This window comes from Bacillus sp. FJAT-27225, assembly GCF_001685025.1.
In the GTDB taxonomy this organism is placed as follows: Bacteria; Bacillota; Bacilli; order Bacillales; family Cytobacillaceae; genus Bacillus_D.
On the sequence record NZ_MAYU01000025.1, the window covers coordinates 1 to 57,671 of the forward strand.

43 protein-coding genes and 1 pseudogene (1 of these 44 running past the window's edge) are annotated in these 57,671 nt (G+C 40.5%); 33 read left to right on the top strand and 11 right to left on the bottom strand.

Translation table 11 applies throughout. The annotated features are described in order from the left end of the window. Window positions 1-399: 399 nt before the first annotated feature. Complete coding sequence (locus tag A8F94_RS22630; RefSeq protein ID WP_175384501.1) at window positions 400-861, bottom strand: CarD family transcriptional regulator; 462 nt, start codon at window positions 859-861, stop codon at window positions 400-402. A 300-nt stretch (window positions 862-1,161) separates the two neighbouring features. Between A8F94_RS22630 and A8F94_RS22635 the strand changes: the two genes are divergently transcribed. The 4 genes from A8F94_RS22635 (at window position 1,162) to A8F94_RS22650 (ending at window position 8,806) form a co-directional block, all read left to right on the top strand. Continuing rightward, a complete protein-coding gene (locus tag A8F94_RS22635; protein ID WP_066206130.1) occupies window positions 1,162-3,984 on the top strand; it encodes a M14 family metallopeptidase in 2,823 nt (940 codons plus the stop codon). Window positions 3,985-4,383: 399 nt separating this feature from the next. After that, complete coding sequence (locus tag A8F94_RS22640; RefSeq protein ID WP_066206133.1) at window positions 4,384-4,959, top strand: hypothetical protein; 576 nt, start codon at window positions 4,384-4,386, stop codon at window positions 4,957-4,959. A gap of 296 nt (window positions 4,960-5,255) precedes the next feature. Then, window positions 5,256-6,527 carry a cell division protein FtsZ gene (ftsZ, locus tag A8F94_RS22645; protein ID WP_066206135.1) on the top strand — a complete coding sequence of 424 codons (1,272 nt, stop codon included), beginning with the start codon at window positions 5,256-5,258 and terminating at the stop codon, window positions 6,525-6,527. A gap of 230 nt (window positions 6,528-6,757) precedes the next feature. Next, window positions 6,758-8,806: a glycoside hydrolase family 3 protein gene (locus A8F94_RS22650; RefSeq protein WP_066206138.1), complete on the top strand. Its 2,049-nt coding sequence runs from the start codon at window positions 6,758-6,760 to the stop codon at window positions 8,804-8,806. Window positions 8,807-8,916: 110 nt separating this feature from the next. Here the strand turns inward: A8F94_RS22650 and A8F94_RS22655 are convergent, their stop codons facing one another. After that, window positions 8,917-9,756: a polysaccharide deacetylase family protein gene (locus tag A8F94_RS22655; RefSeq protein ID WP_066206141.1), complete on the bottom strand. Its 840-nt coding sequence runs from the start codon at window positions 9,754-9,756 to the stop codon at window positions 8,917-8,919. A gap of 152 nt (window positions 9,757-9,908) precedes the next feature. Between A8F94_RS22655 and A8F94_RS22660 the strand changes: the two genes are divergently transcribed. Further along, complete coding sequence (locus A8F94_RS22660) at window positions 9,909-11,126, top strand: putative glycoside hydrolase (RefSeq protein ID WP_077247870.1); 1,218 nt, start codon at window positions 9,909-9,911, stop codon at window positions 11,124-11,126. Window positions 11,127-11,515: 389 nt separating this feature from the next. On the opposite strand, the gene A8F94_RS22665 is transcribed toward A8F94_RS22660, so the two are convergent. Then, entirely contained in the window at window positions 11,516-12,427 is a 912-nt protein-coding gene (locus tag A8F94_RS22665) for a plastocyanin/azurin family copper-binding protein (protein WP_066206144.1), read from the bottom strand. Between the two features lie 177 nt (window positions 12,428-12,604). Here A8F94_RS22665 and A8F94_RS22670 point away from each other — a divergent pair, with 177 nt between their 5' ends. The 11 genes from A8F94_RS22670 to A8F94_RS22720 all read left to right on the top strand — a co-directional run bounded on the left by A8F94_RS22670 (window position 12,605) and on the right by A8F94_RS22720 (window position 26,367). Continuing rightward, on the top strand, window positions 12,605-13,357 hold the full coding sequence (locus A8F94_RS22670) for a PIG-L deacetylase family protein (RefSeq protein ID WP_066206147.1): 753 nt from the start codon (window positions 12,605-12,607) through the stop codon (window positions 13,355-13,357). A gap of 25 nt (window positions 13,358-13,382) precedes the next feature. Then, a complete protein-coding gene (locus tag A8F94_RS22675) occupies window positions 13,383-15,164 on the top strand; it encodes an ABC transporter substrate-binding protein (protein WP_066206150.1) in 1,782 nt (593 codons plus the stop codon). A 142-nt stretch (window positions 15,165-15,306) separates the two neighbouring features. Beyond that, entirely contained in the window at window positions 15,307-16,284 is a 978-nt protein-coding gene (locus A8F94_RS22680; protein WP_077247871.1) for an ABC transporter permease, read from the top strand. Beyond that, entirely contained in the window at window positions 16,277-17,134 is an 858-nt protein-coding gene (locus A8F94_RS22685; protein ID WP_066206155.1) for an ABC transporter permease, read from the top strand. Before A8F94_RS22680 ends, A8F94_RS22685 begins: the two co-directional genes overlap by 8 nt. Window positions 17,135-17,136: 2 nt before the next feature. After that, on the top strand, window positions 17,137-18,105 hold the full coding sequence (locus A8F94_RS22690; protein WP_066206158.1) for an ABC transporter ATP-binding protein: 969 nt from the start codon (window positions 17,137-17,139) through the stop codon (window positions 18,103-18,105). Then, on the top strand, window positions 18,098-19,102 hold the full coding sequence (locus A8F94_RS22695; RefSeq protein WP_066206160.1) for an ABC transporter ATP-binding protein: 1,005 nt from the start codon (window positions 18,098-18,100) through the stop codon (window positions 19,100-19,102). Before A8F94_RS22690 ends, A8F94_RS22695 begins: the two co-directional genes overlap by 8 nt. A 13-nt stretch (window positions 19,103-19,115) precedes the next feature. Further along, window positions 19,116-19,754, top strand: coding sequence for a nitrite reductase (locus A8F94_RS22700; RefSeq protein ID WP_066206164.1), 639 nt, complete (start codon window positions 19,116-19,118; stop codon window positions 19,752-19,754). A gap of 178 nt (window positions 19,755-19,932) precedes the next feature. After that, entirely contained in the window at window positions 19,933-20,268 is a 336-nt protein-coding gene (locus A8F94_RS22705) for a metal-sensitive transcriptional regulator (RefSeq protein WP_066206933.1), read from the top strand. Window positions 20,269-20,289: 21 nt separating this feature from the next. Then, a complete protein-coding gene (locus A8F94_RS22710; protein ID WP_066206167.1) occupies window positions 20,290-21,654 on the top strand; it encodes an MATE family efflux transporter in 1,365 nt (454 codons plus the stop codon). Between the two features lie 440 nt (window positions 21,655-22,094). Then, window positions 22,095-23,264: a saccharopine dehydrogenase family protein gene (locus tag A8F94_RS22715; protein WP_066206170.1), complete on the top strand. Its 1,170-nt coding sequence runs from the start codon at window positions 22,095-22,097 to the stop codon at window positions 23,262-23,264. A gap of 712 nt (window positions 23,265-23,976) precedes the next feature. Then, window positions 23,977-26,367, top strand: a complete 2,391-nt coding sequence (locus tag A8F94_RS22720; protein WP_077247872.1) for a M14 family metallopeptidase — start codon at window positions 23,977-23,979, stop codon at window positions 26,365-26,367. A gap of 138 nt (window positions 26,368-26,505) precedes the next feature. Here the strand turns inward: A8F94_RS22720 and A8F94_RS22725 are convergent, their stop codons facing one another. From A8F94_RS22725 to A8F94_RS22750, 6 genes are all read right to left on the bottom strand, one after another. Further along, entirely contained in the window at window positions 26,506-27,279 is a 774-nt protein-coding gene (locus A8F94_RS22725; protein WP_139070171.1) for a putative hydro-lyase, read from the bottom strand. Between the two features lie 41 nt (window positions 27,280-27,320). Further along, on the bottom strand, window positions 27,321-28,514 hold the full coding sequence (locus A8F94_RS22730; RefSeq protein WP_066206176.1) for an NRAMP family divalent metal transporter: 1,194 nt from the start codon (window positions 28,512-28,514) through the stop codon (window positions 27,321-27,323). 35 nt (window positions 28,515-28,549) lie between these two features. Next, window positions 28,550-29,329, bottom strand: a complete 780-nt coding sequence (locus A8F94_RS22735) for a LamB/YcsF family protein (RefSeq protein WP_066206181.1) — start codon at window positions 29,327-29,329, stop codon at window positions 28,550-28,552. A 13-nt stretch (window positions 29,330-29,342) separates the two neighbouring features. Continuing rightward, complete coding sequence (locus A8F94_RS22740) at window positions 29,343-30,344, bottom strand: biotin-dependent carboxyltransferase family protein (protein ID WP_066206184.1); 1,002 nt, start codon at window positions 30,342-30,344, stop codon at window positions 29,343-29,345. Continuing rightward, window positions 30,341-31,072 carry a 5-oxoprolinase subunit PxpB gene (gene pxpB, locus A8F94_RS22745; RefSeq protein WP_066206187.1) on the bottom strand — a complete coding sequence of 244 codons (732 nt, stop codon included), beginning with the start codon at window positions 31,070-31,072 and terminating at the stop codon, window positions 30,341-30,343. The genes A8F94_RS22740 and pxpB overlap by 4 nt, the downstream gene beginning before the upstream one ends. A gap of 317 nt (window positions 31,073-31,389) precedes the next feature. Beyond that, window positions 31,390-32,229 (bottom strand): LCP family protein, encoded by an 840-nt coding sequence (locus tag A8F94_RS22750; RefSeq protein ID WP_368072811.1) that lies wholly within the window; start codon window positions 32,227-32,229, stop codon window positions 31,390-31,392. Between the two features lie 627 nt (window positions 32,230-32,856). Here A8F94_RS22750 and A8F94_RS22755 point away from each other — a divergent pair. The 9 genes from A8F94_RS22755 (at window position 32,857) to A8F94_RS22795 (ending at window position 47,431) form a co-directional block, all read left to right on the top strand. Continuing rightward, on the top strand, window positions 32,857-36,696 hold the full coding sequence (locus A8F94_RS22755) for a carbohydrate binding domain-containing protein (RefSeq protein ID WP_066206193.1): 3,840 nt from the start codon (window positions 32,857-32,859) through the stop codon (window positions 36,694-36,696). A gap of 481 nt (window positions 36,697-37,177) precedes the next feature. After that, entirely contained in the window at window positions 37,178-38,908 is a 1,731-nt protein-coding gene (locus tag A8F94_RS22760; RefSeq protein ID WP_066206196.1) for a sensor histidine kinase, read from the top strand. Window positions 38,909-38,913: 5 nt separating this feature from the next. After that, complete coding sequence (locus tag A8F94_RS22765) at window positions 38,914-39,636, top strand: response regulator transcription factor (RefSeq protein ID WP_077247874.1); 723 nt, start codon at window positions 38,914-38,916, stop codon at window positions 39,634-39,636. A 91-nt stretch (window positions 39,637-39,727) separates the two neighbouring features. Continuing rightward, complete coding sequence (locus tag A8F94_RS22770) at window positions 39,728-41,029, top strand: ABC transporter substrate-binding protein (protein ID WP_066206198.1); 1,302 nt, start codon at window positions 39,728-39,730, stop codon at window positions 41,027-41,029. A 66-nt stretch (window positions 41,030-41,095) separates the two neighbouring features. Beyond that, window positions 41,096-41,782, top strand: a complete 687-nt coding sequence (locus tag A8F94_RS22775; RefSeq protein WP_066206200.1) for a hypothetical protein — start codon at window positions 41,096-41,098, stop codon at window positions 41,780-41,782. 26 nt (window positions 41,783-41,808) lie between these two features. Next, window positions 41,809-42,750, top strand: a complete 942-nt coding sequence (locus tag A8F94_RS22780; RefSeq protein ID WP_077247875.1) for a carbohydrate ABC transporter permease — start codon at window positions 41,809-41,811, stop codon at window positions 42,748-42,750. Further along, a complete protein-coding gene (locus tag A8F94_RS22785) occupies window positions 42,740-43,558 on the top strand; it encodes a carbohydrate ABC transporter permease (RefSeq protein ID WP_066206203.1) in 819 nt (272 codons plus the stop codon). The genes A8F94_RS22780 and A8F94_RS22785 overlap by 11 nt, the downstream gene beginning before the upstream one ends. 133 nt (window positions 43,559-43,691) lie before the next feature. Next, window positions 43,692-45,689 carry a hypothetical protein gene (locus tag A8F94_RS22790; RefSeq protein WP_066206205.1) on the top strand — a complete coding sequence of 666 codons (1,998 nt, stop codon included), beginning with the start codon at window positions 43,692-43,694 and terminating at the stop codon, window positions 45,687-45,689. A gap of 149 nt (window positions 45,690-45,838) precedes the next feature. Continuing rightward, entirely contained in the window at window positions 45,839-47,431 is a 1,593-nt protein-coding gene (locus tag A8F94_RS22795) for an FAD-dependent oxidoreductase (RefSeq protein ID WP_066206208.1), read from the top strand. An 822-nt stretch (window positions 47,432-48,253) separates the two neighbouring features. On the opposite strand, the gene A8F94_RS22800 is transcribed toward A8F94_RS22795, so the two are convergent. Next, a complete protein-coding gene (locus A8F94_RS22800; RefSeq protein WP_066206211.1) occupies window positions 48,254-49,198 on the bottom strand; it encodes an LCP family protein in 945 nt (314 codons plus the stop codon). A gap of 289 nt (window positions 49,199-49,487) precedes the next feature. Here A8F94_RS22800 and A8F94_RS22805 point away from each other — a divergent pair, with 289 nt between their 5' ends. Then, a complete protein-coding gene (locus tag A8F94_RS22805; RefSeq protein ID WP_066206213.1) occupies window positions 49,488-50,606 on the top strand; it encodes a cysteine desulfurase family protein in 1,119 nt (372 codons plus the stop codon). A gap of 53 nt (window positions 50,607-50,659) precedes the next feature. Here A8F94_RS22805 and A8F94_RS22810 read toward each other — a convergent pair whose 3' ends face one another. Continuing rightward, window positions 50,660-50,896 carry a SelT/SelW/SelH family (seleno)protein gene (locus tag A8F94_RS22810; protein ID WP_302621326.1) on the bottom strand — a complete coding sequence of 79 codons (237 nt, stop codon included), beginning with the start codon at window positions 50,894-50,896 and terminating at the stop codon, window positions 50,660-50,662. Between the two features lie 680 nt (window positions 50,897-51,576). Between A8F94_RS22810 and A8F94_RS26695 the strand changes: the two are divergent. The 7 genes and pseudogenes from A8F94_RS26695 to A8F94_RS22840 form a co-directional block, all read left to right on the top strand. Next, window positions 51,577-51,714, top strand: a pseudogene (locus A8F94_RS26695) (hypothetical protein); the annotation flags it as partial. A gap of 466 nt (window positions 51,715-52,180) precedes the next feature. Next, the gene (locus tag A8F94_RS22815; RefSeq protein WP_066206219.1) at window positions 52,181-53,176 is read left to right on the top strand and encodes a Bug family tripartite tricarboxylate transporter substrate binding protein; all 996 of its coding nucleotides are present in this window, start codon (window positions 52,181-52,183) and stop codon (window positions 53,174-53,176) included. 38 nt (window positions 53,177-53,214) lie between these two features. Further along, window positions 53,215-53,667, top strand: a complete 453-nt coding sequence (locus A8F94_RS22820) for a tripartite tricarboxylate transporter TctB family protein (RefSeq protein ID WP_066206224.1) — start codon at window positions 53,215-53,217, stop codon at window positions 53,665-53,667. A gap of 13 nt (window positions 53,668-53,680) precedes the next feature. Then, a complete protein-coding gene (locus A8F94_RS22825; protein ID WP_254660932.1) occupies window positions 53,681-55,186 on the top strand; it encodes a tripartite tricarboxylate transporter permease in 1,506 nt (501 codons plus the stop codon). A 13-nt stretch (window positions 55,187-55,199) separates the two neighbouring features. Continuing rightward, window positions 55,200-56,174 carry a hydroxyacid dehydrogenase gene (locus A8F94_RS22830; RefSeq protein WP_066206227.1) on the top strand — a complete coding sequence of 325 codons (975 nt, stop codon included), beginning with the start codon at window positions 55,200-55,202 and terminating at the stop codon, window positions 56,172-56,174. Continuing rightward, window positions 56,171-57,238 (top strand): Ldh family oxidoreductase, encoded by a 1,068-nt coding sequence (locus A8F94_RS22835; protein ID WP_066206230.1) that lies wholly within the window; start codon window positions 56,171-56,173, stop codon window positions 57,236-57,238. Before A8F94_RS22830 ends, A8F94_RS22835 begins: the two co-directional genes overlap by 4 nt. Window positions 57,239-57,258: 20 nt before the next feature. Continuing rightward, window positions 57,259-57,671, top strand: partial view of an HpcH/HpaI aldolase family protein gene (locus A8F94_RS22840; RefSeq protein ID WP_066206232.1) — the 5' portion only. The gene runs 370 nt beyond the window's last position; only the first 413 of its 783 coding nucleotides appear in the window; it begins with the start codon at window positions 57,259-57,261; the stop codon falls past the right edge of the window.

The following is a 57,671-nucleotide window of genomic DNA, read 5'->3' on the forward strand; positions in this document are numbered from 1 at the left end:
CAAAAGGGGTTCGGAATGAGACCATTCCGAACCCCTTTTGTCGACAATCTGGCAGACTCTTTATAGAGTCTGTTTTTTTTATTTCTTCTTATAAAAACAAGGAGCCCCACTCAAGATTGAGTGGGGCGCATATAAACATGTAAATCAAACGGTAAACCAAGTGTACCACATAATCACGAATTCTCCTAATTACGCCAGGGAATGATTTGCATTTCTACATTGTAAGAATTGCACCAACATAAAATTTTCCTAAAACAACAAAAAAACTGCCATTTTTGAAAAGGCAGCGGACATTATGCTCTAAAAGTAAGTTGAACAAGTTGAATGTTTAATAATAATCGTATTCCCGTAAAACTCAGAATATCTTCTGGAGATGTATTACATTATCTATAATTAACCTTAAGAGAAACTTTTTATCTGATGTTCAGTGATCCCTTTAATTAATTCCAGTTCACTAATCAAAAATTTATGTGCGTTATCTAACATTTTGCTTTCGCTTGTATTAAGTGCTTTTTCTTTCTTCATACGCATTAAATCACGTACAACTTCGGCACCTTCTTGAATTTTACCCGTTTTAATTTTATCCGTGTTCACTTTATACCTTTGTTTCCACGGCAATAATCTATCTGATTCTCCATGCTGAAAAATGTTTATTATGTGTTTTAATGCAGCTATGTCAGTAACTGGGCGTATACTTGAACTCAATATTTTACCCGTAGGAATCATGACTTGCATATTACTGAGTATCAGTTTTATGACATAATAATGTTGTTTTTCCCCTGATATTTCCTTTTCTTCAATGGCTTTAATTATACCTGCTCCGTGCATTGGATAAACGATGTTATCGCCAATTTGAAACAAATAATCCACCCCTTCATATATCATTTTAATGATACCATAAATTTTATATTTTATCAAACTTTTAATGATATCATAAATTAATTTTAAAAGTCAACTAATTTTTCTTTAGAAAACAGAAAAAAAAACAATAGGAATTGTGTCGGATTTACCAATAAAGGGTTGTTCCTTCTAGCTTTAGGATCTTCTAAATATGTCGAGAAAGACTCTATGTTTTCCATAAAATTCGGCAATAATTTTCCGAATCTTCTGTTATATTATTTCTGGTTGTCTATAAAACATTACATAGAAAGGGATGATTCAATGAAAAAGCATTTTTCAGGATTGCTAGCATTGCTTATGATGCTGTCAATATTTGCCCAAACAGCATTCCCTGTTTCGGCAATTGAAGCAGCAGAAGACTTCAATGTAGTAGACTTGGAGACAAGCAGAGATTTATTTTCCATGACTGAGGTTCGAACTGTCGAGGTACAGGCTGATTTTGGCAGGAATGTTGATTTAACTAAATTACAATGGACATTTGGCGGCAAGAGCATTTCTGAATGGAAAAAATGGACAAGCGGTAATAATTATAATGGGGAACCGTTTATTTCAGTTAAAGAAGCACCACATTTTGTAGATGGAACCACGACTGTTAAGGCAACCTTGGAGTTTGGACTGCTGTTTAACAGGGAGAATGTATCATCAGTTAGGACTCGATATCCAGCGTTTATCGGCGACTATGAATTGGCATTGGTTAGTCCTGAAAATAAGGCAAAGGCTGCAAAAACTGTCACACTTAATGTTTACGATCAGTTCCTTTTTTACGATCAGCTAAAGCCTGAAATCGATCAAATTTTTGCCAAAGCTAAGGCAGACCCGGACAATAATCGCTATCTCGAATATCAAAGCCTTGGTAAGACAGTGCAGGGGCGCGATCTTCATTTTGTTATATTGTCTAAAGATAAAAGTGCTGTCGATAAGTATTTAAACGAAACACTGCCAACCGCATTAGAAAATCCGGAAAGTTTAATCAAGAAATTAGAAAACGGGACGATGGGCGACTATCAGGTGCCAGTTTGGATGAACAATATCCATCCGGATGAAGCAGAAGGTGTCGATGTTTCCGTAGAATTACTCAAAAAGTTCGCTCTTGAGGATGAGGTCACTTTTAAAGCTGGCAAGGGAGCAAATGAATCAACCGTTAAAATGGATGTTGACGAGGTTTTGGATGATGTTATCTTCCTTTATATGTTTACGAACAATCCTGATGGAAGAGTGGCCAATACAAGGGCAAACGCCAACGGCTTTGACTTGAACCGGGATAATCATTATCAAACTCAGGTGGAAACACAGCAGGTTACTCAGGTTATCGCCAAGTGGACGCCATTGTCCTTCATTGATCAGCATGGGTATGTTTCCGGGTTTTTAATTGAGCCAACAACACCTCCTCATAACCCTAACTATGAGTATGACCTGCTTTACAACACGATGATTGATCAAGCCAATGCGATGGGACAAGCAGGGATTGGCAATTCAAAACTAACATCTTATTTTATTCCTGCGGAAGCATGGGCTGATGGCTGGGATGATGCGACTCCTGCTTATACCCCTATGTATGCGATGCTTCATGGTTCATTGGGGCATACAATTGAGGTTCCTGAGCTTAGCCAGAACGGCTATCGCGCAATGGAAGGGGCAGGATTGGGAGCTGCACATTTTGTTACCGAAAACAAAGATCAATTATTTAAAAATCAACTGGAGATCTTTGCCCGCGGTGTCAAGGGTGAGGATAATCGTGCAGTGGATCCATATTTCGTTAATGCGAATGGCGAATCAATCGGCCGGGTAAGGGGAGAACATGCCAGCTACTTCCCGGATTATTATGTGCTTCCGGTAGATGAAAAAGAACAAAAAAATACCCATGAAGCGTATAAGATGGTCCAATATTTACTCCGCAATGGTGTAAAGGTTGAGCAAACAACAAAAAATATGATGGTAAATGGGAAAATGTATCCGAAAGGAACATTTATTGTTCCAATGAAACAAGCGAAACGCGGGGTGGCGAATGCGATGCTCAGCAAAGGAGAAAATTCCTCAGACTGGGCGGCCATGTATGATCCGATTGTAACCAATTTCCCGGATCTGCGCGGCTTTGATGTTCATGCCATTCGTATCCCTAATGCCTTTGCAAAAGATACTTCAAAGGTTGAAAAAGTGACATTGCCTACTGGTCAAATAATTGGTAACACACCGAAACAAGTATTGGCCAATACGAATAATGACACTATTAAACTAGTTAATGAATTGTTAAAGCATGGGGTTATGGTGGAAAAAGCAACTGAAACAAAAGCAGGCATCAATAAAGGAGACTTTATCGTCAATACGAAAGATCTTCAGGCTTATGGGAAAAACTATTACTTTGAAGCCACACCTGCAGGCACTACTAACCAGGTAAAAACAGAACAATTGCGCCAGCCAAAGGTTGCAGCCACAGGATCCAACCAACTTAATTTTTCGTTAAGGGAGCTTGGATTCAACCTGGTGCCACAAGAGGAAGCTGACGTCATTATTAGCATGGGGGGCAGTTTTAATCCAAACGGCATATCCGGTAAATCGTTTGTAGGCATAGGATATTCTGCTGTCAACGCTGTTAGAAGCAGCGGAGCACTCCCGGGACTAGCGATAAGTAGAACAGCAGGCGGCCATGAAGGGCTGGTTAAAGCCGTCGTTAATGACCACATCCTGACTTCCGGCTACGAGAAAAATGAATTGCTCTATACAACACAGGGGGCCTGGATAACCTCCGTTCCGGAAGATGCAGAAGTATTGGCAACCTTCAGTGACGCTGATGATTTCTATGTTTCCGGCTGGTGGCCAGGACACGAAAGAGCGCAGGGCCAAACTCTCGCTATTACGAAAAATTTTGAAGACGCCACGATTACCTTGTTCGCTAATGACCTTGCCTTTAGAGCGCATACACAATATAGCTATCGATTAATTGCAAATAGCATCTATGCTTCCGTCGGCACCGAGGTTATGAAGAATGGAAAAGGAAAAGGAAAGGTAAAGGGTAAAGAAATCAAGGCTCAGAACAATATCATAGAAAAATCCTTCTTTGAAAGAGGCCGCGACCGTGAAAATTAATAGTGGGAAATAAGTACGATGGCCGTTCAAATACCGGTAAAGGAAAAAGACAATTATTATGAAAAACATCGTTTGGAGCCAAACAATTATTAACTAGATTGTCAGGAAAGAATTTTTTAAGAATATACTAACCATTTGACCTCAGTTCACTCATGAATTGGGGTCATTTTTTTATAATTATTATATTGGGAAGGATGTGAGATAATCACACGCAGGCTTTTGTAAAGTATAATTGAGACATTGGTGAATGTAGACTGGGTGAGTACCTCTATGCAAGAGATGAGAAAGAAGCAGAATCAGTTGATGATAGTGGTGAAAATCACAGCATCATAGACGGTGCACAAAATTTTTTCTTTACCACTCAGTAATGTGGGGGTTGTTAGTGGAGGTAGTGAAAAAATGAAAAGATGTTTGGTCCTCTTCATTTGTTTGTTGGCAATTGCAGGCTGCAGTCGGAATATGGAAAGTCAGAGTGAGGGTGGCAAGGCTAGCGGGATGCAATCAGGTAAGTTATTGCCGCCGATCACCGCTAATCTCGATGTAATCGAGGAACCGCTCAGCCGAGATCAAATGAAAATGAATTTACATGTGAAATTCGGGAATCCCGAAGCACAGGCCAAAGCCGTCTTTGAGGCATCCGGTGTCATCCAGAATAGCAAAGCGGGAAAAACGGTCCTTACTGAATGGACGGAGGTCCAAGAAGGGGAAACCGTATCTATCCCTATTACTGTAAAAGCTGAAGAGTTTGGCCAAGGCAGTATTAAAATAAAGGTAGAAGCATACGACCAAAATGGCAAGTTTAAATATTCCCTGAATCCCACTCAATACTTTTTGGTCACAGAAGAAGAAGTGCTAACCGGCAAAAATGGGTTTACGGAGTTGGAACTGCAGCATCTCAATTGTTTGAAGGAGCAAGGTAAGATCTCCGATAAGGAATACGAAAGCCGCAAAGAAGAAATAATGAAGGGGAATTAACATGAGACCACCCGTCTACTATAAAGTAATCGGGTGGTCTTTATTTTTATAATTTAGAAAGTATTTCCTTCCTTTTGTTCCCTTGGTAGGAATTTAACAAATTAATGATTTTAAAATAAAAGAAAGGTCCAATTATAGGATATATGGTCTCATGAAGTATGACACTTTATTACTGTAAAATTACAGTTCTTTAACAAATTGCAGAAATAGACAAAGTTTCCATGACTGTGTCGAATTATATATGTATAGTGAAAAATAGGTGCAATAACTGAAGCAAAGGTAGGGGGACTATATATATGCTAGATTTTGAAACCAATATCGATCAACTTGCTACTATAAAAGTAATTGGGGTTGGCGGTGGTGGAAATAATGCCGTGAACCGGATGATTGAGGACGGCTTGCAGGGAGTGGAGTTTATTGCCGTGAATACAGATGCGCAGGCTCTCAACATGTCAAAAGCGGAGGTCACGATGCAAATCGGCAGTTCGTTGACAAGGGGCCTGGGGGCGGGTGCCAATCCTGAAATCGGCAGAAAAGCTGTCGAGGAAAGCAGACAGCAGATCGCGGATGCCCTGCAAGGTGCCGATATGGTGTTCGTAACGGCCGGAATGGGCGGCGGAACCGGGACCGGAGCTGCGCCGGAGATTGCCCGTATCGCGCGCGAACTTGGCGCACTTACAATCGGAGTAGTGACTCGTCCGTTCACTTTTGAAGGCCGAAAGCGGGCACAAAATGCGGCAGCCGGAATTGAAGCGATGAAGGAAGCCGTTGATACCTTAATCATTATTCCTAACGAGCGGTTGCTGCAGATCATAGACAAAAAAACACCCATGATTGAAGCTTTCCGTGAGGCGGACAGTGTTCTCAGGCAGGGTGTCCAAGGTATTTCCGACTTGATTGCCGTGCCTGGAGTGATTAACCTGGACTTTGCTGATGTAAAAACAATCATGTCCAACAAAGGAACTGCGATTATGGGAATTGGAATGGCTTCAGGCGAAGATCGTGCTGCTCAAGCTGCCAAAAAGGCTATCTCCTCGCCGCTCCTTGAAACAAGCATCAATGGTGCCAAAGGAGTGCTGATGAACATCACCGGCGGTACCGATCTTAGTTTGTTTGAAGTCCAAGAAGCGGCCGATATTGTGGCGGCTGCAACAGATGACCAGCTTAACATGATTTTTGGATCCGTCATCAATGAAAACCTTAATAAAGAAATCATGGTGACCGTGATTGCGACCGGATTCGATCATGATGAGAAGGAAACTCCGCCGTCAAACACATCGCGCCGTAATGGAGATATAAATGCCAATTCACGTGAGCAATACCAGGCTCAGTCGAGACAGCGAGAGCCAGTTGCCTATCAAGAATCAAGGAATAATTACGGCAATGCCCAGTCCGACAGGTACAGTCGATTTGGCAGCTACGGCCAACAGGAAAACTACAACCAATCCAGTTATCACAGCCAGCCGCCTGCCTACGAAGAGCCCGCGAACTACGAACGGGATACCCAGCAGCAAGACGACTCACTTGATATTCCATCGTTCTTTCGCAATCGAAGGAGAAGGCAGTAAACTAACGAACAAAAAGGCCAAATCGTTAACGATTTGGCCTTTTTGCAGCTAATTAAAATAATCTTGGTTGAAGCAAGGATATTTTTCTTGCTTCTTTTTAATGCGTTATATCCAGGGGTGTAAGGTAGTACAGTAAACTGGCATTTTTTGATTTTTTTGGATGAATTATCTGCTAATAAGAGACAGTAAAAATAGTTGGATACTATTTATCAATAAAGGAAGTGTTTTTAGTGGGTTTAATTCTGAAGAAAATAATTTCTTCCTCTTTAGTTGTTTTTTTAACGCTTTCTTCGTTTGTTTTCCAAGTGAGTGCGGAAAAAAGACAACAAACGGCGCCGCCTGTAATCGATGCTAGAGTAAAACAAAAATTAACGGTTGATGGAATGACCTTTAAGGACTTAAATGGGAATGGACAGCTAGATCCTTATGAAAACTGGCAGCTTTCCGATAAGGAACGGGTACGGGACTTGGTTTCTAAAATGACTTTGGAGGAGAAGTCAGGACTGCTGCTCATACCTGAGTTTCCTAAGTTTCAGGAAGGGAAGCTCGTCCTTCCGAATAAGATGCTCGATCAGAGTACCCGTTATTTTATTTTTCGTGAATTTCCTAGTGCAGATATGATTGCAAATTATAATAACCAGCTTCAGGAAGCAGCAGAGAGGACAAGGCTAGGGATTCCGGCTGTAATTATATCCAATCCAAGAAATCATGCTTCGACTGCTCCAGATATACAGTCTCCCGGACAGTTTTCATACTGGCCAGATCCCTTGGGTCTTGCCGCTACACGCGATTTGAATCTTATTTCGGAATTTGCACGAGTTTCTGGAAGAGAGTTCAGGGCTTCAGGTATACGTAAACTATATGGGTATTCAGCAGATGTGTCGACCGATCCAGAATGGCCAAGGATTGATGAAACCTTTGGTGAAGATCCAAGGATTATTTCAGATATCATTTTTAGAATTGTTAAAGGGTATCAGGGTGATATCCTTAATGAAAACAGTGTATCCACTACTGTTAGGCATTTCCCAGGCGGCGGGGCGCGTGAAGAAGGGAAGGATCCTCATTTTGAAGAAGGCCGATACAATATTTATCCGACAGAAGGCAGTCTAGTGAGGTACCATATTCCGCCTTTTCGGGCAGCGATTGAAGCTGATGCAACGTCAATCATGCCATATTACGCGTATCCAAGTAATGAAAGTGTGGAACAGGGACTGCCAAGGTTTAGTGCAGAACAGCAGTTTGAAGAAGTTGGCTTTGCTATGAACAGAAGCTTTATTACCGACTACCTTCGGGGCCAGCTTGGCTTCCTAGGCTATGTAAACTCAGATACGAGTGCCGTTATCGACAAAGCGTGGGGGGCACTAGATTTGCCAGTTGAACAAAGGTTTGCAAAAGCCTTGAATGCAGGAACGAATATATTCTCTGGAGTTGCGAACCCAACTCCAATTATTTCGGCCGTTAACCAAGGATTGGTAAGTGTAGATAGAGTAAACCGGTCTGCAACCTATTTGCTGACTGAGATGATGAAGCTGGGCCTTTTTGAAAATCCTTATGTAGACCCAAATAATGCTCTTAAAGTTGCGAATGACCCTGCTTCACAAGAACGTGCTGATTTGGCGCATCGCAAGTCCGTGGTATTAATGAGGAATGACAATAAGTTATTGCCCTTAACGGATGAAAAAATCCAGGGAGCTAGGCTTTATGTGGAGATGTTCCCCGGGGGATCAAATGGAGCAGCGACACAAAGGCTTAGAGAAACAATTCGGAACTACGATAAGAGTATTACGTTAACAGACAATCTCGAGAACGCAACGCATGCTCTTATCTGGATTATGCCGAAGCAAGACATATTAAAACGCTTCCCACAGTTGTTAATCGGCCCTGAAACTGAAGTCAGCCAAATTGATAGAATCAATCAAATACAAAAGAGGGTTCCCACAATTACGGCTATAAACTTGAGAAGCCCATGGCTGCTCAATAATGTTGAGCCAAATGCTGCATCCTTTATTGGTACTTTTGGAACGAAGCCAGAAGCGTTAATCGATGTTATCCGCGGCAGATTTAATCCTGTTGGGAAACTTCCTTTTACGATGCCGGCCAACCAACAGGCAGTCGACAATGAAGTGGGGGATATCCCAGGATTCAGGGAAGATCCGTCCTATGTTTACCGTACGAAGAACGGGGATGAGTATACTTATAATTTCGGTCTCTCCTATAATACGGAAAGAAATGAGCGGAATGGCTTCTTCGATAAATTGAAGGATTTTTTTGGTCAATAAATGGAGTAAAATCTTCCTAGAACAGGAATTGGTTATAAAGCGTTTGGCCAAAAATATGAAAATTAGGAATAAAAAAACTCAACAGACCCATCCAGGCCTGTTGAGTTTTTTTACCCATTTCCTCTTTCAGGGACCTCTATCAAATTGGGGTCGGCAAAGGAATATCCTTTGGACTGCAGGCCTTTGACGATATCCTCAAGTGCGTCTTTCGTCCACTCGCGGTCATGCATCAAAAGGTTTGCACCATTGGTAAGGTACGGGCTGTCGACCATGATTTTAGCCAAAGCATCGGGGTTCTGGTATTGCTTCTCCCAGTCATAGCCATACGTCCAGTTCATAAGCAGCATGCCTTCCTGCGCGGCAATCTCTTTGGAATAATCTGTATTCAAACCGAAAGGCGCTCTAAAAAAGGCAGGGGAAACACCTGTGATTTCTTTTACCCGCTCATTCAGGCTGACGATTTCCTGCTTCTGTTCCTCTTCTGAAATTTTAGTCAGAGTGGGATGCGAATATGTATGGTTGCCAATGGCAAAGCCCATATCATGGATCTTTTTCAATCTTTCCTCTTCTTCAGGAGTGTCAAGAAAATGCCCATTTACGAAAAAAATCGCTTTTACGCCAAGCTTGTTGAGAATCTCTGCCATTTCAAGCGAATGCTTATCAGGTGCATCGTCGATTGTGATGAGGACATTTTTTTCCTCGGTGCCATCCAGCCGTTCGATGACCCAATTGGCGTTATTTAGCTTATAGATTGGCTCGTTTTTTTCGACAGCTTCCTCCGTATTTTCTTTAGTAGACACTTCTTTTTCCTCCGTTTTTTCTGCATTTCCCGTTTTCACGGCTTCCGCGGAGGGTATAGGTTCTGTGTCTCGGGATTCATTGCTTTGCTTGGTTCCGCTGCATGCAGCAAGCAAGATAGCGGCAAACAAAATGGGAATAATTGATTTCAAACTGATTCCTCCATTATGCTTATTCTACTATCTTCATACCCAATGGAGTAGGGAGAAACTCATATTTTTGCAACATTTCCGACGAAATTCGAACTATTCTTCGAGTTTCGTATTTATAATAGATAAAAAGACTTACCAGAGGAGAAATCGAAATGAACTACAAAACTCTTATCATCTTATTGGTTTCTTTCCTGCTAATAGGATGCAGCAGCAATCAGGGGCAAAGTGCTGGCCAGCCACCGCCGACAGCCGCAACCACGCCCGAAAAACCAGAAAGTGAATTGGCTGAAGAGCCCGTGCCTAAAAAGAAAGAGCCGGAAGGTTTTAAATCCCCATTTTCTTTTGATTACCCGGAAGATGGTGTAAAAGGAATCTATGTGACCGGACCGACAGTGAGCGTTTCAAGGTTCGATGAGCTTGTGAATCTTGTTGAAACGACTGAATTGAACAGCATGGTCATCGATATAAAAGATGATTTTGGTTTACTGCAATATCAGCCTGAAGAAGGCTCACCTTTCGAGGAGATTGGCGGCCCATACATAAAAGATCCTGCAAAACTATTAAAAACCTTAGAAGAAAAGAAGATTTATCCAATTGCCCGCGTGGTGGTCTTTAAGGACAACCACCTTGCAGCAAAGAGGCCGGACCTTAGTTTTACCGAAAACGGCAAGGTGTGGAAAAATGGACGAGGCGAAAGCTTTGTCAATCCGTTTATGAAGGAAGTATGGGAATATAACGTGGAAATTGCCAAAGAAGCAGCCAAAATGGGCTTCAAAGACATCCAGTTCGATTATGTTCGTTTCCCGGAAGGATTTGAAAAAAGGGATAGCACGCTTAAGTATTCCGAGGGAGATTACAGCCAAGTGGAAAAAGATAATGTCCAAAAAAGGGTCGATGCCGTCACCGATTTTGTTGCATATGCAAAGAAAGAACTCGAGCCTTACAATGTAGATGTCTCGGTTGATATTTTCGGCTATGCAGCCACTCTTCCGGAAGCTCCGGGAATCGGCCAGAACTTTTCCAAAATCTCGGCCAATGTGGATGCCATCTCCAGTATGATTTACCCAAGCCACTGGACAAGCTATTTCGGCATTGCAAAGCCTGACCTGCAGCCGTACGAAATCATTAATGAGTACGCAAAGCATGAAAATAAGGTATTGGATGCATTGGAAAACCGCCCGGTCTCAAGGCCTTGGATCCAGGACTTTACCGCCAGCTATCTAGGAGCAGGGAACTATAAAAAATACGGAAAAGCTGAAGTGGAAGCCCAAATCCGTGCTTTGAATGAAAATGGAATCAACGAATTCCTACTATGGAATGCAGCCAACCGCTATACAAAAGGAGTAGACTATACTCCCCTTACACCTTAGATAACGCACAATTTTTAACCCTTTGTTCCTGTGAAGCTTATTCTTGGTATCTTTCCTTAATGCTCGGTCCTGACCAGCATAAGCCACTCCAATAGCGGGAGTTCTTTGCCTTCAATTCTTGAGCGGCTTTTGACCTCGGGTGATGGGCGCTGGAGACAGTTATCAAAGTGTAGAAATGTATGCTCCCATATCTTATGAAATTGACCGCAAAGTTTTTTGCGGTCTTTTCTCATTTGCTCCACATCTGTCGGCGAGGTTAGCTGGTCCTTCTGCACGTCAACAAACAACTTCTCTCACTGTATTACCATTTAAACTTTCTCTAGATTTGACACATTATAATTCTCCTAATAATTTTAATAGAAAATGAAAGGTATCCATATTAATTTTTATTACTCAACAAGAATTGTACCTTTCATCCCTTGTTCGTTATGCCCTGGAATGGAGCAGTAAAAATAGTAGATTCCTGTTTTTGTTGGGGTAATAGTTAGTTCGGCTTGAGAATGCGGGGTCGCATGAAGATGGAGTCCGCCACCATGTGATAAATGCTCCTGATGTCCCTCTTCTACGGGCATCTCTTCAATGACAATATCATGGTCCACGTTGTCATGATTGATGAACGTAATGATGTTTGCTTTGTTCTTGGTAAGCTTTATTTGTTTTGGCGAGTAGGTAAACTTAGACGGTTTAACCGTAATTGTAATCCTATTTGCTTTGCTGGCGGGCTCTTTTTTGTGAACAACCGGGCTAGAAGGGGATGAGTTATTCGATTTTGAAAAAGCTAGATCCGTATTCAATTTTTCACCAAAGTAAAAATATGTTCCCAAAATTAGAAAGGTGAGAAGAGGCTTTAGTATCCACCTTTTAAAATCAATTGTTGAATCAACTGTTTTAGATAGAATAAAAAAAAGCAGCAAGGAACTAACAGATAGAGTTAGGAAAATTTTCATTAGTACAATGGCATGAGTATTGGATATCATCTCACCAAGCATCGCCCCCATCATGCCACCCATCAGCCCTGCCATTACACCTTCAATTATTGGAAGCAGGCCAAGTGCAATACCTGCCGAAGCACCCGCTGTAATTCCAGCCACAACCGATATAATCGTAGAGGCAAATAAATTCCCTTTTAAAAAGAAACCAAAAAATATTCCTGCTGCAATACCAGTATTCATGCCAATCGCCATAGAAAGGGCCATCGCGGCCATATGGGTAATCCTTTTCCGATACAAAAAGGATAATGTGATTGATGCTAAAGTGGTGGCTATAAGAGTTCCTAATACAAAATAATTAAAGACAGCCATAATAATCCCTCCTATTCAACACATCTTATGTCCAGAAGAGACAGGCCATGACCAAAATGTTTAATTTAAAAATTCTAAAAATTTAGTATTTACAAAATAAAGCAAGAATATTAATATTAGACTAATTACCTCGATATACGGTAGAGGGGTAATGTACATTAAAGGAGGTAAATATTAATGGCCCTAGGACAAAAAGTATTATTTTTGGGAGTTTACGGAATGGAAGTTGTGGAGTGCGGGGGAGCACTTGCGAAAAACATCCTCAGCGGCGGGGAATCCTTTGCTTCCATCATGCTTTGCAGGGAGACCAGCCAGCCTCAGGTAAGGAAGGCTGCAGAAGTATTGGGCATAAAAGATGTCGCGTTTCTTAACTTCGAATCTGGAGCTGTCGACTTTGGTGTTGAATCCAAAAAGAAACTCGTTAAAGTTATCAGGGAAGTGAAGCCCGACATTATCATTACCCAGGACCCAGAGCATTCATTCCATGATCTTGATCCGGACCGAAGGCCTGCTATGACCCTCCTATTGGAATCTATAGCCCTTTCCAGCAGGGACTTTGCACTTGATGAAATGCCAGGTCTCGGACCGCATCCAATTCCGACCATTTATTACATGACTCCTCATCACCCCAACACAGTAGTTGATATTACGGAGGTGTGGGAACAGAAAGAGCGGGCTATGGACATGCTGGAGAGCCAAATGGAGTTTAGCGGCCAGCATTTTGAAGAAATGCTTGATCCAAAAACTGTAGAAATTATTTCTCCTGGATTTTCCAAACTAGCTACACATAAGGAAAAGGGTCGTGCCATCCATAAAGCATTGGACAAAGCAGTCCATGTCTATCACGGACTTGCTACTCATGGACATTTCCCACTTGCAGAAGCCTATAGAAGAGAAGGAAACTTTCATTTAGCTGAACTTATTATCTAACTTTAAAAATGAATAGAGGGATAGCATGAAAAAGATTGTTGTTAATTTCCTGACCATCGTTCTTATATTTTCGGCAAGCCTCTTTCCTGTAAAAGCAGCTGAATCCGTGAAATCACTGAAAGTCGGCATAACAAAAGATGAAAACGGGCTTAATCCTTACACATATGTAACTGGCTATCCCGGATTAGATCTGGTGACCCTCCTTTATGACAGTCTGTTCCACCTTGATGCGGAAAATAAGCCTATTCCGTGGCTGGTTGAAAAGCACTCAGTTAGTGACGATGGTTTGACCTATGAATTTACACTTCATAAAGATGTAAAGTGGCATGATGGGAAGCCACTAACTGCCAACGATGTGAAATTTACAATTGAATATTTTGGAAAATATCCAAAATCGAGATTTACGAATCCACTAAAGTCAATCGCCTCAGTCAATGTAAAAGATGACACTACTTTCTCCTTAGTTCTTTCAAAAGCGGAGCCTAACTTCATGATTCAGCCTTTAGCAGATCTTCCAATTTTGCCGGAACATGTTTGGTCCAAAATCGATAAGCCGGATGATGAAACAAACGCTCTCGGAAGCGGACCATACATCCTAGAAGAACATAAATCAGGACAATATTACAAAATGAAAGCCAATAAGGACTATTTTAAGGGTACTCCGCCAATTGAGGAAATTATTTTCCCAATCATTGAAGATACAACCGCCATGCTGAATGCTCTGCAGTCTGGCGAAATTGATGCAATCTCTTCAAGCATTTCTCCTGAATTGGTCAATCAGTTTGAATCTAACGCCGACCTTAAAGTTGCAAGGGGTCCTGGATACAGCACGACTCTGTTCCAAATCAATGCTGAAAAGTATCCAATGACGGAAAAGGCGTTCAGACAGGCGATAGATTTTGCGATTGATAAACAAAGTCTGGTCGATACGGTTCTCCTCGGATTTGCGGAAGTTGGCAGCCCTGGATTCATACATCCTTCGTCAGCAACTCATAATGGTAATTTGAAGCCGGTTTTTGACGCAGAGAAAGCGAAACAGATTCTCGATGAAGCAGGTTTTAAAGATAAGGATGGTGATGGATTTAGGGAAGACCAGCAAGGGAAGAAGATCGATTTAACAACCCTTGTCTATTCAAATAGCCCGATACGGATCCGAACTGCAGAACTGGTATCTGAGGCACTTAATAAAGTAGGAATTAAAAATACGGTTAAAGCCATGGACGCAACGACTGTAGATTCACTCATGTGGCCTGATTTCGATGTCAGCAAAGGGCGTGATTTCGACTTAGGTCTGTGGAGTTGGTCCAACACAATGCAACTATTCCCTGACCGGATGGTTGAATTGTTTCATTCTGATCCAGCCGTCGGCTCGGTTAATATCGGCGGCTACAAAAACTCTGATTTCGACGAGATGGCTGATAAATTAAAAAATACGTATAACGAGGCAGAACGGAATGAAATCATCAAGGAAATACAATCATTCGTAGCTGAAGAAGCTCCGTTAGTCACGCTGTACTACCAGGAAATCGTCAATGCTTATAACCCTAAAGTTTATGACGGTTTTGTGTTCCAGGTAGGTAAAGGAATCATCAATAAATTGTCCTTTGTCGGCGGCCAAAAACCAGCAGCTGCACCAGGTACCAGTGGAAGTGGAGCTGATGTTAAATCAGTTGCGGATGGAACTGATACAGAAAAGAATAATACCGGTTTATATGTTTTTCTGGGAGTGGGTGTGCTCTTAGTAATCGGCTTCATACTTTTAAGGAAGAAAAGAAAATCCACTCCAAAAGATGATTTTGATTTCTAAACTTGGCAATTCCCGTAAAAGGCCCTTCTTTTACGGGAAACTTTTTATAAGTTCAGGTGAAACTGGTGTTCAGAACCGCTGCAGTGGGTAGGAAAAATTACTTGTCATGGTGGCGGTACCATGCTTTGGAGGAGGGAGAACAGTGGGGAAGTTTATATCAGGGAAAGTCCTTCAATATACAATAGTCATTTTATTAATGCTTACATTGAATTTTCTTTTGCCAAGGCTGATGCCGGGAAATCCGCTTGTATATCTTGCCGGGGAAGATGTTGGCTTTATGTCAAGTGCTGAGAAGGAAGCTATCCTTGAAAAACATGGATTAAATGACTCGATAGGTGAGCAGTACATTACCTACATTAAAAATATATTCACCGGTGATTTTGGTTTTTCCTACCAGCAAAAACGTCCCATCTCCGAGCTTCTGATGGAACGGCTGCCATGGACTTTGCTCTTGACAGGATTGGGCTTAGTGCTTTCGACTATCATTGGTGTTTTATTTGGGACGATATCTGCATGGCGCAGGGGAACAAAAACAGATGCCAATCTCTTAACAATGTTTATGTTTTTAAGCGCTATGCCATCCTTCTGGACCGGAATGATCCTCGTTTCAATATTTGCGGCACAGCTTGGCTGGTTCCCGGTATTCGGTGCGGAAAGCGCCTGGTCAAATTTTACTGGGATTGATCGGTTTGTTGATATCGTAAAACATCTTGTACTACCTTTGACGACCCTCGTTTTGATTTCCGTCACTAGCACATACATGACGATGAGGTATTCTATGCTGAATGTGCTTGGAGAGGATTATATCATGATGGCAAAAGCGAAGGGAGTTAAAGAAAAAGTCGTAAAATATAAGCATGCGATGCGCAACGCGCTGCTTCCGGTTGCAACAGTTTTTATGTTAAGTCTAGGTTTTACACTTGGTGGGGCAACGGTCATTGAAACAGTGTTCGCTTATCCTGGAGTTGGCCGGCTTATGTTCGAATCGGTATTAAGCAGGGATTATCCCCTTATCCAGGCAACATTTCTAATAATTACCTTCAGCGTGGTCATTGCCAATTTATTGGCCGATTTGATTTATCCACTGCTGGACCCGAAAGTGGGGCGGAATAATGGGTAGTCTCAGATTGAATCAATATTGGCGTGTTCTTACTTCCAACTCGTTGGGGTTGGTTGGATTAGTTCTTTTAGTCATGTTTTTTGTCATCGCTACATTCGCTCCTGTCATTGCCCCATATGATCCGGTTGAACGGGCGGGAGCGCCATTCGAAAAACCAAGCAGCGATCATTTATTGGGGACAAATGATGTTGGGCAGGACATATTAAGTGAGTTGATTTACGGAACAAGAGTTTCATTATTAATTGGGGTTATTGCAGCCTTTTTTTCAATCGTTCTCGGCTGTATTATCGGGGTCATCGCCGGATATTTTGGCGGAAAGACGGATTCTTTATTGATGAGGCTTGTCGATTTGGTCCTTGTCATCCCGTTCCTTCCATTAATGATCCTATTAGCAGCCTTCATAGGGCCGAGTTTTTGGAATATTATTCTCGTTATTAGCCTGACTTCCTGGGCATCCCCTGCAAGGGTCATCCGGTCTCAAGTGTTGACTTTAAAAACAAAGGGATATGTAGAAGCGGCGAGGTCGATTGGAACGGATATTAAGGTAATTCTTACACGGCATATCCTGCCAGGCGTCATCCCAATCGCCCTTTCCCAATTTGTGATGGCAGCAAGCAACGCTATTTTGATTGAAGCATCATTGAGCTTCCTCGGGTTAGGTGACCCGTTTACAAAAAGCTGGGGAACAGTTTTATACTATGCCCAGGCAAGGGGTGCCTTCCTTAATGATTCGTGGATTTGGTGGATCCTTCCTCCAGGCCTCTTGATTACAACATTGGTTATTGGCTTTGCCTTTACAGGCTATTCACTTGAAGAGACGTTGAATCCTCGACTGAGAAAGGGGCGTTAATAATGGCTGCTGTTTTGACTGTGAAAAATTTATCCACCTTTTTTAAGACCGAAAAAGGGATTTCCAGAGCCGTGGAGAATGTTTCTTTTTCGGTTGAGGAAGGAGAAATGCTAGGTCTGATTGGTGAGTCTGGCTGCGGAAAAACCACGGTTGCTCAATCAATTTTAAGATTGATAGAGTTTCCTGGGAAGGTTGTATCGGGCAGTGTTTTATTAAAAGAAACAGACTTATTGAAGGCATCAGAATCGGAACTAACCTCCATGCGGTGGCGCGATATTTCTGTAATTCCACAAAGCGCCATGAACGCGCTAAACCCGGTTTATACAATCGGCTATCAAATCATGGAGGCGATTAAGCTTCATGAGAAAGTGGATAGACGGGAGGCAATAGACAGAACGAAACGGCTGCTCGAAATTGTAGGAATTGATGGCAGCCGCTTGACGAGTTACCCCCATGAATTCAGTGGCGGGATGAAACAGCGTGTTGCCATTGCGATGGCGCTAGCATGTAATCCGAAGATTGTTATTTCCGATGAGTCGACAACCGGTCTGGATGTACTAACCCAAGCACAGGTTATTGCCCTAATCAAAAACTTGCAGGAAAAAATGAACCTTTCTGTAATTTTGATTTCACATGATCTTCCTATGGTAACAGCCATCTGCGAAAAAATTGCGATTATGTATGCAGGACATATCGTTGAATGGGCTACAACTGAAGACATAGTGAAGGATACAAGGCATCCATATTCCAAAGCATTGCTTGAGGCAACCCCTGATTTGTCGAATCCAGACCGTAAAGTAACATCAATCCCGGGAAGTGTGCCCAATCTCGTAAACATGACAAGCTGTTGCCGTTTCCATACCCGTTGTCCATACGCTTTTGAACGCTGCAGACAGGAAACTCCTGAATTCAAAGAAGTGAAACCTGGCCATTACACAGCATGCTTTCTTGAGGAGGAGAAAAATGGGTAACTCAACTTTGCTGAAAGTAACAAACCTAAAGAAAACATTTGTGAAAAAATCGGGGAACATTTTTAATAGAAAGATAACAAATGTATATGCTGTCAATGATGTCAATTTCGAAATAAATAAGGGGGAAACCATTGGCATCATCGGTGAAAGTGGATGCGGAAAAACCACAACCGCCCGGATGGTTATGAGACTCATGAAGGAAACAAATGGGGAGGTCTGGTTTGACGGAGTCGACCTTTGTAAACTCACTGATGCCGAAATGAAAAAGGTCCGTAAAAAAATGCAATTAATTTTCCAAGACCCATATGATACGCTGAATCCCGGAATGACAATACTGGATATTTTAATGGAACCCCTTAACGCCCATGAAAAACAGCTTTCACAAAAGGAAAAATTCGAAAGGGTAAAAGAGGCAATTGAGTCTATCGAGCTTAAGCCAGCTGAAGATTATATGTACCGTTATCCCCATCAATTAAGCGGGGGACAAAGGCAGCGGATTGCAATTGCAAGAGCGGTTATTTTGAGGCCATTGTTCATAGCAGCTGATGAGCCGACTTCAATGCTCGATGTCTCTGTTCGGGCGGGCATATTGAACCTTCTCCTCGACCTAAAAGAAAAAATGGGCCTTACGATGATGCTGATCACGCATGATCTCTCGACAGCGAGTTATATGTGTGATCGGATTGCGGTCATGTACCAGGGCAGAATTGTAGAGGTCGGGCCTACAAAAAAGATTATTCAATCGCCCACTCACCCTTATACAAAAGCGCTCGTTTCAGTGGTTAAAGATCTCAATTACTTTATCCAGAATCGTGATCAGCTGATTTACGATGGTGAAGTCGATGCCACCCAAGATGGCGTAGGCTGCCCGTTTGTAAAAAGGTGCCCGATGCAAGAGAGCATATGTCATACGAAAAGCCCTAAAATTGAAAACCTTGGTGATAGCCATGCAGTGGCATGCCATTGCCATTCGAATAGATTAGAAAAAACATCCTGAAAGGGAGAATTTTATGGAGTCTGAAAAGAAAATTAAAATTGCAGTGAATGGCGGGATCGGTTTTGGCGCAAAGCTGACAGCAAAACAGCTCCTTGTCCTTGCTAAATACTTGCAGGAGGACGAGGAACTGGAACTGACAGTTTTTCAACAGCTATATATTGATATTCCTGAGGGTGAAAAAGACCGAATTGTACAGGAATTTGAAGATGCGGGACTAAGCTGTTTTCCGGTCGGACCCTATGTGAAAAGCCTTAGAACATGTAATTTTTGCAAGGGAGCTGTAGAAGAAGGCATGCCTGTTGCAATTGAGCTCAACAAGCGGATTGCCGGAACGCCGGTGCCCTTCACGTTAAGGCCAGCGTATACCGGTTGTCCTATCGGTTGCGGGGAACCTTTGGTGAATGATATTGGCGTGATGAAGGTGAATCATCATTATAATCTCTATGTAGGCGGAAAAACAAAAGGCGCTGATGCAGAAGCTGGCAGCTTATTTAAAGAAAAATTAACTCCGGATGAGCTTTATACAGCAGTGGATGACATTCTCCGCGTCTACAATGCTATGGGGAAAAAGAGGGAGCCTTTTCATAAGTTCCTTAAGCGGATTGGAGGAAAAGATGAGCTATACAGATTAACACAGGAAAGGATTTCCTAAAACAGGAGGAAAAGGGGTGGAGAATCTGGCATTGGAAAAAGATATTGGCAAATCTGCTGGTGCTGACGATTTGGGTTTGGGGGCTTCTTTGCCTGTTTCGGAGCGAGGAGAGAATTCTTCCGGTTTGGCAACTGCTGAGGTTATCCCGGTTTTGAAAACCGATACTACGTCTTCAACATTGGAATTAGCTTCGGAATTATTTTTGGAACAAGACGATTGCTGTTCTGATAGCAAACGGAGAAGCCACCATTCGCAAAAGGTAAAGAAAAACCTTGAGTCGAGGCTGAATCGGATTGAAGGGCAGATCCGAGGCGTAAAAAAAATGATTGCAAATGACACGTACTGTGATGATGTTATTGCCCAAATTTCCGCCATCCAATCAGCAATGAATAGTGTCGCAAGTATTCTTTTGGAAGGCCACTTAAAACACTGTGTGGTGGAGCGCATCCATCAAGGGGATTCAGAAGTCATTGATGAAGTAATGGTTACTATTCAAAAATTAATGAAGAAATAGCAAGAGCTGGCTAGCGGAGGGATTGCTTTGGAGGAATTGGATGCAAGGAAAACGAATAAACAGAAGCTTGGGGTTATCCTTGCTTTAGCACTTCCCGCTATGATTGAGAATATTTTGCAGACAGTGGTTGGATTTGTCGATACCTTGTTCGTCGCAAAAATAGGCTTAAATGAAGTAACTGCTGTAGGGGTAGCAAATGCCATACTTGCTGTTTATCTTGCAATCTTTATGGCGATAGGAGTTGGAACATCTTCCCTTATTTCGAGAAATATCGGAGCAGGTGAAATGGGAAGAGCAAAATCAATCGCCCGGCAATCAACAATTATTTCTATAATAGCTGGAATTTTATTTGCAATCATTACTTTGTTATTTAGTGATCCGCTTCTTAGAATGATGGGGGCAACTGAGGAAGTACTAACAGACGGAAGGCTTTACTTGCAGATTGTAGGACTTTCTTCTGTCTTTATTGCACTTATGCTTACTTTTGGCAGCATCCTTAGAGCAGCTGGTGATACGAAAACGCCAATGAAGGTAAGCTTGTGGATTAATGTAGTCCATATCGCACTAGATTACATCCTTATTTTTGGATTGATTGGGCTGCCGGGTTTCGGCGTAGCGGGTGCAGCTTGGGCCACCGTCATTGTCAGGATCCTAGGAACTTTCGCTTTGTATTATTATATTAAAAAATCTTCGGTCTCCTTTTCAATGTTCGGAGGAGGATCGAAAGAAGACACAAGGTCAATTCTCTCCTTATCAACACCTGCAGCAATGGAACGATTAGTCATGCGCCTTGGCCAGGTGCTTTACTTTGGCCTTATTGTAAAAATCGGTTCAGATACATATGCAGCCCATACGATTGCAGGAAATATTGAGACGTTCTCTTATATGCCAGGCTATGGCCTGGCGGTCGCAGCCACAACCTTGGTAGGTCAACATATCGGAGCAAAACGGTTTAGAGATGCCTATCAGTACGGTATTCTGACAACAGGGGTTGCTGTAGGGTTCATGTCCCTGATTGGCGTGGTGCTTTACTTCCTATCACCGTGGTTCGCTACTTGGTTCACAAAAGACCAGAATGCAATCGATATGGTCGTAACTGCGCTGCGAATCGATGCTTTTGCCCAACCGGCATTGGCAGTTGGGCTAGTGTTGGCTGGTGCCTTACAGGGCAGCGGTGACACCAAGAGTCCGATGTACAGCACGGCTATCGGAATGTGGGGCATCCGCGTTATTGGGGTGTACATTCTCGGAATTCAATTGGGCATGGGTATAGCAGGTATATGGATTTCCATCGCTATCGATTTATATGTAAGAGGGGCCTATCTTTTTTATAAGTTTAGAAAGGTAGTAGGTAAATTGAGCTTGACCAAATCTTCAATTCCTTGAGTAGGTGACCCTAAATTCCCACCTTCTATATAGAAGTGGATTCATTCGATACCTTTTTTTAATGATTAAGAACAAGCTGATTTTCCAAATGAAAACAGTTTGTTCTTTTTATATGGGATAATAATATCTGTTGATTACCATTCTATAGTATTCATCATATGTGGGGCCACAGCATTGAGAATTTGACCGAAGTGATTCGCTTTATCCAAATATTTGCCTCAAAGTTTTACTACCTCCAATAAATCCATAGCTGTGTACCAATCTTTATTTTTTTCATTTGGTAAAAAAAGTATATAAAACGGATGTAAAATGCATCTATTTTTGGTTAAAGTGTACATATTATTACGAATTTTCGAATTTTATAATAAAGTAAACTACAAAATTATATGTATGGGCACTGAACAGGGACACTGTACGATTTTTGAAAGGAAGGTGTGAATATGAAAGTTGCTGTATTAGGTTCTGGATTAATGGGGAAGGAAGCAGCGCGTGATTTAGTGCAAAGTGTTGGAGTAGATGCAGTTGGATTGGCAGATATTGATTTAGATCGTGCCCAACAAGTATGCAACCAACTTCAGTCACCGAAATTAAAAGCGTATTCTGTTGATGCGGGCAACTATGAGGAATTAACTAATTTTATTAGCCACTATGATGTTGTTGTAAATGCACTATTTTATACCTTTAATGAAAAGGTTGCGAAAGCAGCTATTGCAACAGGAGTAAGTTCTGTTGACCTTGGGGGACATATCGGCCAAATTACGGATCGCGTGTTGGAGCTGAAAGAAGAGGCGGTGGCAGCTCATTCGACCGTTATCCCAGATTTGGGTGTTGCCCCAGGTGCGATAAATATTTTGGCGGGCTATGGAGCAAGCAAGCTCGATAAGGTCAAGTCCATTAAAATGTATGTTGGAGGGATTCCTGCAAGACCTGAACCTCCGCTTGAATATAATCATGTTTTTTCAATGGAAGGATTATTTGATCATTATACCGATCCTTCATTAATCATTCGCAATGGAGTGAAGTTAGAAGTACCATCACTTTCAGAGGTAGAAAAAATCTACTTTGAGAAATTTGGTCCGCTGGAAGCCTTTCATACTTCAGGTGGAACCTCCACATTACCTTATTCATACCCAAATTTGGATGAATTGGAGTATAAAACGATCCGCTTTCCAGGCCATGCTGAAAAATTCAAATTGCTTGTTGATCTTAACCTTACCCGTAATGATTACGAAGTGGAGATTAAAGGGCAGCAAGTGAAGCCAAGAGACGTCTTGTTAAAGGTTCTTGCCCCGATTGTGGACTTAAAAGACAAAGATGATGTGGTATTGCTTCGGGTAATCGTCTCAGGAGAAAAAAATGGTGTGAAAACGACGTACGAATATGAAATGACGACATTTAAAGATCGTACAAATAATGTGACAGCGATGGCACGCGCAACTGCAAACACCATTTCCATCGTAGCTCAAATGATAGGCAATGGAACGATAGTCAAAAAAGGGGTCCATCCACCAGAGCTAATCGTTCCTGGGAAAGAATATATCGACGAAATGGCAAAGAGAAATATTATTATCACGGAAACAGAGAAACAGGATAACCTTATCAAAATTTAGCTATTTGACTTCAACCCTCCAGTTGGGCAGTTGTGCGGAAATTTCCTTCCTCACTACTTTGAAGCTTAGCCCTACTAGGATAAAACGCAGTGTCTTACCTTAATTTATAGTGTTGCTTTACCCTCGAAAGCCTAGAGGCTGGACTGGAACAATTATCTTGTGCTATCTAGTGAAACTGCTGACCGCATAGTTCTTTGCGGTCTTTTCTCATTTACTACACATCCCCCGGTGAGGATAGCTCGTTTTTATTTATGTTCGATAAATTTTAAAATACCCCGTCATTAACCCTTTTAAGCGTAGCCTTCGATCTACTTATACAAGTGATGGAAAGATAGAAAATGACGTAGAAACATTCCTGATACTTACCTCGCCTCACAAAATATTAGACACCCGAAAATCTTTCAACAAAATTTACAATAAAAGGACAAAAATCGAAATAATTTATAATGAGATATTTCATATATTACTATATTTATATAGATTTATTGGTGATGGGCATGAAAATTTTTGTTAAACTATCGTTTAATTTTCCCTATTAATACAGTATAAATAAGAATAAACATTAGATGGAAATAATGTATGATTAATTAGGTTTGTACAATCCTTACTTTTTTTAAATTTTTCTCTCAGAAATTATAACAAAATATTTAGAAGATTATAAATATAATAGTTTTGTCCACCGTAGTGGACTACTTTAGGAGGTGTTGGAGTTTTGAAAAAACCGAAAAAACTGATTCAGGGCTTCGTAATGGCAACTGCGCTGACCGGGTTGGGCTTTTCCGCGATTGCCCCAGGTTTTGCAGGGGCTGAGCGGGACAAGGGGGAAGCAATTCCTAAAGAGGAGTCAATCTCTATCGTCGAGCTTGAAGTGCCAGATAGAAAGGCGCTAGACAAACTGGAAGAACTAGGGGTTACTCTTGATCACGGAATTCATCAGCATGGGGATGGATATGAGGTTGAAGTGGTAGCAACACCATCACAGATTGCACTGTTAAAGAAGAATGGGATTCAGGTAAAGGACACGCTCTTAAGTGAAGGGCAGTTTAATCAGAATGTTGCAGAAAGAAATGAAGCTTTGCAGATTCAAGCAAGTGTTGCTGCAGCAGAGGACACGATAAAAGTCCTTAGGGGGAACCATTACACAAACCAATCGGGTACTTTCCTTTATGTTGAGGCTAAATCTAGCGGAGGTACATCTGCTAGTACGGCACTTACTGCAAAGTGGGATGAAGGTGGACAGGAAAAGACAGTAACTATGTCCAGGTTTGTTGACTATGGTGAGTATATGTACCACTGGTTTGAGGTTCCTGTCACAGCTGTACCCAAATCAGTTACTATCACCAGTAACCAAGGTGGAACAGCAAGCACTGCTGTCACAGAGTGGCTGGGAGATAGAAAAGCAGGAAATCCGAAGAAACATTATGTAACGAATTTTGTTGACCACTATATGGATCCAACAGAGTTGTATGAAAGAGCTGAGCAGCTTGCCAAAGAATTTCCTGATTTAGTTGAGATTATCGAAATGCCTAATAAAACAAACGGATATCGCCGTTTAGCTCAAGCAACAATGGGTGCTCTAACAACAAACGCTGTTGTCGTTTCTTCGAAAGCATGGGGACATGAGGGCGGAAACAATATTTCAGTTGAATTTGTAAATCCAGGAGTGGCAAGTGCACCTCTTACCGTAAAGGTTGACGGAAAGAAAATCACTGTCGAGTTAGCAACCAATGCGAGCGGGGCAGCAGTGAGTACTGCAAGGCAGGTTGTTGATGCATTGAATAAACAGGCAAGTAGTTTAGTGACCGCTACTACATACCGTGGTAATGCTGGTACTGGCGCAGTCACACCTGTTTCGGCAAAGCTATCAGATAACCTTAAAGCACCAGATAATATTTCCCGAGAACCGCAAACGGTCAAAGCAATCCGAATCGGAAAACACCGTGATGGATCTAAACCAGGTGTACTTGGATATGCACAAGAACATGCGCGCGAGTGGGTAACGCCGCTAGTTACAATTGAAACAGCGGAACGTTTGCTAAGAAACTATGCCCATGACGGCGAAACGAAGCAGCTTGTCAACAATCTGGATATTTTCCTGGTACCTTCAGTGAATCCGGATGGGGGTCATTACAGCTTTTATGATTTCAATATGCAGCGGAGAAATATGACAAATCATTGCGGTCCGAATGAATCTGACCCTGCATATAGAAATGCGTGGGGAGTTGACTTAAACCGCAACCATTCAGTTGGTTCAGCCTATGATGGATTTGTTGGAGCTTCAACAACCAACTGTAGAAGTGACACTTATGCAGGACCTGCTGAGAATTCAGAGCCAGAAGCGAAAAACCTGGTTTGGTTAGCGGATCAAAATCCAAATATCAAGTTTGCAATGAATATACACAGCCATGGCGGATACTTTATGTGGTCACCTGGTGCTTATGACCCTAACCGTGTAACATTGCCTCGTCCTACTGCTGGCCAGGAAGCATTCTACTGGGCAGCATCAAATGAAATATTGACTGATATTAAAGAGCACCGGGGAACAGTTATTAAGCCAAGCCGTACAGGCCCAATTCCTGATGTATTATATTCAGCCGCTGGCAATTCTGCTGACTACCTCTGGTATGAAAAAGGAATTTACGCTTGGAATTTTGAAGTAGGTGCACAACTTTGGAATAAGGACACGAATAGATGGGTTTCAGTTGGCTTCCAGCCGCCATATGAAGAGGGACACGAGGAAGCAATGGAATTTGCCAACGGATTAATCGGATTGATTAAGGTTGCGTATAACCAATCTAAAGATAAGCAGCCGCCTTCAACAAAGGCCGTACCAGGAAACGGCAAGTACTCCGGCCCTGTAAATGTCGCATTTGAAACAAATGAAGCTGCGACCATCTATTATACTCTTGATGGAAGCAAGCCAACATTTGAATCAGCTCATATCCGCCTAGCCGGAACTCGCGAACCTGCCGAAGTCTTGAAGGTTGATAAGACAACAATAATCAACTGGTTTGCGGTGGACGCAGCAGGTAATATCGAGAAAAACTATAATCCATTAACAAACTCAAAGAACTTCAATTCTGTGACTATTACAATCAAATAAAATAGATAAGGGCCTTGTTAACTCCTATAAACTGGAGGATAACAAGGCCCTTATTGTAGAAATTCCAGTGATAAAGAAAACACCCGGCGGGTCTTTTTCTTCATTCGACTGAAAGTAGCCGGTTTTCAAGTACAAAATCTAAAGTACACTAAACTGTTCATTTTTCAGGTCAGTTACAAACATATGGCCAGGGGCATGTGTAATCATAATCTCTGGTTTCATATGCATGGCAACAGCTTGCGGAGTTACGCCACATGCCCAAAAGACCGGAATCTCTCCATCCTTTATCGTGACGCTGTCACCGAAATCTGGAGAATGGATATCCTCAATGCCGATGGCAGCCGGATTGCCGATATGAATAGGGGCTCCATGGACAGAAGGGAACCTGCTTGTGACCTGAATTGCTCGAATGGCATCCTTTTCGGTCATCGGTCGCATGCTGACAACCGTGGGGCCTTCAAATCTGCCCGCTTTTACGGTTGGAATGTTTGTCTTGTACATGGGAACATTCCGTCTTTCTTCCATATGGCGTATTGGGATTCCATTTTTCAAAAGGGCTTCTTCAAACGTAAAGCTGCAACCGATTAGAAAACCGACCATATAATCATCCCATAGGGCTGATACGTCTGTTAATTCTTCAGTAAAGACTCCATTTCGATAGACGCGGTATTTCGGTATATCGGTCCTCAAGTCAGCATCAGGAGCTGAAAGGGCTGGGACCCCGGATCCTGGCATCGTGACATCGATGATGGGGCAAGGCTTCGGGTTCCTTTGGCAAAACAAGAGAAATTCAAACGCTAAATCCTTTGGAAGCACAGCCAGATTTGCCTGGATATAACCGTGAGCTAAACCGGAAGTAGGTTTTACCCACTCGTTTGCACGGATTTTTTCGCGTATTGCTTGTGGGGCCATCATTCCTATTGTGCTTTGCATAAAAGAACCTCGTTTCCTACTTATTTAAATAGCTGAGGGATTCCGTTTACGAGTGAATATCCCCCCATAATCGCCATTGCAATGACGATGACAACTCCAAAAATCGTCATCCAGAGAGGTTGTTTATAGTCGCCAACGATTTTTGGCCTGTAGGCAGCGACCAGCATGACACCTAATGCAATAGGTAAAATAAGTCCATTAATGGATCCAACGAGTACAAGAATTTTAACAGGTCTTCCAATAATTACGAAAACAAGGGTAGAAATCGCAATAAAGGCGACGATTGTCCATTTATTATATTTATTGACTGTCTTGCTTAACGTCTGGATGAACGATACGGACGTATAAGCAGCACCGACAACAGAGGTAACGGCAGCAGCCCACATAACCACACCGAATATTTTGTAGCCGACATTTCCTGCGGCCAGTTTAAACACAGAGGCTGGGGGATTGGCAGGATCAATCGCAAGACCCTGGGCTACTATTCCTAAGGCTGCAAGGAATAGAAAAATCCTCATAATTGAGGCGATACCAATCGCACTCACTGCACTTTTGGTTACTTCTGGCAATGATTCTTTTCCTTTTATTCCTGCATCAAGCAAGCGGTGACCTCCGGCAAACGTAATATAGCCTCCTACAGTTCCGCCGACAAGGGTGACAATCGCAAGGAGATCAATTTTATCAGGAGCAAAAGTCTTTACAACCGCTTCTCCAACAGGGGGCTGGGCTGTAAACATCACATAAACAGTAAGGGCAATCATGACAAACCCCATTATCTGGGCGAAACGGTCCATGGCTTTCCCGGCTTCACGAACTAGGAAAATACCAATCGCAATGATCCCGCTGAGAAGAGCTCCCATTTCTGTTGACCAGCCAAATAGAACATTTACACCAAGTCCTGCACCGGCAATATTTCCAATGTTAAAAGCAAGTCCTCCGGCAACAATGAGAGCCGCCAGGAAATAACCGAGGCCGGGAAGAACATCATTGGCAATATCCTGGGCGCGCTTTCCTGAAATAGCTATGATTCTCCATATATTCATCTGGGCCCCAATATCAATAATAATGGAAATTAAAATGACAAATCCGAAGCTTGCTAGAAGGGATTGTGTAAAAACTGTTGTCTGAGTAAGGAACCCTGGGCCAATTGCTGAAGTTGCCATTAGGAACGCGGCACCCATTAAAATACTGGCAGTTGATTTTTTGTTCTCCATATGTACCCCCTAAATGTATTGGCCTGATAGCAGGCCTAATTTATCTTATTTAAAAAACTTCCTATTGAGGCAATTGTAATACCATTTTCCTTTAATGCTGAGGTGATATACTTGGCAAAATCGAGAGCGCTTTCACCATCGCCGTGAATGCAGACCGTATCAGCCTTTATCGAAATATCGGAACCTTGCTGGGAAGTCACCAACCCCTCCTTTACCATACGGACCACCTGGCTGACTGCAGTTTCATGGTCCTTGATAAGAGCATCCGGTTCACGCCTTGATGTTAAGGAACCATCTTCCTGATAGGTGCGATCGGAAAAGACTTCACTGGCCGTCCGAAGGCCTAGTCTATGCCCGGCTTTTACTAGTTCACTACCTGCCAGGCCGAAAAAGACCAGCTCGGGATTGACCTTGTACACAGCCTCAGCAATGGCCTCTGCAAGTCCAGCATTTTTTGCAGCCATGTTAAAGAGTGCACCATGAGGTTTAACATGCTGAATTTTTCCTCCTTCCGCTTTTACAAACGCACTAAGGGCTCCGATTTGGTAGACCACCAAGTCGTATGCTTCCTGAGGGGAGATGTTCATTTCTCTTCTCCCGAATCCAACAAGGTCCGGAAGACCAGGATGAACGCCGATTCCGACGTTTTTCTCAATGGCTAGTTTTACAGTTTTCCTCATCGTTGCAGGATCGCCGGCATGAAATCCGCAGGCAATGTTTGCGGACGTCACATAATCGAGAATTTTCCTATCCCTTCCAAGTGTGTATGTACCGAAGCTTTCTCCCATGTCACAGTTAATATCAACAATTGCCATTTGCTTGTTCCTCCTATTTGAATTTTAAATTAATACCACTTTTGAGCTGCTTTAGGTTTTCCTCTCTTTCAAGGAAAAGACGCTGAGCTTCTTCGTGAGTCACATGTTTAAAGGTGATGTAATCCCCAGGCTTTGCTTGGGCAATCAAGAGTAAATCGACAGAAGCAATTTGTCCAATTTTCGGATAGCCACCTGTCGTTTGCCGGTCAGCCAGCAATACTATCGGGTTTCCTTCAGCAGGAACCTGGATGGAGCCAAAACTGACGGCCTCCGAGATTAGTTCCTGTGGAACCTCAAGACGTAAAACTGGACCTTTAATTCGGTATCCCATTCGATCTGATTGTGGGGAAACTTCAAACCTCTCACTGAAAATCTTTCGTTTGCTTTCCTCATCGAACAGGTGATACTGCTTGCCTTTGATGACGCGGATCGGCATGTCTCTTCGGTGAATCGGAATTAAATTTGATGTTATCGACCAATCCATTTCGGCAAAAGGCTTATTCCCGGTTTGACCAGCTAAATATTCGATCATAGCTGTCGAAAGGCCTCCAGGAGTGGCAAATTTTATAACATCTCCCGGTTGTAAAGCACGACCTTCATACCCTCCAATTCCGGCCCTTAAGTAGGTGGATTTACTGTTCATAACTTCCTGGACCGTTATACCTCCAGCCACTGCCAGATATACCCGAGTTCCGGTTACCGCAGGTCCAAATCGAAGTTCACTGCCTTTTTTCACAAAGATAGTACGCCATGTTCTCACCGGTTGGCGATTAATAGTAGGGGAAAGGTCTCCTCCACAAATAGAGATCAAGCAATCCATACCAATTCGTAAAACTGGTCCGAGCAGAGTTATTTCGAGAGTAGGTTCGTTATCCTTGTTGCCTACCAGTATATTAGCAACCCGGTGAGCTAATTGGTCCATTACTCCGCTGGCTATCACTCCATATTTTTGGTATCCAAATCGGCCCATATCCTGAACACTTGTAAGGAGTCCCGGTTTCACCACGGTAATCATGATGGATCTCCTCCAAGACTTTTGTATTCTTCAATGCTAATCGGAATAAATTTAATTTTATCGCCGGCTCTCAAGAGGGTGGGCGGATCGTCCTCAGGCCGGAACAGCTCTATCGGTGTGCGGCCTATCAATTGCCAGCCACCCGGCGTTTCAATCGGATATACCCCTGTTTGTTTGCCAGCGATTCCGACAGTTCTCGGAGGGATTTTTAATCTTGGGCTATTTCTTCGTGGCGTGGCTATTTTTTCTGACATGCCCCCGATAAAAGGAAAACCTGGAGCAAAGCCAATCATAAAAACCGTGTAGTCACCAGTTGAATGGATGTGAATCACTTCTTCTTGGGAAAGACTGTTATGCTCTGCGACAAAAGGGAGATCCGGGCCCATTTCCCCACCATAGCAAACCGGAATTTCAACAGTCCGCTGCATTGTTTCTTTGGTTGGGGAAATTTTTTCTACTAATTTTTTTAGTTGTATACAGACGATATCATATGGCAATTTGGATAGCCCTCTAAACTTATAGATAACTTCAAACGGGTCGTAAAACACTGTGACAGTTGTGAAGGCGGGTATGTATTCAATCATCCAGGATTCCATGTTTCTGTCCAGTAACGAGGTAACGAGTTGGACCTTTTGCTGGGTTTCTTCGTTAATATCATCTCCAAGCTCTATGACGACTGCCTGGTCTCCTAAAGGATGGAAAATAAAAGGTAGTTTTTCTTTCTTCATTCTTATTTCTCCTCAAACTATCGTAATATTCGGATATATTAAATTTTAAGAATAGTATAACACTAAAATATTATACATCAATGGTTAAACATATATAATATGATAACGTTTTCAATTGTGCTTTTCCTTGAAAGTATAAGGACTTAGGACAGTATTTGCCTTAGTGTTTTTTTAGGAAAAGAAAGAACCCAATCAATACCGCCAAATATACATAATTTAACCGCACGGAAATTTTCTCGCGTGCGGTTTTTTCTTTTTAAAATTTTATATTAGGTTTTAAATGTAACCAACATTTTTAGGATCGAGAGAGAGGGTAATTAAGGCTTACTATTTTCTTCTCTTAAAAAAGTAGTAAGAATTGCTTTATTTTGTTCAAAGTCTACTTCTAAGACTTCCCCAATTTCTTCATGGCGTACATTTGTACAGCTGCCATCTTCGGGAATTCGCAGTGTTTTCATTTCTCCACTTTCATTTGTCAGAACGTCTTTTCCCATCGTCAAAAGTGTGGGGGTATCAATATCGGTATCGATGTATGTACCTAAAAGTCCTAAGAGATCGGGAAGCTTTGCGACACTATGTATACTAACGGCTTCATCCTTTAATTTTGTGATGACTTCTTGCTGTCTTTGTACCCGGCCGAAGTCACTTAGGCGATCTTGACGGAAACGAACATATCCTAACAGTTCTTTGCCATGAAGTTGTTGATACCCTTTCTCTAACACCATTCCGTTACCAATGGGCATCTCATATGGAATATCTACTCCAATTCCACCAGGCGCGAGAAGGTCGACAGCTTTTTCGAAGCCTTCAAAGTTTGCAATCGCATAATGATGAATATCCAGGCCAAAATTTAATTGAATGGTCTCCCTTAATAATTCAGGTCCTCCGTATGTATAAGCAGCATTTAATTTATGCTTTCCATGTCCAGGTATGGATACGTACATATCCCGCATGAGCGAAATTAGTTTTATCTCTTGAGTTTTTGGATTATAGTGTCCTACCATTATAGTATCGGTTCTTGATTGTTTTTCTCCCCTGGAGTCACTTCCCAGTAAAAGGACATTTACTGCATCTGTTTTTCTTTTTTCCCCTGAAAATGAATGAGTTGCTTCAGCTTTTTTAAATGGTTGATTAACCTTTTTTATCGTTCCCTCTATGTACTAAACGATCGTAAAAAAGACAGATGCCTAATAGAAGAGGATGATAGATACCGTCAACGAGTTATTCTTCCAAGAGAATTTTGCCTAAGGCTCTGCAAACCAAACGGCTCCATCAGAAATAAATTTATTTTATGTCTATCAAACTCATTCAAGGATAATCTTGAAGATATATGCCCTCCTTCTTGAAAGAATACTCCCCTATTTTCTAGGGAGAATTTATCTCCTCCTGCCTCACTGGCAGAATCCCCATCGTCTATGTTGTCTGCCCTGCTTAATTTTTCTGCTTTGCCTACTCAAAAAATTCATATCAGGTTGTCTCCGTAATGGAAGGCAAGTTCAATTTTATTCACATGACACCTTAAGGCAGTTAGTAATTTTCGAGAATTCATTACATCATTCCTGCTACTTCTTACCTAATTTATTTATGGTCATATTCCCGTCAGTATGAATTAGCAGGAATTTAGAGCATTGAGGAGAAAACTAGAAGGGCGAGACCACGAACTGGTGAGCAGCCGCTATATTTGGTTGAGGACTTAGTACTATGTTCTGTTCAGTAAGCCGTTCTAATGAGGGGAGAGTTTTGCAGGTCATACCATCGAGTCATAAAAAATGGGGAGGTCAATAATGAAGAAACAAAAATTGAAAAGACAGTTTATCCTTTATTTCTGTTTTACACTTGTTTTCAGTTTATTTGGTCCTTATACAGTATCAAACTCACAAATAATAGAAAACAGTGCTATGCCTGGAGCAGTTTTGAACGGCAGTTTTGAGGAGACCGTAATTCCTGGTTGGGGCCTTGTTACGAATAATTCACTTACAAGTATAGCTGTCAGTAAAGATAGGGCTCATTCAGGAACCCAAAGCTTACATTTCAAAGATGCAAATAACAGCACTAGCGGTGGCAATTTACAAATGGCAAGTGAAAAAATACCTGTTAATCCAGGGCAATCTTATATCGCGAAAGCATTTGTAAACGTTGTTAATCAAACTCATAGTATTGGGTACGAGGTTCATTATTTCAATAATGAAAATAATAAGGTTGGAACAGCAACATTTATTAACTTTCAGGCAGCAGCCTTGGGAACAAACCAATGGACTGAACTCAGTGTGCCGTTCACAGTTCCGGATGGGGCAACAAAGGTTGAGCTTCGATTTAATTCAGGAAATCCTTCTCTAACTGAAGCTTACTTTGATGATGTGAAAATTGTGAAGGCTTCGGATTCTACAGAAACACTACCGGAAAATGCATCTTTTGAAGCGGAAGTGGTGTATCCAGGTTGGAGTCTCGTAACCAAGAATTCATCCACAAGTATCGCATTCAGCGGAGAAAAAGCCAGAACCGGAAATAAAAGCTTATATTTTCTAGATGAAAATAGCAATAACCCGGGAGGCAATTTACAGGTAACCAGTGAAAAGGTTTCTGTTACAGCTGGAGAGTCTTATATCGCGAAAGCATTTGTAAATGTTGTCAGGCAATCACATAGTATTGGTTTTGAGGTTCATTATTACAACGCTGAAAACCAAAGAGTAGGCCAAGCTACCTTTATTAACTTTGGCTCAGCTGTTTTGGGAACAAACAAATGGACTGAAATTCAGGTTCCTTTTGAGGTTCCTGATGGTACAGCCAAGGTCGAATTGCGATTTAACTCTGGCCATCCTTCCATTACTGAAGCGTATTTTGATGATGTAACAATTGAAGGCACATCTGTTGAAGAACCTCCAACAGAAGATATTAACAAAGACGTGGTGAATCCAGGCTTTGAAGAGAAAGTAACAGATGGCAATATTACAGGTTGGAAATCAGAATTTGAAGGACCAGGTATTCAAGTTAGTACAGAACGGGCTCGTACAGGAGTGCAAAGCTTACACTTGCATGATACAACAGATAAAGCGGGTGTCAGTGTTTTAAGTGATAAAATCGCCGTTGAGCCTGGTGCCTCCTATTTATTGACCGTTTATTCCAATGTCATCAGCCAGACGCATAATGTTGTAACCGAAATTCGATATTTTGATAAAGACAATAAGAAAATTACTGACCATCGTGAACTTAACGGCAACCTGCCGAAAAATGAGTGGATTGATTTAAAGGTATTTAGTGTCGTTCCAGAAAATGCAGCATATGCAAAACTGGCATTCTATTCTGGCGGGATTAGTTTCACAGAAGTATATTTTGACGATGTTACGTTCAAAAAGGTAACAGATGATTCCCAATTAGACCGCGAATATGCCGAACCTATTAACCTTGGAGAAATGGTCCATGTCCAATTAGGCCAAGCAGGAGCTATTCAAAAAAATAGTCTGGGTGAGAATGAAGTATACTATCATTCAAACGGACATCCCGGAACTTTCTCGGTATTGGACGCCGAAACGGGGAAACTTAAATTTTCTAAAGTAATTGATAACACAGAAGCTGTATGGGCCATAACCATCGGACCTGATAAGAATGTGTACTTTGCGGGTACTTCTGATGGGAAATTATATCGTTATGTTCCGGAACGGAAAGTTGTCGAAGACCTCGGAGCCAATCCTTCCGCTGCTTGGGTTTGGGATCTTGAAGCGACAAAAGATGGCAAGATTTATGGTGCCACATACCCAGCCGGAGGTGTTTTCGAATATGATATCAACACAGGAGAATTCAGAGACTTTGGCAGTGTCACGGACCAGGAGTACGTACGCGGATTAGCTGTTGATGGGGATTATATTTACGCAGGGACCGGGACAACGAAGCATCTGTATAAAATTAATCGCCATACAGGTGATAAAGAGGAACTTATCATCGAAGGGCACTCAGGTGAAAATGGTTTTATCCAGGATGTTTGGGTTGTGAATGGGAAGCTTCTCGTTGCAGTTTCAACTATCAATATGCTCGTCATTAATCCAGAGACAATGGAAGTTGAAGGTTCGTTCGGGTTTAGCAATATGATTTCTGAACCTGATCCAAACCAGCCAAATATGATTTATTACAAAAATGGAACACAATTTTATAAATACGATCTCAATACAAACGTAGAAACGTTAATCACGGGGCTTCCAGTTCTTCCGGATACACCACGGGTAAAGGATATGGCCTGGCTTACGTTATCTACTGGCGAAACAGTATTGGCCATGGTGACGCAATATGGCGAATATATGCTCTATCATCCAGAAACGAATGAGCTGTCGTTTGTCATGCTAGACCTGGCTGCAACAGCTGTAGCTATTCAATCACTTGAAACTGGTCCAGACGGAAAGTTATATATGGGCGGCTATCAGCGTGGCATGAGTGTGTATAATCCATTCTCCGATGAAATCGAAGTGAATATTTCTTCGTTTGCCCAACCAGAAGGAATTGGATTCATGAACGATACCGTTTATTTTGGAACATATGTAGGAGCTATTATGTACAGCTATGATCCAACACAGCCAGTAGATTTAAATAGCAATCCAAAGCTTGAATATGATATTAAAGATGAACAAGACCGTCCTTTTGCCATCACATCAGGTGAAAATAAGCTATTTGTTGGAACTATCCCTGATTATGGAGTTTTAGGTGGAGCCCTAGCTATCTATGATTCTGAAACAGATGAATGGTCACAGCAACGTAATGTTGTTCAAGATCAAAGTATTATTAGCCTGGCCTACCACGATGGAAAGCTATTTGGTGGAACATCTGTCTGGGGTGGATTAGGAATTAATCCAAAGGCCGAAGAGGCAAAAATCTTTGTTTGGGATGTTGAAAAGGGCGAAAAAATCACGGAATTCACACCTGAAATTCCGGGTATTGATACAGCACCACGAATGATTGGTGATTTATCAATCGGACCAGATGGATTTTTATGGGGTGCTGTTGAGGGGACAATCTTCAAAATGAATCCTGAAACCTATGAAGTTGTTGATAGTAAAGTCATACGGCCAAGTTTATATAATAGCAGTAAATGGTTTCCTTATCGCCTTAAGTGGGGACCGGATGGCATGCTCTATACAACTTTATCACGCAGTCTGATTGTGATTGATCCAAAAACATTAGATTACAAAGTTCTTGTTGAGGATTTCATGAACAGCATGACCGTCGGGGTTGATGGAAGCATCTATTACGCACTTGGAAGTGAGCTTTACAAAATTCCTGTACCGGAAACAGACGCAACCTTACGATCGATTAACATTAATGGTAAAGAAATTGAAGACTTCCACCCAGGTAAATTAAACTACACCATGAATGCTGCCCCAACTGAAAATATAGTAGTGGAGCTGAGTCAACTCGGTGCAAATATTGAACTCGTGCACGGTTCCGAGAATACAAAAATTATTGTAACCGGAACTGATGGTATCTCCACGTTAACCTATACAATCACCTGGGCGGATCAACTATGCAAGCCAGGGAAACCTACCAAACCTGGTAAACCTGAAAATCCAGGCAAACCTTGTATGCCAAATAAGCCAGGCAAACCAGAAAATCCAGGTAGGCCTCAAAATCCTGGAAAATGATGCTTAAAAAAATATAGTGCTCCAATGATACGAAAAAGGTTTTCTGCTCACCACAGAAAACCTTTCTTCACTTTTAAATAATTCTTAAAACCTTCCTCAATAGAATTAGCATTCGCATGTAATGTCTTTTTGACCAATTCATCGAGACTGCTCTAATCGAAAAGGAAAGAAAACAGAACAAGGAGATTCTAAGAGGAAGAAACAACAAGTTGTGCATAAGGACACTAGATGCGAGAGTACTAAATGAATTGGCTGAAGGAATAGTATGGAAGTAGGACTTATCGAAGATTTTGTTACGATTGTAGAGCCGGAAAGTCACCCCTTGAAACGGGACAATCAGGAATGAAAAAAGTAGCAGTGGTACTACAGCCTATCAATCTGTTGAGAATAAGACTCCTGTAAAAATTATGTTAATCATAATGTGAACCAAGGATTTCCTTGGTTCCTTGCTTTACATGGATAATGACAAGGAGTTCAAAACATGAAATTAAGGAATAAAATATTTATCACGTTTACAAGTCTCGTGCTGATTCTCCTTATTACTGTGGGAATAGCTGTTCACAAAACGTTTAAGTCGTCCAGTAACAAAGAAGTTGTAAAGAGGACAGAGAATTCGATTATACAACTAGGGTATAATTTAGATTTAATGATGGAGGATGCTTCAAGGTCTACACTTTCTATTTTGTATAATCGAGACCTTATAAATATATTAAGAGAATATGATAGTGATTCAACTACCATTTACAAAAAGGCAATACATATTAAAACGCTTTCTTTATTTTTATCCAGCGTTACCTTTAATAAGGACCAAGTGTATGGAATTCACATTTTCACGGAAAATGGACAGGTTTTTAGTAACCTAGGTGATTCATTATTAACGGATAATTTTCAACTAGAAGAGCAGGAATGGTTTCAAAAAGTGAAAAAACAAAAAGGAGGATGGATTACTTACTTCGATAAAAGCCCCAACTACTATATAAAAAGTAATGGAGAATTTTTAAGTTATATACGTTTACTCAGGGACCCGAGTGATCAAGGGGAGCTTGGAGTGATTCGAATAGACTTTTCTCCATCTTATTTAGAGGAAATCACTGCACAATTTAATAATGAATATTGGCAAATTCTAACCTCTGATAATGAACCCTTAATAGGAAATCAAAATTCAGCTGATTTTTCCGACTGTCAAACAAATTATAGCTGGGTTCAAGAGGAAAGTAGTGGTGACCGCTATATATGTGTAACAAATACATCTAAAAAAACAGGAATGAAAATTGTTAATTTTATTTCTGAGGACTCCTTATATAAGGAAGTTGAAGAATTTGATCGTTTCTTATTACTCTTATTAGGTATTTGTATCCTGATTTCCTTGCCTATTTCCTATTATATGGCGAATTATTTATTGAAGCCATTTGACATTTTGAAAAATAAAATACTATTATTTCAGTCTAAAAGTCAATCGGCTAATGATTCTCTGGATGAAATCTCTGAACTGGGTGTTGCATATGATGGAATGTTGTCTGAGATCGAGTATCTAGTTGAAAAGGTATATGAGATTAACCAACGTAATGCGGAAGCGGAGTTCAAAGCTCTACAATCCCAGATGGATCCACATTTTCTTTTCAATACATTGGAATCAATTAATATGAAAGCAATCCAACATGATCAGTTTGAAATCTCAGACATGATTGTGGAATTAGGGAAACTACTTCGTTTCCGATTAAGAAATGAAGAGCAAGAAATCCCCTTGCAGGAAGAAATCATCTTTACGAAAACCTATATTAATATCATGAAAAATCGATTAGAGGACAACCTTGAAGTATATTGGGAGGTTGACGAAAGGGTTTTAGATTATCCCGTTCCGAAATATATCATCCAACCTCTCATTGAAAATGCAATACATCATGGCTATATAGATCATACCAATGCTCTAAAAATCTATATTAACATTAAAGGCAATCAGAATTCCCTAAACATTTCAGTACGTGATAATGGAGTGGGAATCAGGGATGAGAGATTAGCATCAATCAAGAAGGCTTTAACAGAAGGAGTCTCTATCATGGATAATGAAACGTGGCAGAAAAAAAGTAGTAGTAGTATTGCTCTTGTAAATATTAACAACCGATTGCAGCTCATTTACGGGAGAAATAGCAGATTAGAAATTACATCATTACCAGGAAAGGGTACGAACGTCTATATTGAAATTAACAGATAAATGGGGTGACGATTATTACTAATGTTCTAGTAGTTGATGACGAAAAGACAATCAGAAAAGGGATAAAGAAATTATTAGAAGAAGTAATCACTGGTTACAACGTTTTATGGGAAGCATCAAATGGTTCCGAAGCCCTTGAAATATTAAATATAGAAGTTCCTGACATCATCATAACAGATATCAGGATGCCGAATATGAATGGCATTGACTTTATCCGCTGTTCAAAAGAGAAGTTCCCTTTAACCCCAATTATTGTGTTAAGCGGCTATGATGATTTTATCTATGTGAGAGATGCGCTAAAACTAGGAGTGAAGGATTATTTATTAAAACCAATCTCTAGAAGTGACCTTGCTAATATTCTTCTTAGCATTGATCATTCGAATAAAGAGAATCAAATGTCTATTCAAGTCGGTGAATCCGCATATATACGGCAGATTAAAGATTTAATTGAAAAAAATCTAAATGCTGATCTAACTCTACAATTCATCTCTCAAACCCTTAATCTTCATCCCAATTATATAAGTCAATTATTCAGTCAAGAAACTAAAATTCGTCTATCTGAATACATAACTCAACGACGAATTGAGAAGTCAAAAGAATTACTGATAAAAACAAACTTGAAAATTATTGATATTTCCCAATTAGTCGGATATGCACATTCAAAGAATTTTGCGACTGTCTTTAAAAAAGTGGTAGGTACAACTCCACAACGTTTCCGAAAAATATAAAATCTTAAGATTACAAACCAATTCTTAATATTCAGTAATTTTAAAGCGCTTTCATAAATGGTATTTTTAATTGTAAGAAAGGGGGAGTAAGATGAAGAAATACTTATTAATAATTGTTGCCCTTGGCATCTTGCTGTTAGCAGCATGTAGTAATGAGAAACAAAGTAGTAATAGTCCTGATGATGACGGTGACATAGGGAAAAAGGAGCAGGTTGACTTAACGTTTACTATTTGGGGAAATGAACAACATGCTGAAATGTACAACAATTTATTAAAAGGATTTTATGAGAAAAACCCGCATATTAAAGTGAAAATCGAAAGCATTCCTTTCCCGGATTATCAACAAAAAATGTCAGTCTTGGCAGCAGGAAATGAATTGCCGGATGTTGGTTGGGTTTCAGAACAAATGGTTCCTCAATTTATGGAAAATAAGATCCTATCTGATATTTCAGACTTTGAAAAAGATGCAGATTTCAATATGGAGGATTTTACCCCTTCCACATTAGAGTTATGGAAAAAGGACGGGAAATTATATGGTTTACCTTTTTCTACTCCACCTATGATTATGTACTTCAACAAAACAATGTTTGAAGAAGCGGGACTAGAGACTCCTTTAGAATTGGCAAAGAAAAATCAATGGACATGGGAAAAATTTGAGGAAACTGCCAAAGAGATCTCTAAAGGAAAAGGCGCAGATCGTAATTATGGTGCAAGGTTTTATGTGGACTGGGCGAACTTTTCAGCAATTCCTTCTCATACCTTCTCCTATGGCGGCTCAATGTTTTCTGACGATATGAAGGAATTTACTTGGAATTCCGAACAAGGAATCGAAACATTTGAATTGTTAAATCGCATGCTTTTTGAAGATAAATCACATGTACCACCAGGAGAGAATACTAACTTTGAAAGTGGAAAGGTTGCAATGTTTACGGGGATGTATAGTTATATGGCAAATGTACGGCCTATAACAGATTTTAAATGGGATATTGCACCAATGCCATCAGGACCAAATGGCAGTAAACCATTACTTGGTCAAGCTGGTATCGTTGCTTTCCAAGGTAGTAAACATCCAAAAGAAGCAAAAGAATTATTGAAATTTATTGAAAGTCAAGAAGGTATTCAAGCTCAGTCAACTTTCTTCGTACCTCCTAGAAAGAGCGTACTAGAATCGGATGCATTTATTAATGTTCCTAATAATCCACCAAAAGAGTCTATTCAAATTGCAATGATTGACACAATGAATAATGGCTACTTTTACCCATTACACAAGGATTGGACGAAGATTGAAAGTGAAATTACGAAGGGCTTTGATATGCTATTTTCGCAAATGGCCAAACCTGAAGAAATACTAAAACAAATGGAAAGCAATATTCAACCAATACTAGATCAATAATAGAGTTTTAGAATAAAAGGAGCGGTTGTTTATTCCGTTCCTTTTATTCTTAAAAGGAGCTATTAAATGCATACATCCTTTAAAGAGTTACTATCTAGTGAAAATATGTCAATTATTGTGAGTCTTCCTGAAAACCGAGTTGATCTTGCACGTGCAGCTGTGCGTGCAGGAGCGGATGCTCTTAAATTCCATATTAATGTTACACATCGTGCTAGTGGAAATCATTTTAAAGGGATTGAACACTATGTAGATGTTTTTAAGGAGATCAGAGAGGAATTTTCAGGTCCAATGGGTATTGTTTTAGGCGGTACTATCGAAAAAGTAGTCCATTCAGATGCGCAAAAATTAAAAGAAATAGGATTTAGCTACTATTCGTTATATCCAACGCATATTGGATCGAAAACATTACTCCAAACAGATTTGCAGCACACCGTTGCTATTAATGAGGAATTTACACTAGAAATGGTAAAAGCACTTAATTCCTTTCCTATTGATGCAATTGAGCTGTCAATTGTAAAAAAAGATGACTACGGCCGAGCTTTGAATCTCAAAGATTTAGTTATATATAAAGCGATAAGGGATTGTACAACACTTCCTTTAATTGTCCCATCACAAAAAAGGCTTATTCTAGAGGATTTGAAAGTGCTTAAAGAAATTGGGATCAACGCTGTCATGATGGGCGTTGCCACAACTGGATATACACCAACATCGATTTACGAATCCATTTCCCTCTTTACGAAAAATCGAAAGTAAAAGCGGGGATGTAAAGGTGAGATAAAATGATTAAAGTAGAAGCAAAAAAGAAAGACGTTCATCCTCAATTGATAACAAGACAAAATGGATTGAATGCAAAATGGCGTGATAATTTGGCAGGGTGGTTCTTTATATCGCCGATGTTTATTGGTTTTTTTGTATTTATGTTTGGTCCTTTAGTATATGCCTTTTTTATGAGCTTAAATGATTGGCCATTGTTAGGGGAGCATGCTTTTATTGGGTTAGAAAACTACAAAAATATAGTTAAAGACCCAACTTTTATTAAATCCTTTAAAAGTACGTTTTTATTTAGTTTTGGATTAGTTCCACTAAATATCATCCTAGCCATGCTATTAGCCTCATTATTAAAAAATAAGTTTGTAGGTATCGGTCTTTTTAGAACTGCCATTTTTGTACCAGTCGTCACATCAATGGTCGTATGGGCCATTGTCTGGAAGTATTTGCTTGCTCCTGAATTAGGTTTTATTAACCAGTTTTTGGATCTATTTGGAATACAAGGGCCATCTTGGCTTTTAGATACGAGTACTGCTTTACCTTCTGTTATCTTCATTAGTGTCATTAAAAATGTAGGCTTAAACATGGTATTATTCCTAGTCGCGATGCAGCAGGTACCTAGTGAGTTATTTGAAGCAGCTGAGCTTGATGGTGCATCTCCTTTTAAAAAGTTTACTCGTATCACCTTGCCATTGATCACACCAACCATCTTTTTAACAATGATCATTACGACAATAGGTGCGATGAAGGTTTTCGGACAAATTTATGTGATGACCCGTGGCGGCCCTGTCGATAGTACAAAAGTTATTGTTTACTATATCTGGGAAACTGCCTTTAAACAATATGACATGGGGTATTCATCCGCAATTGCATTTGTTCTTTTTTTCATTCTCTTAGCATTCACAATTTTATCTTGGGTCGTTAGGAAGAGGTGGGTTTTCTTTGAGGAGTAAAACGAATCTAATCAGTAAATATATCATTCTATCCCTCATATCATTAGTCATGATTGGTCCTTTGTTGTGGATGATTTCTACGTCTTTAAAGGAACCAACAAGAATCTTTACTCAATTTTTACCTGATCCAATCAGATGGGAGAATTATTCGGATGTATTATCAAATACTGTTTTTTTGAAACAATATTGGAATAGTATTTATATTGGTGTAATTGTTACCTTGCTTGTCATTTTGTTTGCTTCAATGGCCGGATATGCTTTTGCAAGAATAAAATTTCCAGGTAGAAATGTCATTTTTATTTTGTTTTTAAGTGTCATGATGATTCCGCCGGAAGTTACTATTATTCCATTGTTTTTATTTATGAGAGACCTCGAATTAATTAATACCCATTGGCCATTGGTTTTACTTCCTGTTTTTGGTGCTCCAGGAGCTTTTGGAGTATTTTTAATGCGACAATTTTTCTTAGTCATTCCAAAGGAACTAGAGGAAGCAGCCATCATGGACGGTTGCTCAAGGATTCGAATTTTTTGGAGAATCATGTTACCGCTTTCGATTCCGGCTGTATCAACGCTGACGATTTTTACTTTCTTATCCAACTGGGATGAATTTTTATATCCTCTTATCTTTACAAGTTCAAGAGAGCTAATGACCCTACCTGTCGGACTTTCTCTATTTACAGACGAAACAGGTACTGCGTGGCATCATTTAATGAGTGCAACAACGCTAGCTACTATCCCGTTGTTACTCATCTTCTTCTTTGCGCAGAAAAAATTCATTGAAGGAATGACAGCAGGAAGTATAAAGTGATGTCAACATAAAGGGGAGAACAGGTAAAGATTGTTACTAGGGATGTTTCAAGAGTTGATAGGGACGAGGAAATTCAATTCCCCCCGTCGGATTTGGCAAACGCAGAGTGTCTATAAGACAAGGAGGATATTACATGGTGAATCAAGATAAAGCTGTTACCAAAGAGTATTTGTTGGACATGAGTGATCATGAAAGCTATCGAGTGATGAATCAGAGAGGAGTTAAGCAGTGTGTATTGCCAAGCCCTTCCGTCCATAACGCGAGTTGGGATGCCTTATTGACTTCAGAAGGTGAACTCTATCTAAGCCTTTGTTCGGAACTAACTACAAGTGAATATGCGAAACTGGCCAAATATGACTATCAAAAAAATAAAGTAGAAGAACTATTTTATACGAAAGAACTTATTTTTTCTAACGAGCGTGTTATCCGTGACAGCAAGATTCATACTAGTCTTGCCCAACTAGGCGATGGACGATTAATTATGTTGACTCATACCACAGACAAGTCACCTAACCATCCTGCCTGGATGCCAAATGCCTATTATAATCATCCTTGGGAAGGCTATCCAGGAAGTTCACTGATTCTCTACGATCCTGTGACCGAAAAAGCAGAAAATTATGGAATTCCAGTTCACCGAGAAACACTCTATGGTGGTACTTATGATGCAGTGAAGAATGCTTACTACGCATTAGGGTATCTGAAAGGGCATCTTTATCGAATCGATCTGGATGACAGACAGGTAACTGACTATGGGCAGGTAGTAGAAAAAGCAAGTTATCGCCTAATTGTGGGCAGCGATGGAAATATCTACTTTACTTCACGAAACGGAGTGTTAATGCGAGTTAATGTCGAAACACAACAGGTTGAAAATCTTAGACATACTTTACCTAATAGTAGTGATAAATATCGTCGGAATCGCTCGTACATGACTTATGGGGTAAACGGACCAGATGGCAGATTATATATGTCGGGCATGTTCCATGATGAACTCTCTGCTTATGATCCTAAAACCGATCATTTTGAGGTGATTGGCCGTTACAAGCAACCAGAATTTTATATAAAGGGTATTGAAAACAATGATTATATTGGGGCGATGGATTTCGATGCAAATGGAGTACTATACTATATTGTTTGTGGGTTGAGACAAGATCAGGGAGAAGATTTCAAGCTGGGGAGTTCTTTAATGTGTTGGGATATTCTGAAAGGAAAAGCTCCCGAATTCTTAGGGCTTGCTGGTACTGAGAGTCGTGTAACAACATCTTCTTGTAGCTTATTTATTGATAAAGGGAAACAGATCCTTTATATAGTTTCAACAAATCATGGAAATGATGCACCAGATGTCATTGCTGTAGACTTACCTGTATATAAAGAAAAAGCTTATGAACTTGGTCCTGTCACACAAGATCCTTTTGTCTATCAAGATAATAAACTCTATGAAGAACACGGTGAAAGCATTCGAAATACAAGGATAGTATGGGACACCAATCCATTTACATTCACTGCAAAATCAGTTATTCCAGTTGCTTTGTGGAAAGATTTTTCTGATGAGGAGGTTTTCGATTCAGGAGTCAAAAAGTTGGTTTGGAATAGCGGGAATTTGGAAATCTACACCGGTGAAAAATCATTCTATCAACACATTCTTGATGAAAGTGGAAAAATAGTACAGAAAAACCAAATTGGCCAAATAGAAGTGGAACCACCAGCCAATCTGAAATTGGAATTACCATATTATCCTGGTCGTCAGTATCAGGCGGTTGTAGATAAAATGATTCCCATCAATGGAGAGAGGCATTTTATCGCTACTAAAGACGGCATGTTAGCTATACGGGATGGAAGAAACGTGTACGCTCTCGGACCTGCTTGTTCTAATGGCCCAGTTCACGATTTGACGGTTACCAAAGATGGTAAAAAAGTTTATGGAGTTGCTGGCGACATCGATGGTTTCTCAATCGTTTTTGAATATAGCAATGAAAAAGGATTAAGATGGTTAGGAACAGTTGCAACTGACAACTATCAATATGGTTGCTTCAATAGCCCGAATCTGACAAGTATAGCTTTAAACGAATCTGATACGATTTTAGCAATTGGTTCCGGCGGTAGAATGGGTTCTGTCTACCTATACAGTTTATAATACTGAATGATTTTAGAAAGCGGAATATCATGATGGGAGTAATAGTTTTAAAGAGAGAATGTTAGAACGATTGAAAAGTGCCAAAGGATTTTAAAGAAGCCATTGATTAAATGTAAAAATCATGGGATTTCTAGAAAAGGGTGTAGAGAGTGTCACTTGAACAATTATATTACTATCGGAAATCAGAAAAACTCGATAATCCAAAAAAAATAGAACGGGATGTAATCATTTATGGAGCAACTGTAGGTGGGATTACTGCTGCTGTTCAATTAAGAAGATACGGTCTATCAGTGGCTATAACTGAATTTGGTAATCATATAGGAGGTATGACTACTTCTGGATTATCAGCGACCGACCTCGGTTCAGAATACGCAGTAGGTGGCTTGGCTATGGAATTTTATAAAGAGGTCAGTTCATTCTATGGTAAACCTAAAGAATTTAAATTCGAGCCAAAAGTTGCAAGAAGTATCATTCAAAATTGGATTTCGGAATATGGTCTTGAAATATATAAAGAACAACATTTAGAGAGCGTAATAACGGAAAATGGAGCCATCTCAGAAATTATAATGGAGAATGGCAATTCTTTTATAGGAAAAGTATTTATTGATTCTTCTTATGAAGGAGATTTAATGGCAAAAACAGGAGTTTCCTATGCTGTGGGAAGAGAATCCAATTCGAAATATCATGAAATTTATAATGGTATCCAATTTAAAGAACAGCACCACAAATTTGAAACATGGATTGATCCTTATAAGGTGGAAGGAATTCCGGAAAGTGGATTGTTATATGGGATTGATGATATTAATCTAGCTGATCTTGGATACAATGGCAAAGAAGACAATACAATACAAGCTTACAATTTCCGAATATGCTTGACAAAAGATAAGGAAAAAAAGGTTGAATTCCCGAAGCCTAATAACTATGATCCAGAGAAATATCAATTGCTACTTCGATATATCCTAACTGGACATTGGGATGCTATGAAATTAAATACCCCTTTACCAAACAACAAATGGGATTTGAATAATTTTGGTGCTTTTTCAACTGATTACATTGGTAAGAATTATGAATGGCCCGATGGGGATTATGAAACAAGAGAAAAAATATATCAAGACCACTTGGAATATAATATGGGATTGCTCTATTTTTTATCCAATGATAAAAGAGTTCCAGCTAAAATAAGGGAGGAAGTTTCACAATTTGGTTTAGCAAAGGATGAGTTTGTTGAGACGGGACATTGGCCGCCACAATTGTATATACGAGAAGCTAGACGGATGATTTCGGATTATGTCATGATTGACAGAAATTGTTTGAAGCAAAGAGTTGCAGAGGATTCAATTGGGCTTGCTTCATATCATATGGACTCGCATAATTGTCGCAGATTTGTCATAGATGGTCGTGTTGTTAACGAGGGGGATGTTGAAATTGCCGTTTCACCGTTTCCGATTTCTTACCGTTCCATCCGTCCTAAGGCAGAAGAGTGCTCAAATTTATTAGTGCCAGTAGCTGTTTCTAGTTCCCATATAGCGTTCGGAAGTATCCGAATGGAGCCAGTTTTTATGATAATAGGACAGTCTACTGCCGTGGCGGCTATGATTGCAATTCAAAACGATATTTCTGTTCAAAATATTGATTACAAAATTCTATCAGAAGAATTGGAGAAAGTTGGACAAATATTGAGATGGGATGATTCGATTAAGGACGATCCAATTGCTCGAATGGAAGCAACTTTCGGCCAGTAATATATGGGGCTGTTGTAGTTAATAAAAAAAGATATATTGTCTCTTCGAAAAGAAGTGTTGATAGGTATATCACAAATTTTTTTATAGAGGCACAGTATTTAAATGGTTCTGTTGCTTCCTTGATTTATCATTCTTCCGGGTACATCAAGGTACTAAAAAACAGGAGTTAACAAAGTTCACAACCGTTTGTAATCTGGGTTCCAGGTCAGGTGGGGTCGATTCACACACATTCCAGCCACAGTATTTTATACAAAAAAATCTAAAGCCTCAAACCTAATCAAGACCAAGGGTTTGAGGCTTTTTTATTTTCAGATTCTAAAGAGTCCACTGGTTTTTGTGTAAATTATTCAGTATACGTACACCAGAAGCTATAGAGACGAACCACTATACTTTTTGTTTTCTTCCCGTAAATAGGGTAGCGGGGATACAAATCCGTAACAATTTTAAGCCCTTTTCAAGTAAAATCCTATTCTTTTACCTTTCAATATTTAAAATGAGTGCTTTAAAATAATTTGCTTAATTTTATTTGATATAAAACACTTACAAAAACTTAAAAACTTGTGTTGTTTTACTATGCGTATCATTGCTTAAAAATACTTAGAAGGCATGCGAACTCCTTGTACCAAGAAGAAGGATTAGTATTAATCATGGATTTTTTTAAAAAGCAAGATAATATTTCAGGTGAGCAAATTTGCTACCTTTTTGATGTATCCAGTGATGCTGCCGCAGAAGAGTAAGTGCCTAGATTGAGAATAAACAGTCTAATTTAACATAATCAATAAGAAAGATTATGGCTACGGGTCTCGGGTGTATAATCAAGGCTTACTTATTTTCACTTCCTAAAAACTTATTAAGAGCCTTTTTATTTTGTTCTAAATCCACTTCCAGCACTTCCCCAATTTCTTCATGGCGTACATTTGTAAAGCTGCCATCTTCGGGAATTCGCAGTGTTTTCATTTCTCCACTTTCATTTGTCAGAACGTCTTTTCCTATCGTCAAAAGTGTGGCGGTATCAATATCGGTATCGATGTATGTACCTAAAAGTCCTAAGAGATCGGGAAGCTTTGCGACACTATGTATACTAACGGCTTCATCCTTTAATTTTGTGATGACTTCTTGCTGTCTTTGTACCCGGCCGAAGTCACTTAGGCGATCTTGACGGAAACGAACATATCCTAACAGTTCTTTGCCATGAAGTTGTTGATTCCCTTTCTCTAACACCATTCCGTTACCAATGGGCATCTCATATGGAATATCTACTCCAATTCCATCGGGCGCGAGAAGGTCGACAGCTTTTTCGAAGCCTTCAAAGTTGGCAATCGCATAATGATGAATATCCAGGCCAAAATTTAATTGAATGGTCTCCCTTAATAATTCAGGTCCTCCGTATGTATAAGCAGCATTTAACTTATGCTTTCCATGTCCAGGTATGGATACGTACATATCCCGCATGAGGGAAATAAGTTTTATGTCTTGAGTTTTGGGATTATAGTGTCCTACCATTATAGTATCGGTTCTTGATTGTTTTTCTCCCCTGGAGTCACTTCCCAGTATAAGGACATTTACTGCATCTGTTTTACTTTTCTCCCCTTGAAAAGAATGAGTTGCTTCAGCTTTTTTAAATGGTTGATTAACCTTTTTTATCGTTCCTTCTATATACTGAATGATCGTCAAAAGGCCAACCAAAAAGACACTTAATAGAAGGAGGGCGGCAGCTACTCTCATCCATTTTATCTTTCTTCTTTTTCTTGTCTTTTTTCCTGCCATATGTGCACCACCCGAGTTGAAAAATAATTCTCCCAATGAATCAAGTTAAAAAATGGCCCTCTCTTCAGTTACGGATAGGGGGAATCGGAAACTGAAGAAGTTACCATTTTTTAAACTTGAAGTAGCCATTATCGCATAATTACATTTCAACTATTGGTATATCAGATTACAATTGTTTAAAATTCTATTAACATTTTTAGAAGAGAAGGTATATGAAAAAACGGATGCTTTTGTTCTAGGGAATTCAATTTCTTATTATAGTGTTATATTGGAAAGGGAGAAGCGAAATATGGATCACATTTATTTAGACTACAATGCCAGTACACCTTTGGCACCAGAGGTAATTAACACAATGATTCCACTGCTGCAAGATTTTTATGGAAATCCATCCGCACTTCATTGGGCTGGGGCACCGGTAAAGGGGTTATTACAGAAAGCTAGAGAACAGGTTGCTAGCTTACTTGGCTGTTCCTCTGAGGAAATTACTTTTACGAGCGGGGGAAGTGAGGCTAATAACCTGGCGCTAAAGGGCTTCTTTTTTAAAAATAAGGGCAAAGGTAGCCATATTATTACGTCCAAAATTGAACATCCCGCTGTGATCAATCCATGTAAATTCCTTGAGAGAATAGGGGCGAAGGTTACTTATGTAGGTGTAGATCAATACGGGAGAGTGTCACCGGAGGAAATTGAAAAAGCCATTACAAAAGATACGATTTTAATCTCGGTCATGCATTCCAACAATGAAACCGGCACCTTACAGCCGATTCAAGAAATTGGGAATTTAGCAGAAAGAAATGGGATTGCCTTTCATACGGATGCCTCTCAGTCAGTCGGTAAAGTACCGGTCAATGTGAACGACTTAAAAATCGATATGCTGACAATTGCAGGCCATAAACTTTATGCACCGAAAGGAATCGGCGCGTTGTATATAAGAAAAGGAATCGAGCTGGAGCCATTGATACACGGGGCTGGCCATGAATCGGGGCTGCGGGCTGGGACTGAAAACACCTTGTTGGCAGTCGGACTAGGGACAGCGTGTAAAATTGCTGGAAGCTATGTTGGTAGCAGAGAACTTAAGGAACTGACGGAGTACTTTTGGGACAGGTTAAAGAAACAGTTTGGGGACCTGGTTCAATTAAACGGGCATCCGGAAGAGCGGCTGCCAAATACATTGAATGTAAGTTTTGTGAAAAGAATTGGGCAGGACTTGCTTGATAAAATTCCTCAGCTAGCCGCCTCGACCGGCTCTGCCTGCCATGCCGGCAGCATCGAATTATCTCCGGTTTTAAAAGAGATGGCTGTTCCGGAACAGGTCGGAATGGGGGCAATCCGCTTCAGTTTGGGGAGGCATACGACCAAGGATGAGATTGATCAGGTTCTTCTTTGGTTAAAAAAGGCTATAAACTAAAGCAGAAAGGACAGCAGCTTATTGACGCTGCTGTCCTTATATGTCTAAGTGTATTATTGGTCCTTTTCTTTTACTATGTTCAGCACTTCGCCCTTTTCAGGGAAACGGCCTGTTTCCTTTTTAGAGAAAATGTTCTGGCCGTCCACCGAAACCTCGAACACGCCTCCAGTACTTGGGATCAATTCCAACTTATTAGCATTATTTTTAAATTCATTTAACAATTCATCCGCCAGACCGACGGCTTTTGGTAAGTTGCCTCAAGCAGTACAGTATTCAATACGAATTTCCATTTTCATCTCACTCCTGAACGAATTTTCTGAATCTACTGATATTATATGCACTTGTATATGTACTTTCAAATTTAATGCTCAATGATAAGTAGATTTATCTATAACATTCCCCGTATGTATAAATAATAGACCAGGGAAAACATATCAAGTAAGATATGAACCCAAGGTATAAAAGAAGAGTTCGAAGTACCATCCAAAAGATGAATTTGTAGGTCAGCAAAGGTGCACATTATTTTGAAAGGCCATGCCATGATGATTGTAATTATAGGTTTGGGATTCTCCTTAACTGATAAATGCTTATAAAAGAGAAGAAATTATAGTGGGAAAAGGAGCCGATTAAATGAACGTCACAAAGGCAATAGCACTGTTTATTTGCTATGTCTGCTTCAGTCCTGGCATGATGTAATAATGCTGGAGAGGTGAATCCTCCACCAGAAAATACCCTTGCGGAAAACAGGCGACAGACCCAAATGAGAAACAAATTGTTAAAAAATAGATTATCCTTCGCCTCATTCGAGTTGGAAGTGGACACCCAAAAAACGTTTGATGCGATTGATAAGTTATGAAAAAGAAAAAGATAGTACAGAAGCTTCCTATGTCGACAAAGAGAAGAATGTTGAACTTGCTGGCAATGATGCAATGAAAGAATTACATGATAAATTTAAACTTTATTTTTTGATCAACATACTTCTGATGAGGAGGTTCTCGAGCAGGTATCGAAGGTGTTTGATATACCGGAAAATGTAAAAGAGATTGAAGTAGAGATTGTATTTGCGGATGGAATAGAGAAGGAATATAGATTCCAATCAAACAGTTAACAGGGAATCCAATGGCAAATGAGAAAAGGAGTAGGGGGGCTTTACCCCAGCTCCTATTCAAGTGCCCTTTCCTTATCGGCAATTGTGGAACATTGGGTACCGTCTTGTGAAGAAATTAGAAGAGAGTGACATGTGAATTTATAGCGTGGTTTTGTTTAGTATTCACGTTTTTATTTTCGTGACAGAGTTTATCAATACATAATTATAGTTTAAAATTTTTGCAAACTAAATTAGTATACAAAAGTGGGAGAAATAGTTTGTGAATTTTACCGGAAGTTAGATGATTTTAAATTTTCTAAAAAATAATTGACCAAAATGATAGTTTAAAATATAATCTAAAATATGATATCTGATATATCAGATATCATATTTTAGAAATTGAATGGGGGGATTTTTACTTAGAAAGGAAAAACTCTTCACTGTTTTAATTTAGTATTAAAGCACAAAAATATTAAAGGAGGCTTTTATGAAAGCGCTTAAAAAACTATTGGGATTGTGTTGTCTTGTTTCTATGAGTCTAGTAATAGCTGCCTGTTCAAGTGGAGAAAGCTCAGCTAAAAAAAATGGTACTGACTTTCCGAAGAAATCAATTGAGTTAATAATTGGATATTCAGCCGGCGGTGGTACTGATGTGGTCGCCAGGCATGTAATCGAAGCCGCAAATAAGCATATGCCTAATGGACAAAGCATTGTTGCGGTAAATAAACCAGGAGGCAGCGGTACTATTGCATTAGCTGAAATTATGAAGGCAAAACCAGATGGTTATAAATTGGGTTCAGTAACAACAGGCAACCTTGCAATTCAGCCAAACTATGGAAAAACACCATATCAGAGTGACGGTTTTATACCGATTGCACAATTTAATTCAGCACAAAACCTGTTGGTTGTCAAAGCTGATGCCCCATGGGAAACGTATGAAGAGTGGTTGGAATACGTAAAGAAAAATCCCGGTAAATTTTCTTATTCTACAGCTGGTGCAGGCAATACGCAGCACTTGGCAATGGAAGCTTTAAATATTAAGGAAAAAATCCAAACAAAACATGTCCCATTTGATGGAGCGGCACCAGGAATCACTGCTTTATTGGGAGGCCACGTCGACGGAGCAGTCATTTTAACCCAGGAAGCAAAACAACATACTGATTCAGGAGCCTTGAGAGTCCTTGCAAATATGGGCACAACAGAACTCTCTGAATATAAAGATGCCGCTTTCCTTAAAGACCAAGGGTATGTTGGCTTGGATACATGGTCAGGTGTTGTAGCACCAAAGGGTACACCTAAGGAAGTTATTGAAATCCTTCAGGAAGCCTTTAAAAAGGGATTAGAGGACCCGGAGTTAAAAGAAAAGTTCAAAAAAATCGGGCTAGAGCCAGCATTTGCGGGATCTGCAGAATTTGCAAAAAATATAAAGGAAAGTAACAAAATTACTAATGATGTTGCAGAACAAATCGGTTTGAAAAAATAATTCTGTAATTTGTAAGCGCTTTAAAAAGGGGGTGTGTCATGGCAAAGCAAAATGCTGCCTTATGGGCAGGTGTCGCGGTAATAGTATTCGGAGCAATCTTCCTCATTCAAGCTCTTGAGTTTGACTACTATAGTGAAAATGGTCCAGGTCCGGGCCTCCTTCCTTTGTGGCTGAGTATTCTTATTATGATAATGGGCGTCCTTTATATAGTAGAGTCACTGCGTCATAAAGTTTCATTCAAGGAAATACTTCCGACGGGACAAGGATTAATGAACGTATTGATTATATTGGGATCATTGGTTCTTTTGCTTCTAACTATTAATTTTATCGGTTTTACTATCGCAAGCACACTATTTCTCTACATCCTTCTCGCGAAAGCGTATAAGTGGTATGTAGGCCTGGGAATCGCACTTGGAATCTCTCTCCTGCTTTCTTGGGTGTTTGGTACCTTGTTAAGCATTCCACTTCCGGTTAATTTGTTTGGATGGTAAAGGGGGGAGAAAATTGGAGTCATTGTCAATGCTGTTTGAAGGATTTTCATTGGCCTTGTCAGGCTGGAATATCTTTTTCTGTCTTCTGGGAGTCACGATTGGCATGCTCGTGGGTGTAATGCCAGGACTTGGGCCGACAGCCGGGACTGCAATGTTGATTCCGCTTACATTCGGGATGGATCCCATGTCAGCCATTATCATGCTTGCAGGAATATATTACGGAGCTATGTACGGAGGTACCATAACTGCTGTCTTGATCAACACTCCCGGAGAAGCCGCTTCTGTCATCACAGCTCTTGATGGTTATCAGATGGCCAAACAGGGAAGGGCGGGTGTAGCGCTTGGAGTGTCTGCCATAGGGTCATTCGTAGGAGGAACAATAGCTGTACTGGGGCTGGCTTTTATAGGTCCTCCACTCGCGAAACTCGCCCTAAGGTTTGGGCCGCCTGAATTCTTTGCCTTAATGATGCTGGGATTATTGATGGTAGTTGGGTTGATGGGAAAATCCTTAATCAGAGGGATCATCGCCGCTGTCTTCGGTTTGATTTTATCATTAATCGGTATGGATCCTGTCTCGGGAACGACTCGATTTACATTTGGGCAATTGGATTTATTGAACGGCCTGGATTTTGTCGCGATTGCAATGGGCCTATTTGGGATATCAGAAATCCTGATGAATGTCGAGAATAAATTAAAGGAAGAAAAGCCTCATGCAGTAAAAGGGATGTTTCCTTCCCAAAAAGAGGTCCGTCCAACTATGAAGGCAATTGGAAGAGGGACAGGACTTGGATTTTTATTGGGACTAATTCCTGGTACAAACGCTGTTATCGCCTCCATCATGTCCTACTCGATGGAGAAAAAGTTGGCAAAGGATCCCTCAAGGTTTGGCAAGGGAGCCATTGAAGGAGTGGCCGGACCGGAAACAGCCAACAATGCCTATAGCGGAGCGGCGTTGATCCCATTGTTTACACTCGGGCTTCCGAGTTCTCCAACAGTTGCAGTCATATTGGGAGCTTTTATCCTCCATGGATTAACACCAGGTCCTGTGTTGTTTCAAAGTAATCCTTCCTTTGTTTGGGGAGTAATAGCTAGTATGTTTATTGGAAACATTTTATTGCTCATCATGAATCTTCCGTTGGCAAATATATGGGCGAAAATAGCGACTGTACCTTACAAGCTCTTGTTTCCAATTATTCTGATCATATCGGTATTAGGCTGTTACAGTGTAAACAACAGTCTATGGGACGTGGGTGTAATGATTGTTTTCGGTATACTGGGATATTTAATGAAAAAGCTGGATATTCCTATTGCCGCTGTTGTTTTAACATTTGTCCTAGGCAACCAGATTGAATCATCCTTATTACAGTCTTTGGCTATGTCAGATGGCTCTCTAATGATTTTTATTTCAAGGCCAATTTCAGGTTTTTTAATCATCCTTGCGCTGTTAATTTTAACCTTTAGCATAATAAGTATGGTGAAAAGTAAGAGAGATATCCTTGTTTCTGATGTAGAAATGTAGAGGGGAAATTCGAATGAATAAACCAAAAGTATTGATCGTTCAGGAAATAGCCGAGGAAGGAATTGAGGTTCTTAAAGATGCCGGGTATGAAATAGTTGTTCCCGATGGTCCTTCAGAGGAAGCTTTATCGAACGTTGTAGGTGATTGCGATGCAATCCTTGTAAGGACAACAAATATCACGAAAAAGACGTTAGATGCTGCTTCTTCGTTAAAAGTAATCGCTAGGCACGGGGTAGGGACTGATAATATCAATATTGAGGCAGCAACTGCCAGGAATATCCCGGTCTGCAATGTACCTACTTCAAATTCAAATGCCGTTGCCGAGCATGTGGTTGGTCTCATGCTTTCATTGGCACACCAAATCAATAGAGCCGATAAAGCTCTCAGGAATGGACGGTTTGAAGTTAGGCATACGTATACAGGAACGGAATTATCCAATAAAGTTCTGGGTTTAATAGGGTTCGGCAATATTGGCAGACTCGTTGCGCATAAGTGCCACCATGGATTGGGCATGCATGTAAAAGTTTTTGACCCTTATATTAAGAAAACAGAAGAATTTAACTATGTAGAAGTAGCCGATTCCTTGGATGAATTGTTGGCTGAGTCTGACTTTGTTTCCCTTCATTTGCCCTACTCCCCGGACTTGCATCATATGATTAATGAAGAAAAACTTTCAAAATTTAAGTCTACAGCCTATCTGGTAAATTGCGCACGGGGAGGGCTAGTAGATGAAGCTGCTTTACATAAGGCTCTAAAAAATAACATCATTGCAGGAGCAGCGCTGGATGTTTTTGAAGAGGAACCCCCAGGGAATCATCCGCTTTTCGAATTGGAAAACATCATCGTTACGCCTCATATGGCTGCACACACAAAGGAATCATTAATTAACATGGCTACTGGAGCCGCAAGATCCATTATTCAGGTTTTAAGCGGGGAAAAACCAGCATCCTGTGTCAACATGGATGCAATAGAAGGTGTTAAACAATGAGCGGAAAGAAGATTTCGGTCAATGTACTGAATCGATATGGAGTTTCCTTATTATCAAAATGCATACCAAAAGACGAAGCTGAGATTGTGATGGAAACGTTAATCGATGCTGACTTAAGTGGCGTTCCTTCACATGGAGTTTCCAGAATAACGGATTACATAAACCGAATGGAATCCGGATTGATAGAAAGAAGCACCGAGATTGAGATTAAAAGCAATACTCCAACAACTGCTCTATTTAACGCAAATAATGGCTGGGGACAGGTTGTGTCGGTCAAAGCGATGAATAAAGCAATCGAAATGGCAGAACAGTATGGAACCGGGTTTGTTGGTGTCTGCGGGTCCAACCATAACGGTACAGCGGCATACTTTACGAAAATGGCTGCTGAAAAAGGTTTTGTAGGAATTGCTATGACGAATACTTCCGCTACCATGGTTCCTTTTGGAGGAATGGAACCTTCTCTTGGAACAAACCCAATATCAATCGCTATACCTGGACCAGCAGGCTTTCCTATTGTACTTGATATGGCAACAAGCAATGTTGCTAGAGGAAAAATCATACAGGCAAAAAAGAAAAACCAGAAAATACCCGAAGGCTGGGCAATCACAAAAGATGGGGAGCATACGACAGATCCCGAAAAGGCCCTTAAGGGGTACATGCTGCCAATGGGGCCGAAGGGATCGGGTCTCGCCATTATAATCGACATTCTTTGCGGTGTAATGACAGGTGCCAATTTCGGAAAGGGTGTTCCCCGTATGTACGACGACCCGGAGCCACAGCTTATTGGCCATTTCTTTGGCGCTATTAATGTAGAAGGTTTTATAAATCGTTCAGCCTTTGATGAAAGAATGAAAGAAAAAGTGGCTGAAACAACCGGAACAAAGCCGATGAAAGGGTTTGATCGGGTTTTTATGCCTGGAGAAATTGAATATTTGAAGAAAAAACAACAATTGGAGGATGGAATCCTTCTCCCACAGGAAATTTTTGATGAATTAATTCACACCGGAAAGAAATATGGGGTGGAGATATCCGATTTCATGAATAAGGAAAAGGTTCAGAACTAACAGGGAAATGGGGAATGAAGATGTTCAAAAATAGGCTGAAGGCTAATTTGGCAAATGGAGATAAAAAAAGTCATCTAAGTTTGTTTGTTGGTTTTCCTTCTATTCATGTAGTTGAAATGGCCGCCTATAATCACTTCGATGTCGTTGTCATTGACTGCGAACACGGGAACTTATCCTATGAAAATATAGAACATATGGTAATCGCTGCGGAAAATGCAGGAATAACCCCCCTTGTTAGGACAGTTTCGAGTGAACCCGGCGAAATATTAAAGGTACTAGACAGAGGAGCTCATGGTGTTCATGTTCCTCAGGTGGAAACAAAGGAACAGGCGGAACGAATAATTGAAGCTGTAAAATATCCCCCGATTGGGAAAAGAGGAGCCGCATTCTCCATGAGGGCAGCAAAATATGGAACTTTGCCGATCGAGGAGTA

What these genes read in the sequence shown, in the direction of transcription:
- A8F94_RS22635 (WP_066206130.1), top strand. Translation starts at nt 1,162, where the DNA reads ATGAAAAAGCATTTTTCAGGATTGCTAGCATTGCTTATGATGCTGTCA.
- A8F94_RS22640 (WP_066206133.1), top strand. Translation starts at nt 4,384, where the DNA reads ATGAAAAGATGTTTGGTCCTCTTCATTTGTTTGTTGGCAATTGCAGGC.
- ftsZ (WP_066206135.1), top strand. Translation starts at nt 5,256, where the DNA reads ATGCTAGATTTTGAAACCAATATCGATCAACTTGCTACTATAAAAGTA.
- A8F94_RS22660 (WP_077247870.1), top strand. Translation starts at nt 9,909, where the DNA reads ATGAACTACAAAACTCTTATCATCTTATTGGTTTCTTTCCTGCTAATA.
- A8F94_RS22665 (WP_066206144.1), bottom strand. Translation starts at nt 12,427, where the DNA reads ATGGCTGTCTTTAATTATTTTGTATTAGGAACTCTTATAGCCACCACT.
- A8F94_RS22670 (WP_066206147.1), top strand. Translation starts at nt 12,605, where the DNA reads ATGGCCCTAGGACAAAAAGTATTATTTTTGGGAGTTTACGGAATGGAA.
- A8F94_RS22675 (WP_066206150.1), top strand. Translation starts at nt 13,383, where the DNA reads ATGAAAAAGATTGTTGTTAATTTCCTGACCATCGTTCTTATATTTTCG.
- A8F94_RS22685 (WP_066206155.1), top strand. Translation starts at nt 16,277, where the DNA reads ATGGGTAGTCTCAGATTGAATCAATATTGGCGTGTTCTTACTTCCAAC.
- A8F94_RS22690 (WP_066206158.1), top strand. Translation starts at nt 17,137, where the DNA reads ATGGCTGCTGTTTTGACTGTGAAAAATTTATCCACCTTTTTTAAGACC.
- A8F94_RS22695 (WP_066206160.1), top strand. Translation starts at nt 18,098, where the DNA reads ATGGGTAACTCAACTTTGCTGAAAGTAACAAACCTAAAGAAAACATTT.
- A8F94_RS22700 (WP_066206164.1), top strand. Translation starts at nt 19,116, where the DNA reads ATGGAGTCTGAAAAGAAAATTAAAATTGCAGTGAATGGCGGGATCGGT.
- A8F94_RS22715 (WP_066206170.1), top strand. Translation starts at nt 22,095, where the DNA reads ATGAAAGTTGCTGTATTAGGTTCTGGATTAATGGGGAAGGAAGCAGCG.
- A8F94_RS22725 (WP_139070171.1), bottom strand. Translation starts at nt 27,279, where the DNA reads ATGGCCCCACAAGCAATACGCGAAAAAATCCGTGCAAACGAGTGGGTA.
- A8F94_RS22730 (WP_066206176.1), bottom strand. Translation starts at nt 28,514, where the DNA reads ATGGAGAACAAAAAATCAACTGCCAGTATTTTAATGGGTGCCGCGTTC.
- A8F94_RS22735 (WP_066206181.1), bottom strand. Translation starts at nt 29,329, where the DNA reads ATGGCAATTGTTGATATTAACTGTGACATGGGAGAAAGCTTCGGTACA.
- A8F94_RS22740 (WP_066206184.1), bottom strand. Translation starts at nt 30,344, where the DNA reads ATGATTACCGTGGTGAAACCGGGACTCCTTACAAGTGTTCAGGATATG.
- pxpB (WP_066206187.1), bottom strand. Translation starts at nt 31,072, where the DNA reads ATGAAGAAAGAAAAACTACCTTTTATTTTCCATCCTTTAGGAGACCAG.
- A8F94_RS22755 (WP_066206193.1), top strand. Translation starts at nt 32,857, where the DNA reads ATGAAGAAACAAAAATTGAAAAGACAGTTTATCCTTTATTTCTGTTTT.
- A8F94_RS22760 (WP_066206196.1), top strand. Translation starts at nt 37,178, where the DNA reads ATGAAATTAAGGAATAAAATATTTATCACGTTTACAAGTCTCGTGCTG.
- A8F94_RS22770 (WP_066206198.1), top strand. Translation starts at nt 39,728, where the DNA reads ATGAAGAAATACTTATTAATAATTGTTGCCCTTGGCATCTTGCTGTTA.
- A8F94_RS22775 (WP_066206200.1), top strand. Translation starts at nt 41,096, where the DNA reads ATGCATACATCCTTTAAAGAGTTACTATCTAGTGAAAATATGTCAATT.
- A8F94_RS22780 (WP_077247875.1), top strand. Translation starts at nt 41,809, where the DNA reads ATGATTAAAGTAGAAGCAAAAAAGAAAGACGTTCATCCTCAATTGATA.
- A8F94_RS22790 (WP_066206205.1), top strand. Translation starts at nt 43,692, where the DNA reads ATGGTGAATCAAGATAAAGCTGTTACCAAAGAGTATTTGTTGGACATG.
- A8F94_RS22800 (WP_066206211.1), bottom strand. Translation starts at nt 49,198, where the DNA reads ATGGCAGGAAAAAAGACAAGAAAAAGAAGAAAGATAAAATGGATGAGA.
- A8F94_RS22805 (WP_066206213.1), top strand. Translation starts at nt 49,488, where the DNA reads ATGGATCACATTTATTTAGACTACAATGCCAGTACACCTTTGGCACCA.
- A8F94_RS22815 (WP_066206219.1), top strand. Translation starts at nt 52,181, where the DNA reads ATGAAAGCGCTTAAAAAACTATTGGGATTGTGTTGTCTTGTTTCTATG.
- A8F94_RS22820 (WP_066206224.1), top strand. Translation starts at nt 53,215, where the DNA reads ATGGCAAAGCAAAATGCTGCCTTATGGGCAGGTGTCGCGGTAATAGTA.
- A8F94_RS22830 (WP_066206227.1), top strand. Translation starts at nt 55,200, where the DNA reads ATGAATAAACCAAAAGTATTGATCGTTCAGGAAATAGCCGAGGAAGGA.
- A8F94_RS22835 (WP_066206230.1), top strand. Translation starts at nt 56,171, where the DNA reads ATGAGCGGAAAGAAGATTTCGGTCAATGTACTGAATCGATATGGAGTT.